This window comes from Arcobacter pernae, from assembly GCF_049472135.1.
In the GTDB taxonomy this organism is placed as follows: domain Bacteria; phylum Campylobacterota; class Campylobacteria; order Campylobacterales; family Arcobacteraceae; genus Arcobacter_B.
Genome location: NZ_JBMOVV010000016.1, coordinates 1 through 57671, shown reverse-complemented (window position 1 = coordinate 57671; position 57671 = coordinate 1). Strand labels below are relative to the sequence as shown.

Here is a 57671-nt window from a genome sequence, read left to right as displayed (position 1 = left end):
AACAGCAGTTGATGATGCACCTGAAATAACAACAACTTTAGGTAATCAAACACAAGTAGAAGATGGTGAAGGATTAGTTATTTCTTTAGCTACTTCTGATATAGATTCAGATGCAAGTACTGCAACTTACGCTGTAACTTCATCGGATGAAAATATAGCAACAGCATATATAAGAGATGGAAAACTAATAGTAGTTCCACAGAAAAATGCAAATGGAAATGTAACTATTACTTTAACTTCAACAGTTGGTGGAAAAAGTACAACTAAAACATTTACATATACACTTACAGGTGTAAATGATGCACCAACTATTTCAAGTATTGATGATATTACACATGAACAAACTTCAAGTGTAATAAATAAAACGATAACATTTGATATTTGGGATGATGTGGAAGTTACAAGTTTAACTGCTACAAGCTCAAATCAAAATCTATTACCAAATAGTAGTATTGTAATACCTTCAGCACCATATGGAAGTCAATCAACACTTACATATACTATTTCTGAAAATAATGCAGGAAAAGCAGATATAACAATTACGGCAAAAGATGCTCAAGGTTTATCATATAGTGAGTCATTTAAAATAACTGTAGAATCTCAAAGTGATGCTCAGTGTGTAGAAAATGCAAAAACTGCACTTATATTTGATACTATAAAACTTAATAATAGCTTCCAAAATGCACTTAACTCTAACTTAGATTTAGTAACAGATATAAGTTCTGTTTGTGATGCAATAATCTCTTGGGAAACTACTGATAGTAATGTAGTTGATACAAATGGAGCAGTTACACAAGGAAGTGATAATAAAACTATCATGCTTACAGCAAATATCACAAAAGGTGAATTTAGTACTAACAAAGAGTTTTTAGTAACAGTTCTTCCAAGTACTGTTTCAGCAAGTGAAGCTTTAAGTAAATTAACATTTGAAACTATAAAAGAACAAAATAGTTCTAAAGCAACTATTATTTCAAAACTAAATCTTCCTACTAGTATTTTAGGTGAAGATATTATCTGGACAAGTAGTGATGATAGTGTTATATCTCCATACTCTGGATATGTAACTAGAAATACAACTGAAGATAAAGAAGTTACACTAACAGCAACAATAGGAAGTGAAAGTAAAACATTTGCTCTTACTGTATTAAAAGAAGAAACAAGTGATTTAAATTCTGTTACTAAAGATACACAGTTATTAACTATAGAGTCACTTTTAGGAGAGAATACAGATAAAAATTCTATTATTTACAATTTAGCTAAGCCACTACCAACAACAGGAGCAAATGGTTCAACTATTTCTTGGTCTTCTTCAAATACTGCATTTATAACAAATGAAGGTGATGTATTAAGAGATGCAAATGCAAATAAAACAGTTGTATTAACAGCAACTATTACAAAAGGAAGTGAAACAACAACAAAAGAGTTTACTTTCCAAGTATTACAAAATAAAATAGAAACAGCATCTTCAAATACATTTGTAAATGCTGGAACTACAACTAATGGAACACAAGTTAGTACAAGTGCAAATAGTCAAACAACTCAAACATTCTCTACATTTGCATCAACTATTTTAAATACAGTTGATACAATAGTTTCTCAAGGAAGTATTAGAAGTATTGTTGAAGTTGCTGAAAAAATTGTAAATGTATATTTAAATACAGATGGTACAACTAAATCAACACTTCAATCAACTACAGGTTCAGCCTCACTTGAAAATAAAAATGTAGGTTCAACTACAAATGTAGAAGATGATGGAGATATTGTTTCTTCAAATAGTGATAATACTATTAGATTAAAGTTAAATAATGATGGAACTGTAACTCATGAAGTAGTAAACAATACAGTGAGTAAAACATCTACAGCCACTTCAAAAGTTGCAAACTCATCAGTTAGAAGTGATGAAAGTGGAAATGTAGAAACTACATCAGAAGTAAAAAAAGATGGATATATCTATAAAGCAGTTGTATCAACTAATGCTACAGGTGAAACTACTACTAAGTTCGTAAGAGTTGATTTATCAACTGGTGAACAAAGTAATGTAGATAGTACAGTATCTTCAAGCACTCCATTCCAAGCAGGAAATGAAGTAGAAATTAGTGAAATTGATGGAAATTTATATATTAAAACAACAACACCACTAGATGGTAATTTAGAGATTGAGTAAGGATTAAAAAATGAAAAAGATATATTCAATAGTTTTATTAATAGCAGTAGCCTTAGGGTTTACTGCTTGTGGTGGAGGAGGAGGTGGCTCTTCTTTTAAAAATGCTATTATTGATATAAATGTAGCTTGTGTAGCAAGTCCAAGCTCAAATGATTTTGATACTTATATTACTCTATATAGTGGTGATGAGATAGTAAATGATGAAGCAGGAACTCTTGTAACAACTTACCATAATATTAATGGTGAAAAGAAAGTTTGCCTAAATAGTGGTAAAGCTCATATTGTAAGAAAGTAGGATAATTTCATGAAAAAATTTTTAATAAGCACAATAACTTCAACACTTTTAGTTACAAGTTTAAGTGCAAATAGCACAGAAAATAATCTATTTACATCTATTCAATATGGTTTTACTCATATAAACAATGATAAGAAAGATACATCAGGAACAGTAAGTTTAGCAGAAGAACAAGATAGTAGTTCAGAAAGTGTAAATTTAGAGTTTGGATATGAGTATAGTAAAAATATAGATTTGTCTGTAAATTATCAATTTGTATCAAGTGATGATGTAGATTTAAATAATATCTACTTGCAATCAAAATATAAGTTTGAAAATAAAAACTTTACTCCATATGTAGGAGCAATATTAGGGTACTCACAACTTAAATGGAATAAAGCCCCAATAAATACTTTAAATAATGATACAAAATCAAGTTCTTATATAGTAGGAGCAAATGCAGGTGTTTTATATCCTATTTCAAATAATACAGATTTAGTTTTAAACTATACTTTAGCATATATGGGACATAAAGCAGAACTTTCAACTACTTCTACAAATAATGCAGATTTAAAACATGATTTATTAAATACAGTATCATTTGGTATTAGGTTTAATTTTTAAGTAAGTGTAAATAAGAACAAGATTATTCTTGTTCTTATAAAATATTTAGTTGGTGAGCAAAATCAGCTGCAATTCTTTCGTAGTTTCTTACATCTAGTAATCTTTTTTGGCCATTTACTCCAACTTGTGCTACTTCATCTTTGTTTAGTCCTAATATATAATCAAGTTTTTCTTTAATCTCTTTTTTATTAAAGTTACTAAACCAAGCACTTTTATCATCTTCAAAAATTGAGCTATTGTTTTCATTTTTTGACATGATACAAGGTACTGCTGATGAATAGTAATCAAGTACTTTCATAGGTGTTGAAGAATTGAATAGTGAAATATCAGGAAGTAAAGCCAATCCTATATCTGCTTTTGCAATTAAGTCTAAAAGTTCATCTTTAGTTTTTGCATTATAAATTTCAATATGATCTTTTATACTTGAATACTTTTCTACTAACTCTTTTGCATACTCAGGGTCTTTTGTAGAGATCATAAGTTTATATGTTCCATCACTTAGCTCACAGAAAGCATCTAAGATAGTTTCAAACTCTCTTAATTTATCAAGTGTTCCAGCATAGAAGAATCTTTTTTCAATTCCTTCATGTTGAATATTTTCATGTAGAATCTCTGGGTCAATTGCAGATGGTATTACAAATGTTCTTGTTTTTACATCTTTGAAATAATCATTTTTCATTTGAATTGATGTAGGTAAGAATATATCACACTCATTTATAAGTGCAGTTTCTGTAAAAGTTTTAATTTTATTGTTAATTAAATCTAAGAAACTAACTCTTTTATTTGCTTCATCTGTTTGGATTTTGGCGATTCTTTTTGGAAATGATAGTCTAAATGCCAGTTTGAAACTATTTGTTTTTTTATATTTTAAAGCTTCTTTTAAAATATCAGTATCATTTCTTACTGCTACAACTTCATAATCTTCAACTTTGTAGCCATTTTTTTCAAGCTCTTCAATAGGATTTTTTCTAAATCTATCAGGAAGAATCAATTTATTTTCATTTTTTACTTCAAAATCTTGTGAAAAACTTGAGAAATAAACTATATTGATATCAAAATGTTTGTTTAAATATTTTTCAAACAAAGGGCCAATAAAACTATGTTCATGATACTCTTCTTGGTCAGTAATGTATAAGAACTTACTCATTTGCTACTCCTTAAATTTTTAATTTAAAGATAGTAGCAAAGAAATATCGCATTAAAAGAGCATAAATGTTATTTGTTTATTTTTCCGAATCGTAACTCTGCAACCAAAGTTGCTACGATAATTAACACAGCTCCAAATATTTGAATTTGAGTTAATATCTCACCACCCGCAAAATATCCATATATTGCTGCACTTACTGGCTCCATAGTGAAAATAACTGCAGTTTTAGTTGCTGTTGTAAATTGTTGCATATATGTTTGAATTAAAAATGCATATACAGTAGCAAATACAGCTGTAACTATTACGGCTTTAAAAAAAGTATAGTCATAAGGTAAGTCAAAAGTTTTATCATCTAAACAAAGTGAAAAGATTAGTGATAAAATAGCAACAGTTGTAAACTGCACTAAAACTAAAACAAATACATTTGATTTAACAGAAAACTTTCCTGTAAATATAATATGTAAAGCAAAAAGTACTGCACAAATTAGAGTAAGAAACTCACCAATTCCAAGAGTCAAGCTACCACTCATTGTAAGTAAATACAAACCTACAACAGCTATAAGTGAAGCTATAAATACATTTTTCCTAACATGGTCTTTAAAAATAAAGTAAGCTAAAAATGGAACGCAAATAACATTTAGCCCTGTAATAAATGCCACAATAGAACTTTTTGTAAAACTTAGTCCAAAAGTTTGTGTAGCAAAAGCTGAAAATAGTACTACTCCTAATGTTATACCATAAATTACAGTTTGAGTATTTGTGTGCTTTAAAAATTTGTAAGCAATAAAAAACATTAAAATTGAAGCAAGGGCAAATCTAAAAAATAAGAATGCATATACAGGTGTGTGATTTATTGCTTCTTGTACCATCAAGAAGGTTACACCCCATGCAATAGCAACTGTTAAAAGTAAAAAGTCTGCTCTATACTCATAAAGTTTTGATTTTGTCATAAGTATCCTTGAAAAAATAAAAAAAAGATTATACCACTTTTTATACAATTTATTTTTATAAATCACATGTTTTTTGCATATAATATGTACTTAATGTAACTTTAAAACTATTTTCAGTAATATTTAAGTTTCAATCAAAAAAGAGAGAGTATATGAGTAATAATATAATTTCAATGACAAATATCGATAAATACTATGATGATTTTCATGTTTTAAAAAACATTAACTTTAGTGTAAAACAAGGTGAGATTGTTGTAGTTTGTGGTCCTTCTGGATCAGGTAAATCAACTTTAATTAGATGTATTAACGGACTTGAAGAGATAGATTCAGGTGAAATTATTGTTGATAATATTGATATTCATGGAAGTAAAAAGAACTTAAAAGAGATTAGAAGTGAAGTTGGAATGGTATTCCAACACTTTAATTTATTCCCTCATTTAACAATTTTAGAAAACATTACAATTGCACCTACACTTGTAAAAAACATGTCTAGTGCTGAAGCTTCTAAAATAGCTATGGGACTTCTTGAGAAAGTAAAACTTGAGCATAAAGCAAACTCTTACCCAGCTGATTTATCAGGTGGTCAAAAACAAAGAGTTGCAATCGCAAGAAGTTTAGCTATGAAACCTAAAGTTATTTTATTTGATGAGCCTACATCTGCCCTTGACCCTGAAACAATTGGTGATGTATTATCAGTAATGAAAGATTTAGCTAAAGAAAACTTCACTTTAGTTTGTGTAACTCATGAAATGGGATTTGCAAAAGAAGTTGGAGATAGAATTGTATTTATGGATGAGGGAATTATTGTTGAAGAGAATACTCCAGAAGAGTTCTTTAAAAACCCAGAATCACCAAGAGCTAAAAAGTTCTTAAATGAAATTTTAGTTCACTAAAAATTTAAAAAAATAGGAAAGAAAAAAAGAATGATAAAAAAGATTGTAGCTTTATTTTTATTAGTAGTATCAACTTCAGTTTTTGCTGATGATATTGAACTTTGGAAAAAATCAACATTAAATAAAATAGTTCAAAAAGGTGAACTTGTAGTAGCACTTGAGCCTGGATATATGCCTTTTGAAATGAAAGATAAAAAGGGAAGAATTATTGGTTATGATGTTGACATTGCAAAAGCAATGGCAAAAGCAATGGGTGTAAAACTAAAAATTGAAGAAACAGCATTTGATGGAATTATTGCTGGTTTACTTACTAATAAATATGACATTATCATCTCGGGTATGACTATTACTCAACAAAGAAACTTAAAAATTAACTTTTCTGACCCTTATATTGTTGTAGGTCAAACTGTTTTATTAAATAAAAACTATCAAAATGAAATTAAAACTTCTAAAGATTTAGATAACGCAAAATATACAATTACAGCTGTTTTAGGTCAAACAGGGGAAATTGCTGCAAGAAAGTTTTTCAAAAATGCGAAAGTTGTTACATTTGAAACTGAGAGTGAAGCAGTATCTGAAGTGTTAAGTGGAAGAGCAGCTGCTTTTGTAAATGACCAACCATACAATACTGTATTTATGGATGGAAAAGGTAAAGATTCATTAATTCATATGGATAAACCTTTAACTTATGAGCCTTTAGCATTTGCTATTAGAAAAGGTGACCCAGATTTTTTAAACTGGTTAAATAACTTTTTAAGACAAATTAAAGAGGACAAAGTAATAAATCTACATGAAAAACTATATGAAAAATGGTTTGTAGATACAAAATGGCTTCAAAGAGTACAGTAAGTCAATCTTAAATTAAGGAGAGAGAAGATGAAAAGTATTAAGAAACTGTTTGTTGCAATCTTTGCAATTAGTGCATTATCGGGGGTTAATTCACTTGCTGATGATATTAATTTATGGAAAAAATCTACACTAAATCAGATTCTTCAAAGAGGTGAGTTACAGGTTTGTTTAGAACCTGGATACATGCCTTTTGAGATGAAAGATAAAAGAGGAAAAATCATAGGTTATGATGTTGATATGGCAAAGAGAATGGCTAAGGAAATGGGTGTTAAATTAAGCCTTAAGCCAACTGCTTGGGATGGAATTATTGCAGCACTAGTAACTGGTAAATGTGATATTATCATGTCTGGTATGACTATTACTCAACAAAGAAACTTAAAAATCAATTTTGCTGACCCATACGTAGTTGTAGGTCAAACAATTATGATGAAAAAAGAGTTAGAAGGTAAAATTAAATCTGCAAAAGATTTAGATAAACCTGAGTATACAGTAGTAACTAAACTTGGTGTTACAGGTGAAGTTGCAACAAGAAAGTTCTTTAAAAATGCAAAAATTATTACATTTGAAACAGAAGCTGATGCAGCAAGTGAAGTTTTAAATGGTAAAGCAGATGCGATCGTTTATGATCAACCTTATAATATTCTATTTATGAGTGATAAGGGTAAAGGTAAATTAATTCACCTTGATACACCTTTAACTTATGAGCCATTAGGTTGGGCTATTAGAAAGGGTGATCCAGACTTCTTAAACTGGTTAAATAATTTCTTAAGACAAGTAAAAGAAGATAAGGTAGTAGATTTCTACAACAAATTAAACCAAAAGTGGCTAAAAGACACTGACTGGCTAAAAAGAGTTCAATAATAAATGGCAAAAAAAGAATCATGGACACAAAATAAAAACCTAGGGCATTTTATTGCTCTAGCGTTTTATCTTGCAGTAGGGTATTTTTTCTATTTAGCTGCGGCTAATATGAATTATGTATGGAAGTGGAATTCAGTTCCAAAGTATTTTCTTTATGAAGAAACAAAAAGTATAGAAGCTCCAATAGATGGAAAACTAGTATTAGAAGATGGAAAGTACTATATTGAAGGTAGTGAAAAAGTAGAACTTACGAACTTAGATAGTAGTTTTTCATTTGATTATGAAGTAGGAAGTGATGTTTATCAATACGACTATGTTGCTTCAAAAACAGAAACAAAAGCAGGACCTATTTTAAATGGACTTTGGGTAACTTTAAAAATATCATTCTTTGCAGCGATACTTACTTTTATAATAGGTGTTATTGTAGCAATGATGAAGTTATCATCTTTAGTATTTTTAAGGGATATTGCGACCGTTTATATTACAATTGTTAGAGGAACACCTCTGCTTGTTCAAATTTTCTTATTCTATTTTATAGTTGCTAATATATTTGAACTTGATAGATTTATTGCGGGGGTTTTATCTCTTGGTATTTTCTTTGGTGCTTATATGGCAGAGATTTTAAGAGGGGCTATTCAATCAATTGACAAAGGTCAATTAGAAGCAGCTAATTCTCTTGGTATTTCAAAGTATCAAGCTATGAGATATATTATTTTACCACAAGCTTTTAAAAGAGCATTACCAACACTTGTTGGAGAAATGATTGCACTTATTAAAGATTCATCTTTAGTTTCTGTAATCTCAATTACAGATTTAACAAAAGTTGGTAAAGAAATCGTTGCAAATACTTTCTCTCCATTTGAAACATGGATAGTTGTTGCAGTACTTTATTTATGTATTACATCAATACTAAGTTTAATTGGACATAGACTAGAGAAAAAAATGAAAGCAAAAGGTGGGATGAGTTAATTGGAACTTATCTCAACTTTCTTACAGCAATCAATCACATTTTTCGCAATTATGGACCCAATAGGGATTAGTGCAATTGCACTATCTTTATTGAGTACAAATATTACAAAAACACAAATCTCTAAAGTAGCATATAAATCAACTCTTACAATTGTTATTGCATTTTTTGTAGTAATCATAAGTGGTGAAGCAATATTAAAACTATTTGGAATTGATGAAAATTCACTTAAAGTTATGGGTGGTTTAGTTCTTATCTTAATGGCTATTTCAATGGTAAGTGGTCCTACAAAACCTAAAAATAATGGAAATATTGAAGAGCAAAAAGATGATGAAGAATTAGCAATTATACCAATTGGTATTCCTATTGCTTTTGGTACAGGGCTTTTTACTACTATTATCATTTTTAAGCATCAAGCTAATACGTTTTTAGATTTAGTATCTATAACTTTGGCTTTTTTAGTAAATGCAGTTTTATTCTATTTTATTTTAAAAAACTCAATTTATATTAAAAAGTATTTAGGACTTACTGGACAAAATATTATTACTAAACTTATGGGATTAATAGTTGGAGCTATTGCTGTACAGTTTATAGTAAGCGGAATAGTAAATCTTGCAAAAGGTTATTGGGGTGCTTGATATATTTTTAAAAGGTTTTATTGTAACTATCTCTTTAATAGTTGCAATTGGAGCACAAAATGCCTATGTATTAAAACTAGGACTATTAAGACAATATGTATGGGTAGCTGTACTAATCTGTGTTGTATCAGATTTTTTACTTATATCAGCTGGAGTTTTAGGGCTTGGTTTTTTTATAAAAGGTAATCAAATTTTAATAAACTCAATTGCAGTTATTGGAATAGTGTTTTTAAGTGTTTATGCCCTTTTATCTTTTAAATCTGCTTTAAAAAATGAAAGTATGAAAATAGATGATGAAGTAAAAACCAACCCTTTAAAAAAAGTAATTACAATGCTTTTAGTTTTTACTTTCTTAAACCCTCATACTTATCTTGATACAGTTCTTCTAATAGGTGGAATTGGTGCAAATGTTGAAGATAGTATGAAACTATACTTTTTACTTGGGGCTGTTTGTGCTTCGGCTTTTTGGTTTACTCTTTTAGGTTTTGGAGCAAGAGCTTTAATACCTTTATTTAAAAAGCCAATAACTTGGAAAATACTTGATATTCTTATTGGTATTTTAATGCTTATAATAGCATACTCTTTAATAGATTTAATTACATTTTAGTTATCATATTATCATTGAAAAGGTGATAATATGAATAACTCCAGCGTTGAAAAAATAGCTTGTTTTACTACTGTTCTTGATCCCTATAATGGAATCACAATTGATGCAAAAGATTTGCCTTCTTGCAAAGAAGAGTTTGAATTAAATTTAGACTATCTAATAGAAGAAACAATTGAAAAAAGAAATCTAATTTGGATATATATAGATATAAAAAGGTCTGATTTTATTCCAATAGCAACTAAAAGAGGTTTTTACTTTCACTCATGTGATGAGGGTTATGTTTTAGTTGTGAAAAGACTAAAAGAAAATGCCATAGTTCCAACAGCAGCAAATCACACTTTAGGTGTTGGAGCAGTTGTGATAAATGATAATAATGAGCTTTTAGTAATAAAAGAGAAAATCTCAAATATTGGTTTTAAACTTCCAGGTGGTCATATAGATAATGGTGAGATGATTTCAACTGCTTGTGTAAGAGAGGTTAAGGAAGAAACAGGAATAGATGTAGAGTTTGAGTCTATAATCTCACTAGGACATTTTTATCCACATCAGTTTCATAAATCAAACTTGTATGTTCTGTGTTTAGCAAAGCCTTTATCTTTTGAAATAAATATACAAGATACTCAAGAAATAGTTGATGCAAAATGGGTTAAAATAGAAGAGTATTTAGAAGATGAAACAGTACTTGCTTACTCAAAAGCAGTAGTTATGGCAGCTTTAGAGTATCAAGGTTTTAAACTAGCAAATCATCAAACACTTTGTCATATAAAAAGGGATTTTGAGCTGTTTTTCCCTTTAGAAAAGTAAGCTAATACTTATGAATTAGAATTAAATTCTTCTCTTCCGAAGAATTTAGTTTTGTTAGTGTGAATAACCATATTCTTAGCCATTTGATCATTTATATCTGCAATATTCATTGTATCTTGTGCTTTTGATGCATTTTCTTGCGTTGCTTTATCTATTTGAGAAACGGCATTGTTTATTTGTTCTATTCCAGTTTTCTGCTCTTTTAATGAATCAAATACATTATTCATAATATCTCTAGTTTTTACAATATTTTCATTTATTATCTCATACTCATTTATCATCTCATCTGATGCTTTTTTCCCTCTTGTTGTTACATCTGATGCATCCCCAACTAATGTTTTTATTTCATGTGCTGCTTCAGCACTTCTTGTTGCTAGATTTCTAACTTCTTGAGCTACTACAGCAAAACCTTTACCCGCTTCTCCAGCAGTCGCTGCTTCTACTGCTGCATTTAGTGATAAAATATTTGTTTGGAAAGCAATTTGATCAATAATTGCAATAGCTTCTTCAATTGATTTTGTTTTATTATTTATTTCATCCATTATAGAAGCATTATCTTTTGCATTGTGATAACCCTTATTAATTGATTGATTTAAATCTTGAGAGTATTGAATCATTTGACTTACATTTGAATTATTATTGATGATTGTACTAGTTATTTGTTCAATTGCAGAAGCTGTTTCTTCTAGTGTGGCAGCTTGTTGTATTACACTTTTGCTTAGAGCATTAATATTCCCTTTTAAAATATCAGAGTTCTTACTAAGTTTTGTATTGTTTTTTAAACTACTTAATAACATCTGAGATATTTTTATATTAACTTGATTTATTTCATCAATCATATCTTTTAAGTCATTGCTATAAATATTTTCTATTTGAATAGTAAAGTTATTATTATTGTAGTTATCCATAAAATTGTTTAAAGAGTCAATAGTTTTTCTAAAACTATCTAGTGTATTATTTATATTTTTTGATATTATATTTATTTTTTCATTTGATGATGTATTTGTGATTCTTGTATCATATTCACCTTGACTAGAAAGCTCAGTTACTTTTTGTATTTCATCAAAAATTTCTTCATTAAAAATATTATCTATTCTGTTTTTTTCATTTTCTTCATTTGTTTCAGTAGTTTTTTTATTGTTATTTTCTTTTCCTATAAAATTAAAAGCCATTATTATTAATATAGATAAACTTGAAATTATGTATATCAAGTAAGTTGGATTTTTATTTAAGAAAGTAAGTGCAATTATTGTTGTAATAGCAGTTATTGAAGCTAATAGATGGTTTTTATTCATAGTTGTCCTTATTGAAATAGTTGAATATTGTACTTGTAAAAGGTAGCATAAAAAAAGCATTTAGAAATTATTTTACTATTCTATGTAATAAAATTTTAATATATAAAGTTATATAAAGTATAATACAAAAAATTAAAGGATTATCTATATGAAAAAAATTATATCAACAAATGATGCTCCATCAGCAATTGGACCATACAATCAAGCAACAGCATTTGAAAAACTAGTATTTTTATCAGGTCAAATTCCATTAGACCCAAAAACTATGGAACTAGTTGGAGGAGATGATGTTCAAGCACAAACAAGACAAGTTATGGAAAATTTAAAAGCAGTATTAGAAGAAGCAAACTCTTCTTTTGACAATGTTTTAAAAACAACTTGTTATTTATCTGATATGGATAACTTTGTAGCTTTCAATGAAATCTACGCAGAATACTTCGGTGCAGATGACGCACCAGCAAGAGCTACAGTGGCAGTAAAAACTTTACCTAAAAATGTTTTAGTTGAAGTGGATGCGATAGCGTTTAAAAACTAGAAGATAACTACTTTTTCTTTTTTAAAAGAAAAAGTAGCAAAATTAAAGTTTACTATAAAATTATTATATCTTGTAAAATTTTATCATTACTGTATAATTATAGTTAAATTAGAAAGCAGTTTTTGATAGAATATTAAATAAGATATATACTTTAAAGATATTTCTAATTAAGTCTAATTAATAGGAATATAGAATGAAACAAGAACTAATTATAGAAATAATAAAACTATTAAATACAATATTAGAAATATACCTAAGACATTTCTAGTAAAATTAAAATAAAGAAGATAACTCTTCTTTATTTTAAACTCAACCCAACTCTTTGTTTCTCCAAATCAACACTTATAACTTTTACTTTTTCTAAGTTCTGATTTATATTTAGAACTTCACTTGGATGATTTATTCTTTTATTACTTATTTGTGAGATATGAAGTAGGGCATCGTTTTTTAGTCCTATATCTACAAAAGCTCCGAAGTCTGTGATGTTTCTTACTATTCCACTTAAGATAAAGCCTTCTTTTAACTCTTCTATTGAAGTTACATCACTTGCAAACTGTACTTGGTTGAAGTTTTCTCTTATATCAAACCCTGGTTTTTTAAGTTCTTCTATTATGTCTTTTAGTTTTAGTGGTGTTGTTTTTAGTTCTTTTGATATTTGCTCTATTTGTGAATCAATAATACTATTTATATCATAAGATATTTGTAGTTTTTTAGTTAACTCATAATCTTCTGGGTGAATTGCTGTATTATCTAAGATAGATTTTCCATCTTTTATTCTTAGAAATCCTATTGCTTGGATATATGCTTTTTCACCTATACCTTTTACTTTCAAAAGCTCTTTTTTACTTGTGAATTTTTTGATTTTATCTCTATGTTCTACTATGTTTATTGCAAGTTTTTCACTAATTCCAGAGATAAAAGATAGTAATTTATATGAAGCTGAGTTTAAATCAACTCCTACTTTATTTACTAGGTCAACTGTTGTATTTTCAAGCTTTTGGCTTAACTCTTTTTGATTTATATCATGTTGATATTGACCAATACCCAGTGATTTGGGGTCGATTTTTACAAGTGCAGCCATTGGGTCTCTTAATCTTTGTGCAATAGAAATAGCACCTCTTATTGTCACATCTAGGTTTGGATACTCTTGTATTGCTATTTTTGAAGCTGAGTATACACTAGCACCTATTTCACTAACTATGGCATAGTTAATATCTAAATTTTTTTCTTTTATTAGATTTGCTATAAAAGAGGCAGTTTCTCTTGAAGCTGTTCCATTTCCTATGGCTATTGCAGTGATATTATGTTTTTTTATTAGCTCACATACTACTTTTGAAGAGTTTGTTATATCCTCTTTTGGTTTTGTAGGATATATTACATTTGAGTCTAAATATTGTCCATTTTCATCTATTACAGCTAGTTTACATCCCGTTTTATATCCAGGATCCATTCCTAAAATCACTTGGTTTATAAGTGGTGCTGTTTGAAGTAATTCTTTTAGATTTTTACCAAAAAGCTCTATTGCTTCTTTGTTTGCTTTATCTTTCAGATTTGCTATTGCTTCTCTTTTTAGACTTGGAAGAAGAAGTCTTTTAAGTCCATCTTTATAGGCTTCAAAAACTATATCTTTTGAACTGCTTGCCCATGATGGGATTTTGTATTTTTTGATATTTTCTAATATATGTTTTTCATCAATATCAACTTTTATGTTAAGTTGCTTTTCATTTACAGCTCTTAAAATAGCAAGAGTTCTATGGGCTTTGATATATTTTATTTTTTCATTTTGACCTGCAAAACTTGAATAAACACCATTTTTGTCAAACTCTTTTGCTTCTTTTATTTCTAAGCTTCCCCAGTTTAAAATGATATTTCTAATAATCTCTTTTGATTTAAAATCATCTGCATATCTTTGAGCTATTATGTCTTTTGCCCCTTGTATTGCATCATCAATTGATTTTATATTTTTATTTAAAAACTGTTTTGCTTTTTGATTTATCTCATCATTTGTATATTTTAAACACTGGATTATGTTTGCTAAGGGTTCTAAGCCATTTTCTATTGCAGTGCTTGTTCTTGAAGATTTTTTATCTTTAAATGGAGTGTATATATCTTCTAAAGCTTGAAGTGTTGTAGCTTCTTCTAGTTGTTTTTGAACCTTTTCACTTAAAAAGTTTTTCTCTTTTAAAAGGTTTATTATCTCTTCTTTTCTAGATAAAAGCTTTTGTGAGTATTGAAAAACTTCTTCAAAAATTCTAAGCTCTTCATCTGTTGCTCCACCTGTAAAATCTTTTCTATATCTTGCAATAAATGGAATAGTACAACCTTCTTCAAGAAGGTTGATTATATTTGAGATAGATTTTGAACTAAGGTTTGTTTTTTCTTCAATAAGTTTAATTAATTCATTAGTCAAGTACAACTTCCTTGAAGTCACTTCTTGTATCTTTTAAAGGTTTGTTACTTTGAGCTCTTACTGTATATACAAAAGAGATTTTTGCTTCATCTGTTTTATTTTTACTTGCATGGTGAAGTGTTTTACAGTGAAAAAGTACTACATCTCCTTTTTTTAGGTTTTTATGCGTTTTTTTTGCAATGATTTTTTTGTTTTCTTCATGGTCATCTAAGAAGTTTGAGTCTTCATCAAAACACTCTTTACAGAAGTTGATTTTATGACTTCCTGGAATAAACTCTAATAAACCATTATCTAAAAACTCATCACCTAGACTTAACCATACAGACACTAGATTGTCACCTTCAAAATGCCAGTATCTTCTATCTTGGTGCCAGTAAGTTCTTGTACTTTCGTGTGGAAGTTTTGTCATTATTGAGTTATGATGAGCTAGTGTTAAAACAGGAGTATCATTTAGTACTTGTTTTAAAATAGGTCTTATATCTTCATTTGTCATCCACTCTTTAAAAATATCTTCTCTATCATAAACTTGTCTTAGTCTTCTAACTGTAATATTTTCATCATCAAGTTGCATATACTCTTGTTCTGTTTCAATTGGTGCTTGTTTAGCTGTTAAGTGCTCTTTAGCTTTTTGTAAAATCTCATTACAAAGTTTTTCATCTGCAAAGTTTTTAATGATTAAAAAACCATTTTCATTAAACTCTTCTAATTGTTGTTCTGTAAGTTGCATTTATACTCTTATATAGATAATTTTTTCGTATTATAGTCAAAAAAGGATTTTTATTTGTTTATTTATTGAAAATAGTTTTTTAAAAGAGATAAATAAGTTATATAAAACTAATTATACAGGATTGTCACACAAAAAGTACTATTTTATTGTATAATATCTGCATTAATTTAAAATAAGGATATTAGAGTGCATATTGCATTTATTATTGAAAATTGGGCTAATATTGAGCCATTAAAAAGTTCAACTCTTGCTGTTATTAAAGAGTGTATGCAAAGAGGTCATAAGGTTTCTGTTTTATATACATATGATTTAACTGTAAGAAATAATATAGTTCATGGTTTTGCAAAAAATTTAAAATTTGAAGGAAAAATTCCAGAGTCAGCTACTGCTTTTTATAAAAAGATATCGTATGATATTAAATTGACAGCACTTCATGCTTTTGATTGTATTATGATTAGAAAAGACCCTCCAATTTCACCATTAGTTTTCAACTTTTTAGATTCAGTAAAAAATGAAACATTAATAATAAATGATGTAGATGGTATTAGAAAAGCAAACAATAAACTTTATACTACAACATTCCATGATCCTACAAATACATATTTACCAAAAACTCATGTATCAGGTAGTAAAAAATATATCAAAAAGATAATTGAAGAATCAGATGAAGAGAAAATGATATTAAAACCTTTAGATGGTTCAGGTGGAAGAGGTGTTATTGTTCTTGAAAAAAATGCCACTTCAAATATCAACTCATTATTAGATTTCTATATTGATGATTCTGGTGAAAATTATGTAATTTTACAAGAGTATATTCATGGAGCTGAAAATGGTGATGTAAGAGTAATTATGTTAAATGGTAAAGCAATTGGTGCATATCATAGAAAACCAGCTGATGGTGAACATAGAGCTAATATCCAAACAGGTGGAACAGCACATAAATATACATTAACTGAATCTCAAAAAAAGATTTGTTCAAAAGTTGGTAAAAAACTAGCTTCTGATGGTATTTTCTTTGCTGGACTTGATATGATAGGAGATAAAATCTTAGAAGTAAATGTTTTAAATCCAGGTGGAATTACAAATATTAATAAGCTTTCAAAATTAAAACTTCATAAAAATGTAGTTGATTTCATAGAAGAAAAAGTTCATGAAAAAATCGAAAAAAGAGCTGAACTTGAGTACTTATTAAAAAGACTTAGCGAATTAAGAGAGTAAGTAAATTTTACTTACTCAATAGAATTTTATCTGTTAATATAGCTAAATCTTTATCTCTTAGCTTATATGTATAACTTATCAATGTACTTAAATCTAAGTTATTTTGTATCATTAAATTTGCAGCACCTTGATAATCCTTTTTTGAAGTGATTAAAAACACAATTTGGTCAATTAAACTTTTAACTTGTATACTTACACTTGGATTAATACTCATTGCAACTCCTTTAATTTAAAATTGCATCATGCCATTGCACTAAAGATATACGTCTTCCATCTTTTACTTTTTTTACCTCATGACAAAAAAATGGATTACTTGGAAAAAGTACCATTTGACCGGCTTTTGGTTTAATAGTTACATTCTGCGCATTTTTATCATATAGATAATTGAAAAGTAATTCTCCCCCGTGGAAATGCACATCATCTTTTATATTTTCATCATATGTTGTAGTAAATAAAACTGTTGAAAGTTTTCTATTTCTTGCAACAGCTTTAAATCCTATAAGTTCATTTTCATTGTAAATCATACTTGAATCATCACTATGAATACTATAAAAAGAGCCCTCTAAATACTCTAAAGCTTGAAGTTTTGAAGCTGTTGTTAAACATAAATTAAAATAGTTTTCAATTTCAGCTTGTTTCTCTTTAAATCTTTGATTATATATCTCTAAATAAGTATCTTTGATTTTATAAATATTTGTTTTTCTGATTTCTTCATCTAGTTGACTATCTGGATAGTTCTCCAAAGTTTTTAACTTTGCTTTTTCATAATCAGAGCTTTCTTTTAAATCTTTGTTAATTAATAAACACTCTTCTTGTGTTAGAAAATCATCTATTATTAAAAAAGGATAATCATAGTATGTATTTGGTATTAGTTTTGTCTCTATTTCCATTTCAAACAGAAATTTAGAACAGAAGACATGATTACTAATTTGAATACTATTTGTATCTAATATCTTAGATATGTTTTTTTCAATTCGCATGTTTTTACTCTAGTTTTTAAGATATTTTATTACATAGTCTGCAAAGTTTGTTATGTCCAGTAGTTTTAATTTTTGTGTTCGTGATACTATGTTTTCAAATGATAGTTGATGTTGTTGCATAAGTTGATATGCAATGTCATAATTCTTTTTTTTAATGTTTGAAACTATTTCATATATTGTTTCTATGATAGGGTCTTCTATCAAATAACCATCAATATATTTATCTAAAAATACCATTGACAATTTTCATTCTCCAAATTAATATAAAATAAGAATCTATTAGTTCTATTGAAATTATAAACCAGAAATCTCAGAAAAAAGCTGAAATGAAACTTAAACTATTTTTAGCCCAATTAAAGTACCATTAATAGGCTATTTCAGAGAAAAAAATAAATATTAGAAAGTTTATAAAAATTAGTTTATTAAGCAAAAAAATCATAAAAAATGATAAAACCTAATTAAATTTATCAAGTTTAAATATACTTGAAAAGCACACAAATCTAGTAAGTATAAATATATTTGATTAAATTAATCAAGATTAAAGTTAATGACTTTTTTAGAAAAAGAAGCTATAATGACATTAAAATTTGATAGATTAAGTTAAAACATAAATAAATCAGGAGAGTAAGATGGCGGAAAAAGAGTTATCACCTTTAGAGCAGTTAAAAGCTTCAAGAAACCCTTTAAGAGTTGTAGATGATATGTTTAAAGAAGCACAAGAGGGTGTTCCTTTAAAAGATGAATACATTGGACTTTTAAAATGGTATGGTATGTATCCACACATTAATGGTGAGGAAACAGAAGATAAAGCATACTTTATGAAAAGAATCAAATTAACTGATGCAAAAATGACTGCTAAGCAATTAGAAGTTATGGCTAAAATTGGTCAAGATTATGCACAAGGTTTAGTTGATTTTACAGATAGACAAAATGTACAATTTCACTTTATTGAAATCAAAGATATTCCTGCAATTTTTGAGTTATTAGATTCAGTTGGTTTAACATCAAGAATGGCTTCAGGTGATGGACCAAGACCTATTATGACTTCTCCTGTTGGTGGAATTGATGCTGATGAAATTATTGACGCAAGTACAATAGCAAAAGAGATTGATACATATTTTGATGAGAATGAAGATAGATTCTGTAACTTCCCAAGAAAATATAAAATTGGTGTTTCTGGATGTTCTAAACATGCAGCAGCTCATGAAATCCAAGATGTAGCTTTTACAGCATTTAAAGATGAAAATGGTGAAGTTTTATTTGATTTAACAGTTGCTGGTGGACTTTCTAAATCTAAGCAAATTGCATATAGAGCAAATAGATATGTAAAACCAGAACAAGTAAAAGATGTAGCAGTTGTATGTGCTGAAATCTTTAGAGATCATGGAAATAGACATAATAGAAATAAAGCAAGAGTTAGACACTTAGTTAATGAGTGGGGATTAGAAAAGTTTGTAGCTGAGATTGAAACTAGATTAGGTTACTCTTTACAAGAAGGTTTAGTTGAACCAAAAATAACTCCAATGGAAGATAGACATCACTTTGGTATTCATAAAGCAAAACAAGAGGGTGAGTCTTATGTTGGATTTGCAACAAACTCAGGTAGAGTTGCTGGTGATGACTTTAAAGCTATGAGTGATATTTGTAATAAATATAATGCAGGTGGTATTGCTTTAACTTCAACTCAAAACTTTATTGTTTATGGTGTTAAAGATGATGTAGCACAAGATTTAGCAGATGAATTTGCAGCACTTGGGTACCCATATGAGCCTTCAGTATTTAGAGCAAGACTTCAATCATGTACAGGAAGAGAGTTCTGTAAATTTGGTATTACTGAAACAAAAGAGTATGCTAAGAAAGTTGTAGTTGAACTTGAAGAGAAAAACCCAGACTTTAAAGAACCTGTAATGATTGCTATTTCTGGATGTGGAAATGGATGTTCTCAACCACAAATTTCTGATATAGGTTTAGTTGGAACTAAAGTTAGAGATGAAGAAGGAAATAGAGTTGAAGGTTATGATGTACTTTTAGGTGGTCACTTACAAGGTGAAAAAGGAAGTAGAATAGCACATAAATCAGGTGTTAAAGTAGAAGCAACTAAGGTTGTGGATTTTATCTCTGATTTAGTATCTTCGTATAAAGCTGACAACTTAGGTCAAGCTACATTTAAAGACTATTTAAATGTAGTAGAATTAGATAAATAGAAGGTTTTCCCTTCTATTTAATTTTCTTAGTAAAGTTTCCCAAACTTATCCATATATAAAAGATAAACTCTCAAATCAAACTCCACTTGATGATAATCCTGCATCATAAAAGTACATAAATTATAAAAAGCTTTGTTGTGTTCTTTCTCTTTAAGATGAGCTAGTTCATGAACTACAATCATTTCTAGAAATTTTTCAGGTACATTTTTAAATATGGTAGCTACTCTGATTTCATTTTTTGCTTTAAGCTTATTTCCTTGAACTCTTGATACAAATGTATGCATACCTAAAGCATTGTTTATTACATTTATTTTTCCATCATATAAAACTTTTGATAATTGATATTTTTTAAAATATTGATTTTTTAAATCATTAACATATTCGTACAAAGCTTTATCAGATTTAATAGAATGAGCTGTAGGGTATTTTGATTTTATATATTTATCAAGTCTGTTTTGTTCTAACAAGGTTTGTATTTGTTCTTGTAAATTCTTGGGGTAGTGTTTTAAGTATTTCATTAAAGTATTATATTAAAAAGTTTGTTATAATCCATTGGAAAAAAGAAAAAAGATTAAAATAATGGAAATACTAAATACAAATAGATTGATATTAAGAACTATGTGTGAAGAAGATTTTAAGATTTTACATGAAAAGATATTTTCAAATAAAAAAGTAGTAGAAAATACCTTTGGTTCAAGTGGATTTTCAAAAGAAGATACAAAAGAGTTTTTAAAAGCAAAAGGAAATTTTGATAAGAAAATTGGATTATCTGTTTTAGAAGAAAAATCAAGTAAAAATATAATAGGTTTAGCAGGTATTTTACCTTGTAAATATTTAGGTGAAGAGGATTATGAAATAGGCTTTATTTTAGAAGAAAACTCTTGGGGTAAAGGTTATGCAAAAGAGATAGGAATAGAGCAAATACAGCAAATAAAAACTTTAGGAAAAAGTAGAGCCATAGCAGCAGCTGCAAAAGAAAATATCTCTTCTCATAAGGCATTAACTAATCTAGGATTTAAGTTTGTAAAAGATTCATATGACGAAATAAGAGGAAAAAGAGTAATTTACTCTTTAGAGTTTGAATAAAAGAAGATTAGATTTCTTCTTTTATTTTTTCTAAATCATTTATTTTTTCGTGGTACTGATTCTCTTTTTCTCTAACAAATTTGATTCTATCTTTATTTATTTCTAAATACTGTTCTTTAGAGTATTTAACAATTTTATATAAGTAGTTTCTTTTTGAAGTTAAAAAGTCTTCAATTTTTTCAAATCCAAAATTAGCTTTTAATTTTGTTAAAATCTGGTCTTCTCTTGGATGTTGAATAGCAAATCTTGTAGGTTCTTTTTTATAAAGCTCTTCTGATTCACTAATTTGTTGTTCAAAGTGTGCAATAGTTGCTTGAGTTGTTTGAATATAAGAGTATGATAAAGCACCATTAAAGTATGCAAACTTCTTTCTTAAAGCAGAAATATTCTCTAAAATAGCTCTATGGTATGATCTTAATACATTTTCATATACTTTAGCAGCAAAGTGTCTTGTATTTGAGAACTCTAAATCAGATGCAATTTCTCTATGTTTTCTAATAAGCTCATAAGGCTCTTGCCATTTAGCAACTTCATTTTTAATGATTCTATATACTTCTCTAAATGCTTCATCTGTATTTAGTTCTATATTCTTTAGAAGTTTTATAGATCTTTTGAACATTTTATCTATCATTTGATCATCATAGAAAAGGTTTTTGTAGATATTATCAGCGTCAATCCAATAAGTTTCATACTCTACTTTTTCAATTTTTTCTGATTTTAAGAAACCACCTTTTGATTCTTCAAATCTATAAGCTTTTTTTCTTTTTATATTTTTGTATGTTTCATGAGCCATTTTTTCCATAATAGCTTCTAGTGAATTATAGATTGTAAATAGTTCTTTAGAGTATTTTTTATGGATATTATCAAATGCTTCAATTACACTATCTTCACAATTTTTTAGTATATTACTTAAAGCATCGTAAACACCAATAATTGTTTGATACTCTTTAATTAAAATATTACAAATACCTTTTAAATCTTTTTTAATAGCATACTCTTTTGACTCTTGTGCTTTAGGTCTAATAGTATTTTCAATAAAGTCTAAAACTTCTTGAATATTTGAATCATGAAGAAGTTTCATATTTGATGTAATATCTTGGTATTTGATCTCTTTAATCTCTTTTTGGAACTCATCATACTTTTGTCTAAAGAATTCAAGTGATGTACAATCTAAGTTTTCATTTAGCTCGCTTTTAAATTGTTTTAAAACCCTATCAACACTATTTTCAATTAGTACTGATTTTTGATGTGCTCTTGAATCAAGTGCCATTTTTGCTGATATTGGAGTAACTTGTGCAAAATATTTAGAAAACTTTTCTTTTACATAGTTAGTTGTTGTTTCAATTTGTTCTTGAGAAAACTTATCTTTTTGGTTTAGTACACATAAAGTTTTATCTTTAAAGTGACTCATATATTCATCTAAAATATCAGCTTCAGATTTTTTACCAGCATTATCAATAAGTGTAAGCCAAATAATTCCACCAACATCTCTTAATACTCTTCTTGTTGTATCGGTATCACTTTGACTTTGAGAGTTAAGACCTGGCGTATCCACAAAAGAAATCTCTTTTAAAATATCCATAGGTGCATATAAAGTAAGATACTTGATATCTTGCATTTCATCTTGTCTTTGGTCTGTAAAATCTGCAATTGCTTCAATAGGTGCATATTCATTTGCACCTGAATAATACGTGATTTTAAGTTTATACTCTTCACCATAATTGATAAAGTTTACTTTTGATGTAACTGGTGTAATACCTGTAGGAAGAATATTTCTTGATAGTAAAGCATTTAGGAAAGTTGATTTACCTGCTGAAAATTGACCAGTAATTGCAACTTCCATTGGATATCTAGCTCTTCTAATTTGTTTATTTAAAATACTTTCTAGTTGTCTTGATGGCAAGAATTTTTCATCAAGAAGTTTATCTTGTACTTTTTTGATTTCTCCTACAATTCCACTTTCATAAACTACTTCTTTTTTAGTATAAGTATCTTTAAATTCATTAATAAAATTATCTAAAATATTTATTGCTTTACTCATTAGTGTAGTCCTTTAACATTAGATAAAATATTATCTAGTTTTTTCATTTTCTTATGAATCTCTATTGATAGTTCAGCTCTATTTTCATCATTCTTTTCAAATGACTCAATTTGATTTTGTAGAATTTTTTCATCATTTTCTAGTTTTTGTTCAAAAGCTTTTAATGGTGCATTTAATGTAGTGAAAAAAGAATCAATTAAAAGGTTTGAAACCTTTTTAGCTTTTGATTTTATATCTTCTTCAATAGCTTTAAATTGTCCTTTTATAAAACCTTCTATCTCTCTATCAAGTTCATTTAGCTTTTTCTCTTTTGATTTAGATACAGCTTGTGCGATTTGACTTACTAATACTTCATTGTTTGATGTTAGGAAACCAGATTTAAAGTCATCTTGGAAGAATCCTCTTGCATCAAAGTTATCATTTTTATGACCAATTGAGAATCCAAAATCATGATATTTTTGTTCACATTGTTCACCAATAGATTGTGATTTTTTGATAAATTTATATCTATAATCTCTAATTACATCAATAATTCCATCTTTAATTGCTGTTTCAACAATTACTTTAATTCTTGAGTTTTCAGGTCTTTTTTTGAACTTTTCAAATGAATATCTTACATCTGAAATAACCCTTTGTTTTATAACATTTTGTAGGTCTATTAACTCACTTTGTAAGAATGTCTCAAGTGAATCAATATAGCTTTTTGCATCATTCTTATAGAAGTTAATATCTTCTTTCATTGCTGTAAATATTCTTTCATTTACAGCTTTTTTCTTATTAAACTCTTCTAATTCTAGATTTAACTCTTCTTTTGATTTAGATAAAAGTTTTAATTCATAGTTTAATGCGGCAGTTTGTTTTTCAATACTTTTTGTTAATTGAGATTTTGCTGATTGAACGATTAGTTCACTCTTTTGTGAGTTTGAACCAAATAATGTTTCTTTTAAGTAATTCTCAATCTCTAATATACCAGTATCTTCTATTGTAAATCCAGCATCTAAAGCTTCTTGTTCTCTTCCTGTTCTATGTAATAATGCCATTTTCCCAGAAATTGGAATAAACTTAATAGTTTTTAGAATATAGTCAAGTTGAGAATCTTTATTTTGAGCTTTAAGTTGTCTTTGAATTGATGACTTTGTATATTCAATAACTTCTTGTAATTGTTCTTTTGTTACAGTATCAGCTCTTGTAATTACAATTAGAAGCTTTGAAATATTTTGATAAAGTAGGGCATCGATAATAAACTCAACATCTTTTAGTGTAGCACTTTGAGATACATTCATTAAATGAAGCATCATATCACATTGAGATATATACTCTTTTGTAATCTCTTCCCTTTGAATAACAGGGTCATCAAGACCTGGAGTATCAACAATTTCTATTCCATCAGATAAAAATTCTAAATTTGAACCTAGTTCTACATACTTAACTAAATTACATTTTTTTCCACTAGCTTCTGCTGATGTGTAGCTTGATAAATCATTTATATCAACTTCGTCATATCTTGATTCTTCTTTAATATAATCTTTTAAAGAATCACCAAAAATTCTATTTGTTTCATTTACATAATCTTTCATAGAATCTAATTCTTGTGCAGAATTTTCAATTCTTGCCCATTCATTTTTATTCCAGTAGAATACTTTTGCATTTTCACTTGGGTTATGTTTTACTATAGTTAAGTTAGCAGTTTCAGGTACAACAGCACTCCCTAAAATCTCTCTACCCATTAAAGCATTTAACATTGTAGATTTACCAGCGTTCATTACACCTGTAATACCAATTGAGAATTTTTGATTATTTAAATAGTTATAGCATTCATCTAACTCTGATTTTGTTTCATTATTATTTGTATTGTTTTTAAGTTCATCAATAAAATCTTCAAGTGAAGATTTTAATTCGATGAAACTAGATTTGTATTCTAATTCTTCTTCATCACTAAAACTTTCATCACTTTCATTCATATCTAATTCTTGATAATCAAATAAAGAACTAAGTTTAGTATAGTTTTCTTGGTTAATTACACCATTATTATTTAAGTGTTCAAAAGAATTGTGAAGTACTTGAATATACGATTTAACTTTATTTTCTTGAATATTTTCAATAATATTGTGTTGTAAGTGATTTAGTTCACCAATATTAGTAGGTGTTTTTACATTTAATTTATTACATAGTTTTTCAAAAGATTTTAACGGTAAAAATCTTTTATACTCTTTTCTTGATGCACTTAATATTAAGGCATAAATACTAAAAGTTTCTTCATCTATTAAAGTATCAATTTGTTCTACATCTAAATTTTGTTCAAACGTAATACCATGATAAAGTAAAAAGTAGTCATTTGCTAAGCTCATTATATCTCTCCCTAAAATACAAAAAGTTAAATATCAAATGAAATTGATACTTAACTTTTTCTACTTATATAATGAATAAAACAAAAGAGGAAATCCTCTTTTGTAATTATCTTAATGCTACTAGTTTTCTTCTTAAGTAAGCGATTTTGTTTTGTAATGGTAAATGTTTTGGACAGTGGTCTTCACAAGCCATTAATGACATACAACCAAAGATACCATCATCATCACCGATTAACTCGTAGAAGTCTTCAGCAGTTCTCTTATCATGAGGATCTACTTCAAATCTAGCAACTCTGTTTAATCCAACAGGTCCTACGAAATCTGGTCTCATAAGTTTTGTACCACAAGAAGCAACACAAATACCACACTCAATACATCTATCAAGTTCAAAAGTATCGTTAGCTACATCTGGATCAACTCTTTCTTCCATTTTAGAAATATCAGTCTCTTCACCATTGTTAACAATCCAAGAATTAACTCTCTTAGACATACCATCCATCCATTTACCAGTATTAACTGATAAATCTTTGATAAGTTCGAATGCTGGCATTGGCATTAATTGGATATTTCCAGTTGGGTAGTTAGCAATTAATGTTCTACAAGCAAGTGCAGGTTTACCATTTACTACCATACCACAAGAACCACAAATACCAGCTCTACATACGAAGTCGAAAGATAAATCTGGGTCTAACTCTTCTCTAATTTTTGTTAATGCAATAAAAAGAGTCATACCTGGAGTTTCTTCTAATTTATAGTCAACAAAGTGAGGTTTTGAAACCTTACTTCTTGGATTAAATTTAAGAACTGATATAGTTATTTCTCTACCTTTTTCAACGCTCATTATTTATCTCCTGCTCTTTCGTTTTTCTCTTTATAGTTCATTGGTAAATCAAATGGCATTAATGCATCTTGAATTTCATGTCTATCTTTACCTTCAGATTCCATTTTTTCTCTAATAGAGTCAACTTCTTCTTGTCTCTTAGCTGAAAGTTCATTTTCAATAATCATACCTTTAGCACCGTAACCTCTGAATGCTGGAGGCATTTCCATAGTCATAATATCTAAATCAGCGTATTCAATTGTAGGCTCTAAATCATTTGGATTAGGCCAAGAACATAATGTTCTGTTCATCCAGTTAGCATCATCTCTTTTTAAGAAGTCTTCTCTATAGTGTGCACCTCTAGATTCAGTTCTGTCTCTAGCACCCTTAGCAACACATAGTGCTACTTTAAGCATTCTTGGAACTCTATAAGCTTCTTCTAATTCTGGGTTACCAGATCTTTCTTTAGATTTAACAGTAATTTGTTTAGTTTTAACTAATAAGTCTTTTAACTCTTCTACTGCTTCTTTTAATGGCTCACCAGATCTAAAGATACCAACTTTTTCATCCATTAATTCTTGCATTCTTCTTTTGATTCTGAAGATATCTTCATTACCATTGTAAGAAAGAATTTCATCTAAATAAGCATCTTGCTCATCGATGAATTTTTGAACAGTTGAAGTAGGAATTGTTACATCATTTTCTAAACAGTAATCAGCAAAGTAGTTACCAATAATCATACCCGCAACAACTGTTTCAGATACTGAGTTTCCACCAAGTCTGTTAAATCCGTGCATATCCCAACAAGATGCTTCACCACAAGCAAATAAACCAGATAATCTAGTAGACTCACCAGTTGGTTTAGTTCTAATACCACCCATTGAGTAGTGTTGCATTGGTAATACTGGAGCCCAACCTTTTTTACCTTCGTCAGCTGGATCAATACCATTAAAGATTTGACAAATTTCTTGTACATCTCTTAAGTTTTTCTCAATGTGCTCTCTACCAAGAATAGAAATATCTAACCATACGTGGTAACCGTAAGGAGAAGGAACACCTTTTCCATTTCTAATATGCTCAATCATTCTTCTAGAAACAACGTCTCTTGAAGCAAGCTCTTTCTTTTCTGGCTCGTAATCAGGCATAAATCTGTGACCATCAACATCTCTTAATATACCACCATCACCTCTACATCCTTCTGTTAATAAAATACCAGATGGAACGATTGGAGTTGGGTGGAACTGTACAGCTTCCATATTTGATAATGTAGCAATACCAGTTTCTAAAGCAATAGCAGCACCTGTACCTTCACAGATAACAGCATTTGTTGTTTGTCTAAATACTCTTCCGTATCCACCAGTTGCGATACAAGTACCAATTGCAACGTAAGCTTCTAATTCACCAGTAATTAAATCTCTAACAACAGCACCATAACATCTTCCACCTTCGTGAATTAATGATAATGCTTCTTTTCTATCTCTAATATCAACATCATGTTTTAAAGCTTCATTTGCAACACCAAATAACATTGTATGTCCAGTTGCATCAGCTGTATAACATGTTCTCCACTTTTTAGTACCACCGAAGTCTCTTGAGTGGATTAATCCATGTCTATCTTCATCTTCTGTAATAGTAGTTTTCTTTGCATTGATAACTGCTTCTCTAGTACCAGCTTTAACTCTAGTCCAAGGCACACCCCATGAAGCTAATTCTCTAATAGCTTTTGGTGCAGTATGTACGAACATTCTCGCAACTTCTTGGTCACATCCCCAGTCAGAACCTTTTACAGTATCAGCAAAGTGTAAATCTTCATTGTCTCCGTCAGACATTTTAGAGTTACCTAATGAAGCTTGCATACCACCTTGTGCAGCAGCAGAGTGCGATCTTTTAACTGGAACTAAAGATAAAACAACAGCGTTTAATCCTTTCTTTTGTGCAGCAACAGCAGCTCTAAGACCAGCTAGACCACCACCAATTACTAACGCATCACAGTAATTAATTTTCATTACGCAATTCCTCCAATAGTTTTATTTGGCATTTTGTATTCCATTACTTTTGCAGTAGGTTGATATTTGTTACCAACATTGTTGTTGTTAACTTGATCAATACCGATTTTCATATATGCTGCTAAAGAAGCAAAACCTAATACTAAGAAGAATACTGTTAATCCCCATTTTACTTTTTTAAGTTTAACTCTGTTTTCTCTTGGGTTGTCTCCGTCAAACCATCCCCATTTTACACATAGTCTGTAAAGACCAATTGTTCCGTGTAATTCAACAGCTAATAAAAGTAAAATATATAATGGCCACATCCACTCAGACCAAATTCTATCAGCAGAAGCGTAAGGTCCAATATCAGCAGAGTTAGTCATGATGATATATAAGTGTACAGAACCTAAGAAGAACATAGCAAAACCTGTTCCTGCTTGTGTAAACCATAATTTTGTATCATCGTGATTCATATGTTTAGCGTGAGCTTTCATAACTTGGTATTGTTTAAAGTTACCAGGTAACTTTCTCATACCTAAACCAGCATGTGCAATAAATATAACAAATACAACAGCCGCTGCAATCGTTACTAATAATGGGTTTCCACCCTCAAAAATGAAACTAGCCTCTAAAAGCTTTGTTACTTTGTACATGAAGTCTTCTGAAATTAATATCGAAGATACTAATAACATGTGAGCCCACATAAATAATGCTAAGAACAGCCCTGTTGCACTTTGAAGATAATCAAGCTTCGCAGGTAATCTACTCTTTCTTCCCTCAACCGTTTTACCTAAATAACCTTCTATTAGGTCACTCATTTCCTATCCTTTCTTGTGATTTAGATTATATGAATAATAGCAATATAATAGCTAAAGAGGACTTGTTTTTCGTTTAGGTAAGATACAGCATATATAGATGATATTTTTATGATAAAAGTTATTTTGAGATTTTAAAGCCCTATAATAGGGCTTTTAAAGAGGAAAAATTAATTTTTTCTTAGAAAAATAATTTACCTTCTCTTGTTACTATTTGATACAACTATTTTATAAATAGTGATTGCACTGCAATTTGAGCTAATTGAATTATTTGGTCAATATTCATTGCAGGGATAAAGAACACGATAGCTGAACCAATACCACCTAAAATAGTCAAGATTGCTAAAAATGCAATTGCATAGGTAGAAACTCTTTTATCATTGAATTCTTGAGAAATACATTCTTGTTTTGTTGGGTAAAAATACATCATTGCAATAAGTTTAAAATAATAATAAACTGAAACAATTGTAGCAATAATTGCTAATATAGTAAGTCCCACATATCCAGCATTTATTGCCTCAGTAAATACATAAAATTTACCAATAAATCCTATTGTTGAAGGAATTCCTGCAAGTGAGAATAAAAAGATTGTCATCATTGCAGCTAAAAAAGGTCTTTCTTTTGCTAACCCTTTAAAGTCATCATATGTTACTCTTACATTTGTTTCAGAAATAATATGTGAAGCTAAGCCAAATGCACCAAGAGCAGAGAAAAGGTAAGCAATTAAATAAAACATTGTTGCATATGCTGAATCAATATTTATAATTTCACCATCTTTATAACTTAAAGCGATAAATGCAAGTAATAAATAACCAGTGTGAACAATAGATGAAGCAGCTAACATTCTTTTGATTATTTGTTGTGTTACTGCTAACCATGTACCAAAAACTAATGTAAATACAATTATAACTGACATAATTGTATCCCAAAAATCAATAGTAAATCCAAGGTGTTGTAAGAAGGCTCTTAGGAAAAATGAGAATATAGCAATTTTAAATGTTGATGCCATATACGCAGTAATAACCATTGGTGCACCTCTATAAACATCAAGCACCCATGATTGGAATGGGAATGCCGCAATCTTGAAAAGAAATGTAAATAAAATTAGAGTTAATCCAATATAAACTAAAACCATATTTTCATCACTTGCACTTGCAATAAATGTTGATATATCACTTAAATTTGTACTTGCTGTTGCCCCATAAACTAATACTAATCCTAATAAGTAAAATGCTCCAATAAATGAACCTAACACTAGGTATTTAAAAATAGCTTCAACTCTTTTTGAATCATCACTATTGTATCCAACCATAATATATACAGAAAATGATGCTACTTCAAGTGCAACATAAGCAGTTATAAGTTCATTTGAATGTCCTAATAGCATCATTCCAAATAGTGCAAACAGTAATATACAAAAGAATTCACCTTTGAAGTATGATCTATGTTGGAAATAGTGCTCACCAATTAAAAGGGTTAAAAGTGTACCTGCAATTAGTAAAATATTAAAGAAGTTTGAAAATGAATCAAAAACTAAAGTATTATGAAAAAGTTCATTGTATGGTTGAACTTTATATAGTTCTCCTAATTGTGCAAGGGAAAATCCTAATGCTACAATTAAAAATAAAGAAGCAACTATAATATAGTTTTTAACTGTATATCTTTCATACATACTCATAATCATAAGTATTAAAGCACCTAATAAAACAGTTAATGCAGGAATTAAATGGATAAATTGATTCATTTTGTTGCTCCAATTTGTAAAATGTCATTTAAGTAGTGAGTTACTGTTGGCTCAAATTTGTCAATAAATACTTCTGGATAGAATCCCATAAGGAATACTAAAAATACCCAAGGAGCAAGTCCAATAATCTCTTTGATTTTTAAATCTCTCATTTTTACAATATCACTACCTTCTGGTCTATCTTGTAAAATTGCTCGTTGAAACATCCATAACATATATGAAGCTCCAATTATTACAGTAAGTGCTGAGATATAACCTAAAGTATGATTAAACTCATAAATACCAAAGATAATTAAAAGTTCAGATACAAAACCATTAGTTCCAGGAAGTCCTACATTTGCAAAAAGCATAACAGCAAAGATAAATGTAAATACAGGAGCTTGTTTAGCAATACCACCTAAATCTTTAATAGTTTTAAATCCAGTTTCTTCTTGAAGTAAGCCAATAAGTAAAAATAAAGCACCTGTTGCAATTGCATGGGCGATTATTAAATATAAAGCTCCATTTATACCATATTCATTTAATGAAAAAATACCAGCAGCAATAAAACTTAAGTGTGAAGCAGAAGAGTATGCAAACATTCTTTTGATATCATCTTGCATAAGTGCTGCAATACCAAAGTAGATTAACCCAAATAATCCAATTGCAACAAACCATGCTGAAAATTCTACGTAAATATCTGGGAAAATTGGAATCATAAATCTAACTATTGCGTAAACTCCAAGTTTTGCCATAATTGAAGATAGTAAAAATACTGCACCAGTAGGAGCATTTTTATATGTTTCCATAATCCATGTATGAAGAGGGAAAATAGGAATTTTAATAGCAAATGCTGCTAAGAAACCTAGGAATAGCCATACTTTTGCAGTGTAATCTAAAGTAGTGATTTTTGTTAATTCATCATAAGCAAATGACCAAATTCCAAATTCATTATGGTATGTAACACCAAGGTATAAGATTGCAATAAACATTAAAAGTGAACCAACCATTGTATATACAGTTACTTTAATAGTTGTGAATACTTTATTACCAAATCCATATTGTCCAATTAGTAAGAATACTGGTAAAAGCATAACTTCCCAGAAAAAGTAAAAAAGAACTACATCTAGTGAAAGAAGTGTTCCTGTAACACCAGATTGAACTAAAAGCATATTTATCCAATAACCTTTTGTTTTCCCTTCCCATAATAAAAGATATGAAGTTGGAATTAAAATGGCAATCATCATTAGAATTGTTAAAGAAAAACCATCTAAACCTATATAATAGTTAATACCATATGTTGAAATCCAAGGTACATTAGTTACAAATTGCATACCTGAACTTGGTTCAAATTCTATATAGATTTTTAGTACTAAAGCTAGAATAACAGTAGTAGTTAAAAAAGCAATATTTCTAATTGTATTTACATCTCTTGTTGTAAGCATTAATCCAAATGCAACAACTGCAGGTAAAAATATAATAAATGAAAGAATATCAGCACTCATACTATAATCCTAGTGTATTAATTAAATAGATAAATATACATGTCATACCTATTAGCATAAACACTGCATAAAATCTTACATTTGCATTTTGCATCATCGCAACTTTTTTACCTATATTTACAAATGTTCTAGATGAGTTCATAATAAATGCATCAATAACCTTATCATCTAAAACTTTATCTATAAATACAGATAGCTTTTTTGCAGTTTTAACAAAAATTGCATCATAAATTTCATCTACATAGAATTTATTTCCAATAAGACCAACTTCTTCTTCAGGTTTCTCTACATCAAAATTTGCATATTTTTTATATGCAACAAAGATTCCTGCAACGGCAACAGCAACAGATAAAACTATTAGTATCCATTCAACTGCATGGCTCATGTGAATTGTTTTAGAATTTAGCTGAGCTAACCAAGAATCAACTTGTGCTTCTCCTCCAAATATTGGAGCTAAATTTAAATATCCTGCAAAAACAGCACCTATTGCTAATAAAAGTAGTGGAATAGTTATAGTTTTTGATGTATAAACATATTCTACTTTATGTTTTGTAGGGGCTACAAAAACGATAAAGTACATTCTAAACATATAAAATGCTGTTAAGAAAGCTGTTCCTAAGGCTATAAGCCAGATTAAATATTGACCTTCTTGGAATGCAGCTGCTAAAATAGCATCTTTTGAGAAGAATCCAGAAAAGAATGGAATACCCGAAATTGCAATAACTCCAATTAAAAATGTAAATTTAATAATTGGAAGTTGTGCTCTATGTTGTGCTATTTCAAAGATATTTTGCTTGTGATGAAGTGCAATTATGATACCACCTGCACCCATAAATAACATTGCTTTAAAGAAAGCATGTGTAAATACATGGAATAATCCAGCTGAATAAAAACCAAGACCAACTGCTATGAACATATATCCTAATTGACTCATAGTTGAGTAAGCTAGAATCTTTTTAATATCAGTTTGTCTTGTTGCAATAATTGCAGCTAAAAGAGCTGAAAATGCACCAATATAAGCTATAAATAAACCTATTTCTTCAGCTCCTACATACAAGAAGTGAAATCTTGCTACCATATAAACACCAGCTGTTACCATTGTTGCTGCGTGAATAAGTGCTGAAATTGGTGTTGGTCCTGCCATTGCATCTGGAAGCCAAACATATAAAGGAATTTGTGCTGATTTTCCCATAGCTCCTACAAATAGTAAAAAACCTGATAGTACAAGTAATTCAGTTGAAGCATTTGAGATATTAGCTTCTAAAGAAGCAAAAGATAAGTCAACTCCACTTAAAGCAAAAAATAGTGTTACAACACCAAGTAAGAAACCAAAGTCACCAACTCTATTTGCAATAAAAGCTTTGTTCGCAGCTACTACATTCTCTTTTTTACCATAATAGAATTTGATTAGAAGGTATGAACAAACTCCAACACCTTCCCATCCAATAAATAGAATAATTGGGTTATCAGCCAATACTAAAATAAGCATAGAAGCTAAGAAAAGATTGAAGTAAGCAAAAAACTTACCAAAGCCATTATCACCTCTCATATATCCTATTGCATAAATGTGAATTAACCAACCAACAAATGTCACAAACATTGACATAAAAATAGATAGATTATCACCTAAAAGTGCCATGTCAATATTTAATTTATCAATATTTAACCAAGTAAATAAATGTTGATTAAAAGTAATGTTTTCTTCTTTCATTTGTAAGAAAAGACAAAGAGTAATTAAAAAAGAAATTAATGGTGTAATACAACCTATTAAACTAAATGTTAATTCAGATATAGGTTTTCTTTTTATATGATAAAAATATAAAGCCCCAAGTAAAATAGAACCTAATAAAGGAGATAAGATAATCCATACTAAAAGTGATGTACTCATGACTTCTCTCCTTGTGATAAAGTATTGAATATATCAGAATCAAGAGATTTTCTTGATCTATATAATAGGATAATTACAGATAAAAATACTGCAGCTTCAGCAGCAGCAATGGCTATAACCATAATAGTAATAATTTGTGGATCCATATCAAAGTGATACCTAGCAAATGTTACCAAAAATAGATTCACCCCATTTAGCATCATTTCAATTGACATATAAATTACAAAAACATTTCTTCTTGCAATTACTCCAATCACACCAAGTGAGAAAAGCATCATAGATACAAAGGCATAAGATGTTAATGAAATCATGATTGCTCTCCTTGTTGTACTTCATTGTGAACTTTTGATTTTCTTTTTTTAGCTAATACCACTGAACCAATTAAAGCTATTAGAAGTAAAATAGAAATAAGTTCAAAGGCAACTAACCAATTATCAAAAAGCTGAATACCTATAGGTTTAATATCTCCAAAATCAGTTTCACTAATTCCTAAGTCTTTTTTAGGAAGTTTAGCTACTGCACTAATTATTAAATAGTTTAAAGGTACCATAATTAAAGCACCAATAGCTATATGTTGAAATTTTTTAGGCTCTTTTGGTAAATCTTCTTCTTTAATATTTAAGAACATTAAAATAAAAAGAATTAGAGTCATAATAGCACCTGCATAAACTATTATTTGAACTAAAAATAAAAAAGTTGCATTTAATAAAGCAAATAATCCAGCCACACTTAACATAGAGATTAAAACTCCAAGTGCACTATACATAGGATTTGAATAAACTATCATGGCAACTGCACCTAAAATAGCTAATAATGATAAGCCAATAAATATTAAATCAATCATCACTTAAATCCTTTGCTCTTTCATTTTTCATTAGTGCTTTTTTGTCAAGTATAAACTCTTCTCTTTTAGAACCTGTAAAAGAGAAAATACCAGTATCCATTCTAATAGCATCACAAGGACAAGCTTCTACACAATATCCACAAAATACACACTCTAATAAATCGATTTTAAACTCTTTTGGTCTTTTTTCAGCTTTATCATCAAATCTTTCTTCTGCATCTATGAAAATACATTCAGCAGGACATGCAGTTGCACACATATAACAAGCAACACACTTCTCACTACCATCTTCCCATTTTGTTAATCTATGAACACCTCTATATCTTTCAGTTAAATCATCTGGTTGAACTTCAGGATATTGCATAGTCTTTAAATTATCTATGTCTTTTAGGTTCTTAGTAAAATGTCTAAGTGTAGTTTTCATACCACCTGCAATAGCAGGTAAGTATAGTCTATCTTTAAATGATTTACCGTGTCTTTTTACTACTTTAATTCCCATTTTAACTTCCTAGTACTATAAAAGTTGCAGTTAAAATTACATTTAGAAGTGCAAGTGGTATTAATACTTTCCATCCTAACATTTGTAATTGGTCATATCTAAATCTTAAAACTGTCCATCTAACCCAAATATATAAAAAGGCAATTAAGAAAAACTTAACTAAAAAAGTTCCAATTTGTAAAACAGCTGTTACTATATTTATACCATTTGAACCTAATCCAGTAACTAAAAATAGTGCTAGTAATCCTACAATGATAAAACATAAAGACCAAAAGGTAATAGTTAAGATTTTTGTTTCTTTTTCTCTTCTTTTATCTCCAAGTCCTACTGTTTTATTGTTTTTCTTCATCCATTTAGTAAAGATAAATATCTTTATTGGAAGTAAAATCATTATGGCAACTATTACATAGTTTATATTACTATGTATTGTTTGTGTATCTAACCAAGGAATTTGATAACCACCAAAAAATAGTGTCACAATAATTGCAGATGAAGCTGACATAGCAGCATACTCACCAACTTGAAAAAGTCCAAATCTCATAGCAGAATATTCAGTATGATAACCTGCAACAATTTCAGATTCTCCCTCAGCTATATCAAAAGGTGCTCTATTTGTTTCAGCAAAAGCACATACTATAAATATAATAGCTGCTAGAGGTTGAATAAAAATACCCCACATTGGAATTACACCTAGAAAAGTTCCAGCTTGAGCATTTACTATATCAGTTAAGTGAATTGAACCATATGAAATAACCATCGATACAACGGCAAGTGTAAGTGCTACTTCATATGAAATAACTTGTGCACTAGCTCTAATAGAACCTAATAGTCCATATTTATTAGCAGAAGCATAACCCCCAAGTATTATTCCATAAATTGATAAACCAGCAAATGCTAAAAACCACATAATTCCTAGTTCATTGGGAATAGCTGACATGATGTGTGATTTTCCATCAATTATTAAAACATCAGCAAAAGGAATAGTTGCAAATGTTAAGAATGAACAGAAAAATACTATTGCTGGGGCAATTGAGAAGAAAAATTTGTATTTAATATGTGAAGGCGTAAAGTCTTCTTTAAATACAAGTTTTAACATATCGGCAAAACTTTGAATAAGTCCGCCAAGTCTCAAGGGACCTATGTTACATCTATTTGGACCAGTTCTATCTTGCATAAGTCCAGATATTCTTCTCTCCCACCATACAAAAAGAGGTGTTAGTCCAACAGCAAGTAAAGATGCTATGGATATATTTATTATTGTTATTGCTGTACTACTCATAGCGTTCCTTTTGAAATCATCTCTTTTAGATGCTCAATCACTGATGTAACTGTTTCCATTGGGTTATTTTTATTCATTTGTGATACTACTTTTTGTTTAATACCATCACAATTGATATATGTCCCACTTTTTTCATAAAATGAAGCAATAGGAATAGCTATATTTGAGTAGCTAATAGTTAGACAATGATGGCTAAATAAAGATACAACTTTTTTATCTTTTAATAAGTCTGATTTATTTTCAAAGTAGCTACTATCTATTATAACAACTAAACTAGCATCTTTTAAAGATTTATTGAAAAACTCTTCTGTTTCATCAATACCTATTTCTTTAAATGAAGCTCTATTAGGAGTTTTGTCATTTGTTCTTAAATAATCATCTTTAAAGTTTTCATCAAGTGTTTGAGGATTATATCCTGTAACATTTGCATTTATTTTTGAAGCTAGATTATTTATATTTGATATTTCTTCATAAGAAAGATTTGCACTTAATACAAATAAAGTACTTTTTGATGTAGATAACTCTTTAAATAAGTTTGTAATTGTATTACTTAAATTTGTTTGCTCTTTATTTAAAAGAGGTGTTTCAAATCTATTTTGGTTTTCATTGTGATAAGATAATCTTCCTTCATCACAAATAAACCAGCCATTTACATTTTTATTTACTCTTGGTCTAAATCTAAAGATTTTGTCATCTTCATATTTTTCTTTTCTATGGTCAACATAGATATTACAACCTTTTGAACAACCATTACATATCGCATTAAATGTTTCTAAAAACCAAACTCTTTGTTTGAATCTAAAATCCTTTGAAGTTAATGCTCCAACTGGGCATAAATCAACAACATTCATTGCATATGGATTTGATAAGGGACGACCAGGGAAGATTCCAATAGTTGAGTGATCAGATCTATCAATTACTCCTAGTTCACTAGTTTTAGTAATATCTTTACAAAATCTTACACATCTTGTACAAAGTACACATCTTTCTTCATCAAGCATAACATTTGAGCCTAAGTCAACTCTTTTTCTATGCTTATTTTTAGCATCTACATTGATTCTAGATTCATAAAATCCTGATTCCATGTAGTAATCTTGAAGTTTACACTCTCCTGCTTGGTCACAAGTAGGACAGTCAATAGGGTGATTTATAAGTTCAAGTTCAAGAATATCTCTTCTAACTTTTTCAATATTCTCACCTTTTGTTCTTACAATCATTCCTTCTTTTACAGGTGTATCACAGGCAATTTGAGGTCTTTTTTGACCTTCAATTTCAACCATACACATTCTGCAATTTCCATCTTTACCAAGTGCTTGGTGATAACAAAAATGAGGTATGTGAATATTCTCATCCAATAATTTATCAATTAACAAGCTTCCTTTGGAAGCTTGCATTTGGGCACCATTGACTGTAATTTCTACCATTTCACTCATAAGTATTATCCCCTTACACTTAGTGTTTTATTTTTAATAGTTTACTATTAATTTCCTGTATATAATTGTCTTGGTCTTGCAATTTTATGTTTAGGATCTTGTTTTAACTCAGACCATTGTGAAATCCATCCTGGAATTCTTCCGATAACAAAGATTGGAGTAAACATTTCTACTGGAATTTTAAGTGCAGTTAAAATTACACCTGAGTAGAAGTCGATATTTGGATATAATCCTCTTTCTTTGAAGTAATCATCATTTAATGCTGCTTCTTCAACTGCTGCTGCTACGTCTAGTAATTTAGAGTCTAAGTTTAACTCAACTCTTAATTGATCTTGTAGTCCTTTTAATGTTTCAGCTCTTGGATCTCTGTTTTTGTAAACTCTGTGTCCGAATCCCATTAGTCTGAATGGGTCATTTCTATCTTTTGCTTTTGCGATGTAAGTTGGAACATTTTTAACATCACCAATTAATTTTAATTGATCCATAACTTTTTCATTTGCACCACCATGAGCAGAACCCCATAATGCAGAAATACCAGATGCAATAGAAACATATGGGTGAGCTTCAGTTGAACCAACGTTTCTAACTGTAGTAGTAGAAGCATTTTGTTCGTGATCAGCATGTAAAGTTAAAATTGCATCTAATGCATCAACTTCAACTTGTTTAATTTCCTCATTTACACCATCACCTAAGTACTTCATTCTTCCACCTGGGTATGCTCTTAACATATATAAGAAGTTTTCAGTAAAGTATTTATTTACATCTGGGTAAATTAGTGGAGTACCAATTGAGTTTCTGTAAGCCATAGCTGCGATTGTAGGCATCTTAGCTAAGATTCTTCTTCTCATTGTTTTGAATTGCTCTTCATCTTCTAAATGTAAGTGATCTTTATAGAATGCTGATAATGCCATAGTTGCTGCACCCATAGTAGCCATTGGGTGTGCACCATCTGGTAATGCATCAAATAATCTAATGATACCTTCATTTAAGTAAGATCTATGTCTAATTTCTAAATCAAATGCTTTTGATTCTTCTTCAGAAGGTAATCTTCCCATCATTAATAAGTGACAAACATCAAGGTATGATTTTTTACCTGCTAAATCTTGAATAGGGTAACCTCTATATCTTAACTCTGAGTTCTCACCGTCAATAAATGTAATTTTTGATTCACAAGAAGCTGTTGAAGTATATCCTGGGTCATATGTAAACATTCCAGAATCTTTATAGAAAGTTGAAATATCAACAACGCTTGGTCCTCTTGTTCCATCTATAATATTGTATTCATACGTATCACCATTTCTATTGTCAGTAAGTGTCATAGTATTTTTTGCCATTAATTTCTCCTTTAGTAAATTGACTTAATTTTTTATTTTTAATTTTTAAAATGTGCTTCAAACTCATGTCTGAATTTCTCAACAATACTTTTTATTATATCTTTAACTGCTGGTGCAAATACACAAATAGTTTTTCCATTCATTGTATCACACACATCAAGTATTGTTGATAAATCTTCGTTCGAACCTTCACCATCTAAAATCTTTTTGATAATTTTATCTATCCATCCACAACCCTCTCTACAAGGTGTGCATTGTCCACAAGACTCATGATGATAAAACTCAATTAAGTTTTTAGCAACATCAACCATAGATACTCCATGGGGAATAATCATCATTCCTCCTGTACCTAAAGTTGAACCAATATCCCACATTGATTCATAATCTAAATATGCCTTCTCAACCTCCTGTGCAGTTAAGATAGGGCAAGAAGCTCCTCCTGGAATTACAGCTTTTAACTCTAATCCATCTTTAAGGCCTCCTCCTATCTTATTTATTACATCTATCATTTTATTTCCGTAAGCTAGTTCATAAACTCCTGGGTTTTTAACTGGTCCACTCATTGCAAATAACATAGTTCCTGGTGCTTTTTGTGTTCCATACTTTGTGTATGATTCATAACCATTTAACACAATATTTGGAACTGAAGCAATAGTCTCTACATTGTTTACAGTTGCAGGGTTTCCAAAGAACCATTCACACTCTTTTCCATGTGGTTTTAGTCTTGGATGACCTCTCTTACCTTCAATTGACTCAATTAGTGCAGATTTCTCTCCACAAATATAAGCACCTCCTCCTCTATGGACAGTTATATCCATTCTATAGTCATATTTATTCATAACTTTAGGACCAATAATTCCTGCTTCATATGCTTCTTCTATGGCTGCATTTAATCTATCTATAAAAAATTTATATTCACCTCTAATATAAATATAGCAATCATGTGCTCCAATAGCATAAGATGAACAAATAATACCTTCAATTAGTAAATGAGGGTCATATTGAAAGATCTGTCTATCTTTAAAAGTCCCAGGTTCACTCTCATCACCATTTGCTATTAAGTATCTTGGTCTATCATCAACAGGTGGCATTAGTTTCCATTTAGGTCCACATGCTGCTCCTCCACCACCTTTTCCTCTAAGTCCACTTTTACAAACTTCTTCTGTAACTTCATTGGGACTCATTGAAAATAGTTTATCTATTGATTCATATCTTCCATGCTTTAGTGCAACTTCTAATTTATGAGAATCAGGAATGTCAAAATTTTTACTTACGATTTTTACTATCATATCATCAGCACTCATTTTTTACACTCCTCTATAATCTCTTTTAGTTTTTCAACTGTCATATTTTCATGATACTTATTATTTAAAGCTATCATTGGTGCTCCACCACAAGCTCCTTGGCATTCTACTTCACTAAAATGAAATTTTCCATCTTTACTTGTTTGCCCAGGTTCAATTCCAATAGTATCTTTTATAAATTTCTTAAGTTCAGGTGCACCCATAATCATACATGAAAGTGTTTTACATAATTCAATATGGTAAGTTCCAATTGGTTTTAAATTAAACATAGTATAAAAAGTCGCAAAACTATGAACTTCTACAGGTGATTTTCCAAGTCTATCTGCCATAAAAATCATTGCATCAGGACTTACCCATCCTTCTTGTTCTTGAACTAGCCAAAGTCCTGGAAGCATCATTGCATCAGAATTTGGATATTTTTTAAGTAATCTTTGAAACTCTTTTTCATTTTCTGGCGTATATTTAAATTTACTCATTATCTATCGAACTCCCCTGCAATAAAGTTCATACTAGCCATTGTAACAATTGCATCAGCAAGCATTGAACCTTCTACTATTTTTGCATAAGCACCAAGTGAATAAAAACATGGAGGTCTACATTTTACTTTATAGGCACTTCCTGTTCCATCACTAACAATAAAGAATCCAAGCTCTCCATTTCCAGCTTCAGTTGAACCATAATACTCTCCTTTAGGAACTTTAATTCCCTCAAAAGTAAGTTTAAACTGATTCATTAAACCTTCAATATTTCCATACACATCTTTTTTGTCTGGTAAAATAATTCCTTGATGGTCAATGTTTAATGGACCATCTGGTAATTCTTTCATCGCTTGTCTAATGATTCTAATGCTTTGAGTCATCTCTTCAAATCTACACATCATTCTATCGTAAACATCACCATGACTACCTATAACAACGTCAAATTCGTAGTTTTCATAACCATAGTAAGGCTTATCTTTTCTTAAATCATGTGCAATACCAGTTGACCTAAGATTTGGTCCTGAAACTCCTGCACTAAGTGCAAATTCAGGTTTTATAACTCCTACATCTTGAGTTCTATCGTGGAAAATTCTATTTTTTGCTATTAGGCTTAATGCATCATCAATAGCAGTTTCAACATTTTTTAAAACTTGTTCTAAGTCTTCTTCAAAACCATCATATAAATCAAACTCTAATCCACCAATTCTAGTATATGAATTTGTAAGTCTAGCTCCTGTTAATTTTGAAAGTAAATCATAAGCATTGTCTCTTGGAGCAAATAAGTACCAGAAGTTTGTTAAACCTCCTAAGTCAACCATATTTGCTGCATTACAAACTAAGTGATCGATTATTCTGCTTAATTCTCCAATTACAACTCTAATAGCTTTAGCTCTTGCTGTAATATCAATATTTAACATCTCTTCTACAGCTTTTGAAAAACCAATGTTATTTAAAATTGCACTACAGTAGTTAAGTCTATCTGTATATGGAATAACCTGAGAGTAAGTATGTGTTTCACAAGATTTTTCAAAACCTCTATGTAAGTAACCAATTTCAGTTACACATGAAGTAATAGTTTCACCTTCCATTGCAACAAAGTTTCTAATAGTACCATGAGAAGCAGGGTGAGAAGGTCCTATATTTAACATCATAAGGTCATTTATCTCAGTTTCAGTATAACCTTTAGCATGTAATCTTGGTAACATCTCATCCATAAGATTTTCTGTTTCAGTACAAATTTGACCTTTAGTAACAGGGTAGTCTTTTCTTAGAGGATGTCCTATAAATTGATGATGGTTAAGAATTCTTTTTAGGTTTGGATGACCTTTGAATTTTATACCATATTGGTCATATGTTTCTCTTTCAGCCCAATTTGCCGCTTCAAAAAGTGATGTAATACTTTGAACTTCTAAAGTATCATCATTAACATAAGACTTTATACTTATTTGTTTTTTAAATGTTGAATCTCTTAAAATATAAACTATAGCAAATCTAGATGGTGTAATATCTGGATATTTTAAATAGTCAATAGCTGTAATATCTAAAAGAATAGTATATTTATCATCATTTTTTAATTTTGTAATTGTTGATAGTATATCATTTGAATCAATTAGCATATCACATTTAAGCATCTAAAAATCCTTTATACTCTTTGATTCTATCTTTTAATACAGATTCATCATTTGCTTTTTCTTGAATTCTCATAATTGCATCAAGAACAGCTTCTGGTCTTGGAGGACAACCTGCTATATACTCATCAACTGGAATTATTTGATCAATTCCTTGAACTGTAGTATAGTTATCGTAAAAACCACCAGAACAAGCACATGCACCCATTGAAATAACCCATTTAGGTTCACACATTTGTTCATAAATCTTTTTTAAAATTGGAGCTTGTTTATATGAAATAGTTCCAGCAACTATAAGTAAATCTGCTTGTCTTGGTGAAAATCTTACAACTTCTGCACCAAATCTTGATAAGTCATATTTAGCACCAGCAACTGACATAAACTCAATACCACAACAAGCAGTACCAAATGCCATAGGCCAAAGTGAATATGATCTTCCCCAGTTTACAGCATGGTCAAGTTTTGTAGTAACTATAGAGTCACCTAGTTTTGATTCAACACCTAATCCCATGATAAAGCCTTTTTCTTATACATATAGATTAGACCAAGGAATAAAAGTCCAATAAAGATGAACATTTTTATTAATCCTGTAGCTCCAAGTTCAGCAACATTAACTGCCCAAGGGAACATAAAGATTATTTCCACATCGAATAATAAAAAAGATATAGCTATTAAATAGAATTTAACAGAAAATCTAATGTTTGTATTTCCTATTGGATTAGATACACCACTTTCGTAAACACTGTTTTTCATTTCTGTATTTTCATTTCTAGGACCTATGAATTTAGTTAGTGTAAATACACCAACAAGAATTAATCCAATAGCAACAAAAATAACAGAGGCAAGAACAAGTTCTGTTGACATGTTAAATCCTATTTCTTAATATTATTTAAAGATTGTACTGTAATTTAAAATAGTAATAAAGTATTTTAGCTTTTTGTAAAAATTTAATATACATTGTGAGAAAAAAGGTAATACTTTATCTCACAAGGTTGTTAAAAAGCGTAACAAATTTTCCCTAAAGCCTCTTGTAATGGCTCTTTGCTAAGGGCTAAGTTTATTCTAAAATAGTTTTTACCATTGCTACCAAATGATACACCATCGTTTAAAGCTACTTTTGACTCAGTAAGTAACTTTTCTTTAATTTTATTATGTGGCAGTTCATAATCTTCAAAATTAAGCCATAACAGATATGTAGCTTCTGGCTTTACAAATTTAATTTTTGAGTTTTTGTTTCTTAGATATTTTTGTGTTAATTCAATATTTTTTTCTAAATAAAGTTTTAGTTCTTTAACATAGTTTGAACCTTCTTCATATGCAGCTTTAGTAGCTATATAACCAAAGAAATTAACTGAATTAATCTGTCTTTTTTGTGCAACTTTTCTAAATCTATCTAATAGCTCTTGGTTTTTAGATACAACATATGAAGTATTAAGTCCAGCTATATTAAAAGTTTTTCCTGCACTGTTTAAAGTAATAGTAATATTTGCTATTTTTTCACTAATTGAAGCTAGTGGTGTAAACTTTTTAAATGTAATATCTGAATGAATTTCATCTGATATTATAATAATATTATTTTCAAGACATATTTGTGCTAAATCTTCTAATTCTTCTTTATTCCAAACTCTACCTACTGGGTTATGCGGTGAACATAAACATAAAACTTTTGTATTTTTTGTGATTTTAGATTTTAAATCTTCTAAATCCATCGTGTAATACCCATTATTTACTTTAAGTTCGTTTACTACTACTTTTCTTTTATTAGCAGTAACACATTTAAATAAAGGAGGATAAACTGGTGTTTGAACAATTACTTCGTCCTCTTTATTAGGGCAAAATGCTTCAATACAAGCACTATAAGCTGGAACTACACCATTAACTATAAAAAGTTCATCTTTTGATATTTCCCATTGATGTTCATTTTTTTGCCAATTAATTATGGAATTATAAAACTCATCACTTGCATAACTATAACCATATACAGACTTTTTAGCAGCTTCAATTATTCTATTATTAATAAAATCTGGTGTTTTAAAATCCATATCTGCTACCCATAAGCCTTGTAAATCATCATAACCAAATACTTTTTTTAGGGCATCATGTTTTTCACAATTGCTGTTTTTTCTATCAATATTCTCATCGAAATTATAAATCATATATAAAACCTCTATTATAAACTATATTTTATTGATAAAATGATATAAGATTTATACTAATTATAAGGTTATTTAGGAAAGTTATGAAAGAAGCTATAGAACTATTAAAAAAGAATGATTTGTTAAGAGTAATTGATGATGAATTAGATATTTATTTAGAAATTCCTCATATTGCTTATGTTGAAGTAAAAAAAGAGGATTCAAAAGCCTTACTTTTTACAAATGTTGTTGATAAAAAAAACAATAAAAATTTTGATATGCCCGTATTAATGAATGTGTTCTGTAATGAGAAAGCAGTTAAATTATTCATTGGAGATGGAGATAAAATAGGTAGTGAAATTGAATCTTTATTAAAAATGAAGCCACCAACTACATTTAGTGAAAAACTATCAACATTTGGTAAGTTATTTGCTTTAAAAAATACTATTCCTAAAAAGAATAAAGGAAAGGGTGAATGTCAACAAGTAATAAAACTTGGAAATGATGCAAAACTGTCTGATTTACCTGTTTTAACTACTTGGGAACAAGATGGTGGTCCTTTCATTACAATGGGACAAGTTTATACAACTAGTTTAAATGGTGAAATGAAAAACTTAGGAATGTATAGATTACAAGTATATGATGATAATACACTTGGAATGCATTGGCAAATTCATAAAGATTCAAACCATTTCTTCCATGAGTATAAAAAAGCAGGTAAAAAAATGCCAGTTTCTATTGGAATAGGTGGAGATCCTATGTATATTTGGTGTGGGCAAGCACCATTACCTATTGGTATTTTTGAACTTATGCTTTATGGTTTTGTTAAAAATAAAAATGCTCAACTTGTAAAATCAATTACAAATGATATTTATGTACCAAGAGATAATGATTTTATTATTGAAGGATTTGTAGATACAAGTAAACTAAGAATAGAAGGTCCATTCGGTGATCATACTGGATATTACACATTAGAAGAAGAGTATCCATTTATGGAAGTAACAGCTATTACACATAAGAAAGAACCAACTTATTTAGCGACAGTTGTAGGAAAACCACCATTAGAAGATAAGTATATGGGACATGCTACAGAAAGAATTTTCTTGCCATTACTTAAAACAACTGCACCTGACTTAATAGATTATTATATGCCAGAAAATGGAGTTTTTCATAACTTGATTTTAGCAAAAATTAAAACTTTATACCCAGGACATGCTACTCAAATGATGCATGCATTTTGGGGAGTAGGGCAAATGTCATTTGTTAAACATGCAATTTTTGTAAATGAAGATGCTCCTGATTTAACTGACCATGAAGCTGTGGTAGAACATATTCTAAATAGAATCGATATTGATGATTTAATGGTTTCAAAAGGTGTAGTAGATGCACTTGATCACTCTTCTCCAAAGTTTGCTGTTGGAGGTAAACTAGGACTTGATTGTACAGGTGAGGAAATAGACTCATTAGGAATTACAATTTTAGAAGATAGTGAATTATTATCTAAAATGCAAGAAATAACTGATGAGGTTAAGCAATTAAAACAGTACTATACAAATACAAAAAATCCAGTTACTGTTATTACTGTTGATAAAAAAAGAAATCAAAAAGAAGTTTTTGAATCATTAAAGTCTTTATATGGCTATATTAAAATCTTAATTATTATTGATGATGCAAACCAAAATGATGTTGAAAATCCATATATGTTAGTGTGGAGAGTGGTAAATAATATTGATTCAAATAGAGATTTATTTATTGACTCAAATACATTATGTTTAGATGGAACAAATAAGAACTCATTAGACAATTTTAAAAGAAGATGGCCTGATGATGTTGATTGTTCAAAAGAGGTTATTGATTCATTAAGACAAAGAGGAATTTTAGATATAGACGATGAGTTTATTAAGAAGTTTCAACTTTAAAAGATAGGATTTTAAATCCCTATCTTTTAAAAAATTTTAGTAGAATTTTTACCATTATTTTTAACATAATACATAGCTTTATCAGCTCTTAAAACAATATCTTTTCTTGTATCAGTTTCTATAAATTGAGTTATACCAAAACTTGCTGTTACTTTTCTATTGATTTTAAAATCATAATTTTCAATTAAATTTTTTAAGTGATTTGCACTTTTTTGTGCATCTAATGCTGATGTATTAGGAAGTATTAATATAAATTCTTCTCCACCCCATCTTCCAAACATATCATCTTTTCTAATATGATCACTTATGATTTTAGATACTTTAATTAAAACTTTATCCCCAATTAGATGACCTAATTTATCATTTATAGATTTGAAATCATCAATGTCAATAAAAATTATTGAGAAAATAGTATCACTTTGTTTTGATTTTCTAATTAGTGTTGATAGTACTTTTTCTATTCTTCTTCTATTTAAAATCTTTGTTAGACTATCTTTATTTGCATAATCTAGAAGGTTGCTTTCTGCAATCTTTCTTTTTTTGATTTCTTTTCTCATTTTACCATTAATATAAATATAAAAAACAATGATAAGAATTAATGGAAATACATACTTGTAAACCCAAGAGTAATCTTTTATCTCTTGATAAACTATAAGTTGATACTTATTTATGATTTCTCTTTTTTCTTCTTCACTAATTTGATTAATAATCTTATTTAAAATAGGAATAACTTCTTTATTTTGTATGGAACTTTTTAATCTTATATCTATTGTATATGGTAATGTTCCAGCAATCTTTATATTATTGTGATTATTTCTTATTATATAGTGAGATAAAGATAATATGTTATCTATTACACCAAAAATGTTTTTTTTCTCAAGTTCATTAAAACCCTCATCAATATTATCTAGATATAAAAAATCAATATCAGTATGTTCTTTTTTTAATTTATTAAATAATGTTTTATTTCCAATAATTGCAACTTTTTTATTTTTCAAGACATACATATCAGAAATAAAGTTTTTATCATTATTAGTTGCAATAGCAACTGGCAATTTACTTAAAGGTAGAGTTGTTGTATTATTTATATTTTCATAATCAAACTCTAGTTTAATATCAAATGTTTGAATGGCGTTAAATAACTTTTCATCATTTGGTTTTTCAATTATATTAAATTTTGTGTTGAGTTTTTTACCAATAATATTCCAAAAGTCTATTTCTAAACCTGAAAACTCATTTTCTTTTGTAAAAGAAAAAGGAATATCCAAATCGTTAACTAAAAGTGTAAATGAATTGTTTTTCAAATAGTTTTTTTCAAAATCATTAAAAAGTATCTTATTTTCATCGTATAAAAATGTATCAATCTTTAAATCACTATTTTTACCTAACTCTAAAAGTAAATATAATCTTTTTATTTCATTTATTTTTTCAATATCAATATTTCCTAAATGCCCTTCATCATATTTTGCAAGTTTTTTTAATACTCTTCCTTCATAAATCAGTGAATTTAATGTCTTATTTTGAGTATTATATTTTTCATATATGATATTTGCAGTCTCTTCAATATTATCAAAAGCATAAGACCAACCCTTCATTGTTGCATCATAAAAGTTTTTAACCCTTAAGGGGTAGTTTTTTACCTCTTTATTTGATGTAAATAAAATACCTCCATAAAAATCAAAACCGTAATCTGCAGGATTAAATATATTATATGAAATATTTTTTTCTGTTAATATGTATGGCTCATTTGATAAGTAACAGGCCATAGCATCAGTTTTTCTATCTATTAAATCATCAAGTTTAAAAGAGTGTGGAATAAAATTAATTTTATTACTTTTAACTCCTTGAGATTTTATCATTGAAATAATGTTTGCTGTTTCCTTTGCATCACTTGTTAACATGACTTTTTTATTTATTAGTTTTTCAATAGTATCAATACCAGAGTCTTTTCTTGTTAATAAAACCATAGGAGAATTTTGATAAATAGCTGCAAGTAGAGTGATTTCTTTCTCATTTAATCTTTCAATTATAAGAGAAGATTTACCAATAGCATAATGGGATTGATTGATTAATGTGTCATCTATTAATTTTGTATTAGATGTAAACTCTTTTATATTTACATCTAATCCATTTTGTTCATAAAAACCTTTTTCTTTTGCAATATAATAACCTGCAAATTGAAATTGATGCAACCAATCTAATTGAAGAGTTACACTATCTAGTTTTTGTGAAAAAGAGAAATTGAACAATAGTAATAATAATATAATGACTTTTTTTAATTTCATAAAGTCAATTATACACTAAATATATTAAATAATACTAGCCTTTGATACTAAATTGTTATTTTTCAATAATTTTTATATCATCAGTTGAAATTTCTAAATAACAATTATTATTCTTTATGAAGTCAATATTTTCAACTTGTGAATGAAGTAAGTTATCATGCTCTATATTTTTTAATTTATAAATCACTTCATAGCTTTCACCATAATAAGAATAGTCGATAATTTCAACTTCAAAATCATTTTTTATAGTTGTTAATTTACATTTATTAGTATTTGTAATAGCAACTTGATTATCACTCTTTTTTATCTCAAGTTTTTCTAAAAGTTTATGAGGAATAATATTGATTTCAGATAGAAAGTTTGCAATATAATAGTTTTTTGGATTGTTATACATGTTTTGAGCAGTATCAAACTGTATCATTTTTTTATCATTTATAATACCAATTTTGTCAGATATACTTAATGCTTCTTTTTTATCATGAGTAACTAATATTGCACTTAGTTCATATTTTTTTATTAAATTTTTCACCCACATTTTAGTTTTGTATCTTAATTGGGAGTCAAGATTTGCAAATGGTTCATCAAGTAAGAGTATCTTAGGATTATTTGCCATAGCTCTTGCAATTGCCACTCTTTGTTGTTGTCCACCTGATAATTGATGTATTTGTTTTTTTCTATGATCAACAATATCAAACTGTTCTAAAAGTTTAAGTACTTTTTTCTCTCTATCTTTTTTTGATAGTTTGTCTAAAGCAAATGCAATATTCTCCTCAACATTTAGATGAGGGAATAGTGCATAATCTTGAAATATATAACCAACTTCTCTATTTTTTTCATATACATCTTTAGAAGAAACACAAGCATTACCAATACATATTTCTCCGCCATGCTCTTTTTGAAGACCAGCTATTGCTCTTAAAATTGTTGTTTTACCACAACCACTTTTTCCAAGTAGAGTAACTATTTCACCTTTTTTTACATCAAAGTTAATATCTTCTAATATTTTTGTTTCGCCAAATGAGATTGAAAAATTATTTACAGTAACCATTTTATACCTTATTCATGTTTTTTGCAAGTAGAATCACTGAAACCATTCCAATTAAAATAATGAACATTGAAGGTACAGAAGATTCTATAATTTGTGCTTGTTGTGTTAATTCTAATGCTCTGATTGCTAATGTATCATAATTGAATGGTCTTAGAATCATAGTAAGAGGTAATTCTTTAATAACTTCAATAAATATTACTATAAAAGCTGAAAATGCAGTATTTTTTAGTAAAGGAATATATATTTTAAAGAATGTTTTTTTATCTCCAATATTTAAAATTTTAGCTGCATCATCATATGAAGTAGGGATTCTTGAAAATCCAGATTCAAAACTATTAATAGAAATAGCTAAAAATCTTACACAATATCCGAATACAACAGCAATTATTGTTCCTGAAATTATAAATGTATCAGAAAAAATATCAAAGAAATATTTGTCTAATACAGCAAAAAATGAAAGTATCCCAACACCTACAACAGCTCCAGGTATTGAATATCCCATTTTTACTATTTGTGTTAAAATTGAAGAAGATTTGTCATTATTTAATCTAACATTATATACAAATAATAACGCTAATGCTGTTATTATAAATGCAGAAGAAATTGCAAGAGTTAAAGTTTGATATAGAAGTGTCATAAAGTCTTCATCAATTATTTCTTCATATGACAGCATAAACCAATAGCATAGTTGAATAAATGGTAAAAGGAAACCTAAGAAAAATGGGATAAAACATAAAATAAATGCACCAATGTTTTTACTACCAGTAAGTTTAATTTTATCAATAGGTTTAAAGTCCTTACCTGAACTTTTATAAACTTTATTTCTTCTTTGAAGTCTTTCTAAAACTATAATTATAAATACAAATGTCATTAAAATACTTGCTAGTTTTGCTGCATCTTCAACAGAACCCATTCCAAACCAAGCTCTAAAAATTCCAGTTACAAATGTACTTACTCCAAAATATTCCATTACTCCAAAATCAGCTATAGCTTCCATTACAGCAAGAGTAACACCAGCAACAATTGCTGGTCTTGATACAGGTAAAATTACTTTTTTTAGTATTTGCCAAGAAGATAAATTAAATGTTTTTGCTGCATCTATAATTGAAGCAGATTCGAAAGATAAATATGTCTTACAAATTAAATATACATAAGGGTATAAAACTAATGACATAATTATAATAGCACCTTCTATAGACATAATATCAAAGAAATAGACTTCATCAATTGATGTGTTAAATAAGTCTAATACAAATGTAGTTACACTTCCTGTAATATCAAACATTCCTCCATAAATAAATGCCATTATGTAAGTAGGTATAGCAAATGGTAAAATTAAAGCATAATGAAAAAAGTTAGAGAATGTAAATGTATATAAAGATGTTAGATATGCTGTGGTAAAACCTATTATTCCTGTTAGGATTGCAACACCAAACATTATGTATAGTGTATTAAAGATATATTCATATAATAGAGTATCCTTCAAGTGTTGCCAATTGTCACTTGAACCTGAAAAAAGATATAAAAATATTATGATTGCTGGTGCACTAATAAGTAGTGTGAGAATTACACTACTTATCTTTAATTTTGAAAAATTGTTTATCAATTATTATTACTTCCATCCTGCTTTATCAAAAATTCTGATTGCAGCTGCGTTATTTTCACCTAAAGTGTTAATCGAGATTGTATCATCTTTAAACTGACCCCAAGATGAAACAATGTCAGAACTTTTAACTCCCGCTAATACAGGGTACTCATAGTTACCTTTAGCGAATAATTCTTGTGCATCTTTTGAAGCCATAAATTCAATAAATTTAACTGCATTTTCTTTATTTGGAGCATATTTAGCTACACCTGCACCAGATACATTGATATGAGTTCCACCATTTTTAAATTCTGGGAAGAAAATTTTAACTTTTTTTACTGATTCTCTTTGTGATACATCTTTGTTATCAACCATTTTACCAATGTAGTAAGTATTTGCAATTGCAATTGAACCAATTCCATTAGCTACTGCTTTTACTTGATATCTGTCATTACCTTTAGGAGCTTTAGCCATATTTGCTACAACACCTTTTGCCCATTCTAGAGCTTTTTCTTCACCATGGTGTGCAATCATTGCTGCTAATAAAGATTGGTTATAAATGTTATTTGATGATCTAACCATAATTTGACCTTTGAATTTTGGGTCTGCTAAATCTTCATATGTAGATAATTTTCCTTCTACTTCTGAACCAATTCTATATACTGCTACTCTTGATCTTTTTGTTAATGCAAACCATTTGTTATCTTTATCTCTTAAGTTTGCTGGAATGTTTGTTGTTAAGTAATTTGAATCAATAGATTGTAATAAATCTTTTTGTTTTGCTTGGAATAATCTTCCTGCATCAACTGTAATTAATACATCAGCAGGTGATTTTGCACCTTCACTTTCCATTCTTTTAATTAAAGCAGATGCTTTAGCATTTACTACATTTACCTTAATCCCTGTTTTTTCTTCAAACATTTTGAATAATTGTTTATCTGTATCATAGTGTCTATGAGAATAAACATTTACTTCTGAACTTGCAAATAATGAACTTGCTAATACTACGGCTGTTAATGCTAACTTTTTTAACATAATTTTCCTTTTTATTTATACTATACTGATAATTGTTATCGAAATTATAATCAAGTAAAACTTTAATTAAACTTAATAGTAAGAATGATTATCAAATTAAATTAAACTACTTTAATAAAAAAATACAATTTTATTGATATAATTACTACAATAATTTAGATATATCATTTATTGATATATACAGAGGTAAATAATTTATGATATTAATGATTGACAACTATGACTCTTTTACATATAACATAGTTCAATACTGTTTAGAATTAGGGGCTGATTTAAAAGTAATTAGAAATGATGAATTAACAGTTGAAGAAATTGAAGCTTTAAATCCTGAGAAGATTATCTTATCTCCAGGACCTGCAACTCCAAATGAAGCGGGAGTTTGTTTAGATGTTATAAAACATTTTGCAGATAAAAAACCAATTTTTGGAATTTGTTTAGGTCACCAAAGTATTGCACAAGTATTTGGTGCTAAAGTTATTAAAGCTAAAAATATGATGCATGGTAAAACATCAAAAATAAAAGTAATCAATGATTCAGTAATTTTTAAAGACATTCCAAAAGAGTTTACTCAAACTAGATATCACTCTTTAACTGTTGAAAAACAGAGTGTTCCAGAAATAGTTATCCCAACATCTATTAGTTTAGATGATGAAGAAATTATGTCTTTAGAAATTAAAGGTAAACAAATATATGGAGTACAATTTCATCCAGAGTCAATTATGAGTGAATATGGATATGAAATGTTAGATAATTTCTTAAAGTTATAATATGACAAATATAAAATATGACTATTTATTTTATTTTATTCTTTCAATATTAGTAGTTATATTAATTTATGCTTCAAATACATTAAGCATCTCATATAAAGAAGCATTAAATGTATTTGAAAATAGTTCAGTTTTAACTTATATCACAAAAACTTCAATTTATATTTTTGGTCAAAACGATATTGCCTTAAGGCTACCATTTATTGTTTTTTATACATTAAGTGTTTTATTAATGTATAAATTGACATTAAACTACTTTAAATATAAAAAAGATCAATTCTTATCAATTCTTATATTTATGATATTGCCTGGTGTTTTAAGTGCATCTCTTCTTGTAAATAGTGCGATAGTTGTACTATTTTTCACTTTATTATATATATACATTTATGAGAAAAATAAAGAACATCCAATTTGGCTTTTATTTTTATTAGTATTTATTGATAATTCATTTGCAATTTTCTTTTTGGCATTATTTTTCTTCTCTTTGAAAGAAAAAGAAAAAAAACTAATATATCTTTCACTTTTTTTGTTCTCATTGTCCATGTATATTTATGGTTTCCAAACAGAAGGAAAGCCTAAAGGGTATTTCTTAGATACTTTTGCTATATATGCAACAATTTTCTCTCCTTTAATGTTTATATATTTTATATATACAATATACAGAGCTGGAATAAAAAATGAAAGAACCTTTGTTTGGTATATTTCAACTACAGCTTTATTAGTGTCACTACTTTTTTCTTTTAGGCAAAGAGTATATATTGAAGACTTTGCTCCTTATGTTGTAATATCTATACCTTTTATGTTAAAAATGTTTTATCATTCATATCGAGTTAGATTATCGGTTTTTAGAAGAAAACATTACATCTTGGGTTTGATTGTATTATTTATGTTATTAGTAAATTGTTTATTAACAATAATAAATAAACCTTTATATTTATTTTTACCAGATGAGAAAAAACATTTTGCATATAAATATCATTTTGCAAAAGATATAGCTAGCAAATTAAAATCATATGGAATAAATAAAATTAATGTTAATGATGAAAGATTACAGTTAAGATTAAAATATTATGGTATTGAAAAAGGAAATCAATTTTATGTTTCAAAAAATAAAAATGAAAATGTAATTAAAACTCTAATAATTTCTTATTACAATAAAGAATTAATTAAACTATATATTTATGAAAAAAAATAGTTTTACAATTTTAGAATTAATATTAGTTATTGTTTTACTTTCAATCCTATATTCTATATTTAAAATTAACACTCCTAAAAATAAAATTGATGAATTAACAAACAGACTTTCACTTCAATTAAAATATTTAAGATATAAAGCACTTATTGATTCAAAAAAATCTTATTCAGAAGAAGTATGGTTTAAAAAAAGATGGACATTAAAATTTTACAGATGTAGAGAAGAAGTAGGAGGAATATATTATGTCATATATTCAGATAGTAATATGCAAGGTCATCCAAATAAAACAGAAAGTTTGAAAGATCCATTATCTAATAAATATATTTACAATTCAAATAGTTGTCAAGAAAAAGATGATTTAAGTAAATATTCTTTATTAACTAAAAACTATTTCATTGATAAAATTCAATTGTCATGTAATAATACTAGTTCCTTAGGTCAAATATCATTTTCAAATGATGGAAAGATTTATACAAAACTTTCAAATAATGATAGTAAATCAATTTTAGTAGAAGATTGTAAAGTAAAAATCATTGATAAATACGAAAATATAAGAGAAATAGAGATAAAAAAAGAAACATCATACATAAAAATTAACTAAAAATCTAATAAACACAATAAAAAGATAGCAAAACTCATAAATTATAAAATTTAAGCTTTTATTAAGAGTTTTCTCTTGACAAAGGGGGATAATTTGTCTATAATTCCCGTCCAATTTCAGAGGAACGACACAAAGTTCTAAAGAGATATGATCTTTAAAAACGAAGGTTAATAAGAAGTAATTTTTATAAACCGAATATAGAAAAAACGATAAAAAAACAAGAAAAATAATTCTTGTCTATTTAAGCTTTTTACATTTATGTAAAAACACTTGAGTGATAATTTTGTTTAATGGAAACAAAAATTGTCAGTTTCAAACACTTTATTATGGAGAGTTTGATCCTGGCTCAGAGTGAACGCTGGCGGCGTGCTTAACACATGCAAGTCGAACGAGAACGGGTTATAGCTTGCTATAACTGTCAGCTAAGTGGCGCACGGGTGAGTAATATATAGGTAATGTGCCCTAGAGAGGGGGATAACAGTTGGAAACGACTGCTAACACCCCATATGCCTTTAAAACATAAGTTTGCAAGGGAAATATTTATAGCTCTAGGATCGGCCTGTACGGTATCAGCTTGTTGGTGAGGTAATGGCTCACCAAGGCTATGACGCCTAACTGGTTTGAGAGGATGATCAGTCACACTGGAACTGAGACACGGTCCAGACTCCTACGGGAGGCAGCAGTGGGGAATATTGCACAATGGGGGAAACCCTGATGCAGCAACGCCGCGTGGAGGATGACACATTTCGGTGCGTAAACTCCTTTTATATAGGAAGATAATGACGGTACTATATGAATAAGCGCCGGCTAACTCCGTGCCAGCAGCCGCGGTAATACGGAGGGCGCAAGCGTTACTCGGAATCACTGGGCGTAAAGAGCGTGTAGGCGGGTAATTAAGTCAGGAGTGAAATCCTATGGCTCAACCATAGAACTGCTCTTGAAACTGATTACCTAGAATATGGGAGAGGTAGATGGAATTTCTGGTGTAGGGGTAAAATCCGTAGAGATCAGAAGGAATACCGATTGCGAAGGCGATCTACTGGAACATTATTGACGCTGAGACGCGAAAGCGTGGGGAGCAAACAGGATTAGATACCCTGGTAGTCCACGCCCTAAACGATGTACACTAGTTGTTGTGAGGCTAGACCTTGCAGTAATGCAGTAAACACATTAAGTGTACCGCCTGGGGAGTACGGTCGCAAGATTAAAACTCAAAGGAATAGACGGGGACCCGCACAAGCGGTGGAGCATGTGGTTTAATTCGACGATACGCGAAGAACCTTACCTGGACTTGACATAGTAAGAACTTTCTAGAGATAGATTGGTGTCTGCTTGCAGAAACTTATATACAGGTGCTGCACGGCTGTCGTCAGCTCGTGTCGTGAGATGTTGGGTTAAGTCCCGCAACGAGCGCAACCCTCGTCGTTAGTTGCTAACAGTTCGGCTGAGAACTCTAACGAGACTGCCTACGCAAGTAGGAGGAAGGTGAGGACGACGTCAAGTCATCATGGCCCTTACGTCCAGGGCTACACACGTGCTACAATGGGGTATACAAAGAGCCGCGATACCGTGAGGTGGAGCAAATCTCAAAAATATCTCCCAGTTCGGATTGTAGTCTGCAACTCGACTACATGAAGTTGGAATCGCTAGTAATCGTAGATCAGCAATGCTACGGTGAATACGTTCCCGGGTCTTGTACTCACCGCCCGTCACACCATGGGAGTTGAACTCATTCGAAGCGGGGATGCTAAGGTAGCTACCCTCCACAGTGGATTCAGCGACTGGGGTGAAGTCGTAACAAGGTAACCGTAGGAGAACCTGCGGTTGGATCACCTCCTTTCAGAGAAGAGAGAAGTTATTCGATTAACTTCTCCAAAGCTATCAAAGATAGCAAATAAAAAAGGTATATCAACCTTTCTATATTCGGTTTATAAAGATTA

At 29.1% G+C, this 57671-nt stretch carries 51 protein-coding genes and 1 rRNA gene (1 of these 52 running past the window's edge); 19 read left to right on the top strand and 33 right to left on the bottom strand.

The genetic code is table 11. The features are described 5' to 3' along the window. From ACH5BF_RS13680 to ACH5BF_RS13670, 3 genes are all read left to right on the top strand, one after another. Nucleotides 1-2164, top strand: part of the annotated coding region (locus ACH5BF_RS13680) for a beta strand repeat-containing protein (protein WP_423274820.1) (this coding region is incomplete at its 5' end). Its footprint begins 2555 nt before the window's first position; 2164 of its 4719 annotated nt are in view. A gap of 10 nt (nt 2165-2174) precedes the next feature. After that, entirely contained in the window at nt 2175-2459 is a 285-nt protein-coding gene (locus tag ACH5BF_RS13675) for a hypothetical protein (protein WP_423274819.1), read from the top strand. Nucleotides 2460-2468: 9 nt separating this feature from the next. After that, entirely contained in the window at nt 2469-3062 is a 594-nt protein-coding gene (locus tag ACH5BF_RS13670; RefSeq protein ID WP_423274818.1) for an outer membrane protein, read from the top strand. 34 nt (nt 3063-3096) lie between these two features. Here the strand turns inward: ACH5BF_RS13670 and ACH5BF_RS13665 are convergent, their stop codons facing one another. Further along, nucleotides 3097-4209 (bottom strand): glycosyltransferase, encoded by a 1113-nt coding sequence (locus ACH5BF_RS13665; protein ID WP_423274817.1) that lies wholly within the window; start codon nt 4207-4209, stop codon nt 3097-3099. Between the two features lie 68 nt (nt 4210-4277). Next, on the bottom strand, nt 4278-5159 hold the full coding sequence (locus ACH5BF_RS13660) for a DMT family transporter (protein ID WP_423274816.1): 882 nt from the start codon (nt 5157-5159) through the stop codon (nt 4278-4280). A 164-nt stretch (nt 5160-5323) separates the two neighbouring features. On the opposite strand from ACH5BF_RS13660, the gene ACH5BF_RS13655 reads away from it, so the two are divergent. Genes ACH5BF_RS13655 through ACH5BF_RS13625 form a run of 7 tightly spaced genes read left to right on the top strand, consistent with a single transcriptional unit; the run spans nt 5324 to nt 10778 of the window. Further along, nucleotides 5324-6052, top strand: a complete 729-nt coding sequence (locus ACH5BF_RS13655; protein WP_423274822.1) for an amino acid ABC transporter ATP-binding protein — start codon at nt 5324-5326, stop codon at nt 6050-6052. 30 nt (nt 6053-6082) lie between these two features. Further along, nucleotides 6083-6901 carry a transporter substrate-binding domain-containing protein gene (locus ACH5BF_RS13650; protein WP_423274815.1) on the top strand — a complete coding sequence of 273 codons (819 nt, stop codon included), beginning with the start codon at nt 6083-6085 and terminating at the stop codon, nt 6899-6901. A 27-nt stretch (nt 6902-6928) separates the two neighbouring features. Then, nucleotides 6929-7762, top strand: a complete 834-nt coding sequence (locus tag ACH5BF_RS13645) for a transporter substrate-binding domain-containing protein (protein WP_423274814.1) — start codon at nt 6929-6931, stop codon at nt 7760-7762. A 3-nt stretch (nt 7763-7765) separates the two neighbouring features. Next, nucleotides 7766-8731 (top strand): amino acid ABC transporter permease, encoded by a 966-nt coding sequence (locus ACH5BF_RS13640; protein ID WP_423274813.1) that lies wholly within the window; start codon nt 7766-7768, stop codon nt 8729-8731. Continuing rightward, nucleotides 8732-9367: a MarC family protein gene (locus tag ACH5BF_RS13635; RefSeq protein WP_423274812.1), complete on the top strand. Its 636-nt coding sequence runs from the start codon at nt 8732-8734 to the stop codon at nt 9365-9367. It abuts the gene before it with no gap. Continuing rightward, a complete protein-coding gene (locus ACH5BF_RS13630) occupies nt 9360-9974 on the top strand; it encodes a LysE/ArgO family amino acid transporter (RefSeq protein ID WP_423274811.1) in 615 nt (204 codons plus the stop codon). The genes ACH5BF_RS13635 and ACH5BF_RS13630 overlap by 8 nt, the downstream gene beginning before the upstream one ends. A 30-nt stretch (nt 9975-10004) precedes the next feature. Then, on the top strand, nt 10005-10778 hold the full coding sequence (locus ACH5BF_RS13625; protein ID WP_423274810.1) for an NUDIX hydrolase: 774 nt from the start codon (nt 10005-10007) through the stop codon (nt 10776-10778). Between the two features lie 8 nt (nt 10779-10786). Here the strand turns inward: ACH5BF_RS13625 and ACH5BF_RS13620 are convergent, their stop codons facing one another. Then, nucleotides 10787-12073 (bottom strand): methyl-accepting chemotaxis protein, encoded by a 1287-nt coding sequence (locus ACH5BF_RS13620; protein ID WP_423274809.1) that lies wholly within the window; start codon nt 12071-12073, stop codon nt 10787-10789. A gap of 148 nt (nt 12074-12221) precedes the next feature. Between ACH5BF_RS13620 and ACH5BF_RS13615 the strand changes: the two genes are divergently transcribed. Beyond that, nucleotides 12222-12608, top strand: coding sequence for a RidA family protein (locus ACH5BF_RS13615; RefSeq protein WP_423274808.1), 387 nt, complete (start codon nt 12222-12224; stop codon nt 12606-12608). Nucleotides 12609-12906: 298 nt separating this feature from the next. Here the strand turns inward: ACH5BF_RS13615 and ACH5BF_RS13610 are convergent, their stop codons facing one another. Next, complete coding sequence (locus ACH5BF_RS13610; protein WP_423274807.1) at nt 12907-15018, bottom strand: Tex-like N-terminal domain-containing protein; 2112 nt, start codon at nt 15016-15018, stop codon at nt 12907-12909. Beyond that, nucleotides 15011-15745, bottom strand: a complete 735-nt coding sequence (locus ACH5BF_RS13605) for a phytanoyl-CoA dioxygenase family protein (RefSeq protein WP_423274806.1) — start codon at nt 15743-15745, stop codon at nt 15011-15013. Before ACH5BF_RS13605 ends, ACH5BF_RS13610 begins: the two co-directional genes overlap by 8 nt. 186 nt (nt 15746-15931) lie before the next feature. On the opposite strand from ACH5BF_RS13605, the gene gshB reads away from it, so the two are divergent. Continuing rightward, nucleotides 15932-16963 (top strand): glutathione synthase, encoded by a 1032-nt coding sequence (gshB, locus tag ACH5BF_RS13600; protein WP_423274805.1) that lies wholly within the window; start codon nt 15932-15934, stop codon nt 16961-16963. A 7-nt stretch (nt 16964-16970) separates the two neighbouring features. Here gshB and ACH5BF_RS13595 read toward each other — a convergent pair whose 3' ends face one another. The 3 genes from ACH5BF_RS13595 to ACH5BF_RS13585 are packed head-to-tail and all read right to left on the bottom strand — an operon-like array spanning nt 16971 to nt 18186. Beyond that, nucleotides 16971-17177 carry a hypothetical protein gene (locus tag ACH5BF_RS13595; RefSeq protein WP_423274804.1) on the bottom strand — a complete coding sequence of 69 codons (207 nt, stop codon included), beginning with the start codon at nt 17175-17177 and terminating at the stop codon, nt 16971-16973. A 10-nt stretch (nt 17178-17187) separates the two neighbouring features. Further along, nucleotides 17188-17943 carry a 2OG-Fe(II) oxygenase gene (locus ACH5BF_RS13590; protein WP_423274802.1) on the bottom strand — a complete coding sequence of 252 codons (756 nt, stop codon included), beginning with the start codon at nt 17941-17943 and terminating at the stop codon, nt 17188-17190. Between the two features lie 9 nt (nt 17944-17952). Beyond that, nucleotides 17953-18186 carry a hypothetical protein gene (locus tag ACH5BF_RS13585; RefSeq protein WP_423274801.1) on the bottom strand — a complete coding sequence of 78 codons (234 nt, stop codon included), beginning with the start codon at nt 18184-18186 and terminating at the stop codon, nt 17953-17955. 386 nt (nt 18187-18572) lie between these two features. On the opposite strand from ACH5BF_RS13585, the gene ACH5BF_RS13580 reads away from it, so the two are divergent. Further along, on the top strand, nt 18573-20147 hold the full coding sequence (locus ACH5BF_RS13580; protein WP_423274799.1) for a nitrite/sulfite reductase: 1575 nt from the start codon (nt 18573-18575) through the stop codon (nt 20145-20147). Between the two features lie 26 nt (nt 20148-20173). Here ACH5BF_RS13580 and ACH5BF_RS13575 read toward each other — a convergent pair whose 3' ends face one another. Further along, the gene (locus ACH5BF_RS13575; protein ID WP_423274798.1) at nt 20174-20665 is read right to left on the bottom strand and encodes a M48 metallopeptidase family protein; all 492 of its coding nucleotides are present in this window, start codon (nt 20663-20665) and stop codon (nt 20174-20176) included. Nucleotides 20666-20726: 61 nt separating this feature from the next. On the opposite strand from ACH5BF_RS13575, the gene ACH5BF_RS13570 reads away from it, so the two are divergent. After that, a complete protein-coding gene (locus ACH5BF_RS13570) occupies nt 20727-21233 on the top strand; it encodes a GNAT family N-acetyltransferase (protein ID WP_423274797.1) in 507 nt (168 codons plus the stop codon). A 7-nt stretch (nt 21234-21240) separates the two neighbouring features. Here the strand turns inward: ACH5BF_RS13570 and ACH5BF_RS13565 are convergent, their stop codons facing one another. The 20 genes from ACH5BF_RS13565 to ACH5BF_RS13470 form a co-directional block, all read right to left on the bottom strand. After that, nucleotides 21241-23274 (bottom strand): dynamin family protein, encoded by a 2034-nt coding sequence (locus ACH5BF_RS13565; protein ID WP_423274796.1) that lies wholly within the window; start codon nt 23272-23274, stop codon nt 21241-21243. Beyond that, nucleotides 23274-25622, bottom strand: a complete 2349-nt coding sequence (locus tag ACH5BF_RS13560; protein WP_423274795.1) for a dynamin family protein — start codon at nt 25620-25622, stop codon at nt 23274-23276. The genes ACH5BF_RS13565 and ACH5BF_RS13560 overlap by 1 nt, the downstream gene beginning before the upstream one ends. Nucleotides 25623-25728: 106 nt before the next feature. Next, on the bottom strand, nt 25729-26463 hold the full coding sequence (locus ACH5BF_RS13555; RefSeq protein WP_423274794.1) for a fumarate reductase iron-sulfur subunit: 735 nt from the start codon (nt 26461-26463) through the stop codon (nt 25729-25731). Continuing rightward, the gene (locus ACH5BF_RS13550; protein WP_423274793.1) at nt 26463-28448 is read right to left on the bottom strand and encodes a fumarate reductase flavoprotein subunit; all 1986 of its coding nucleotides are present in this window, start codon (nt 28446-28448) and stop codon (nt 26463-26465) included. The genes ACH5BF_RS13555 and ACH5BF_RS13550 overlap by 1 nt, the downstream gene beginning before the upstream one ends. Then, the gene (locus tag ACH5BF_RS13545; RefSeq protein ID WP_423274792.1) at nt 28448-29248 is read right to left on the bottom strand and encodes a fumarate reductase cytochrome b subunit; all 801 of its coding nucleotides are present in this window, start codon (nt 29246-29248) and stop codon (nt 28448-28450) included. Before ACH5BF_RS13545 ends, ACH5BF_RS13550 begins: the two co-directional genes overlap by 1 nt. 220 nt (nt 29249-29468) lie before the next feature. After that, nucleotides 29469-30989, bottom strand: coding sequence for an NADH-quinone oxidoreductase subunit N (locus tag ACH5BF_RS13540; protein WP_423274791.1), 1521 nt, complete (start codon nt 30987-30989; stop codon nt 29469-29471). Continuing rightward, complete coding sequence (locus tag ACH5BF_RS13535) at nt 30986-32473, bottom strand: complex I subunit 4 family protein (protein WP_423274790.1); 1488 nt, start codon at nt 32471-32473, stop codon at nt 30986-30988. Before ACH5BF_RS13535 ends, ACH5BF_RS13540 begins: the two co-directional genes overlap by 4 nt. Before the next feature lies 1 nt (nt 32474). Further along, nucleotides 32475-34361, bottom strand: coding sequence for an NADH-quinone oxidoreductase subunit L (gene nuoL, locus ACH5BF_RS13530; protein WP_423274789.1), 1887 nt, complete (start codon nt 34359-34361; stop codon nt 32475-32477). Then, entirely contained in the window at nt 34358-34672 is a 315-nt protein-coding gene (nuoK, locus tag ACH5BF_RS13525; RefSeq protein WP_423274788.1) for an NADH-quinone oxidoreductase subunit NuoK, read from the bottom strand. The genes nuoL and nuoK overlap by 4 nt, the downstream gene beginning before the upstream one ends. Beyond that, nucleotides 34669-35205 (bottom strand): NADH-quinone oxidoreductase subunit J family protein, encoded by a 537-nt coding sequence (locus ACH5BF_RS13520; RefSeq protein ID WP_423274787.1) that lies wholly within the window; start codon nt 35203-35205, stop codon nt 34669-34671. Before ACH5BF_RS13520 ends, nuoK begins: the two co-directional genes overlap by 4 nt. Continuing rightward, the gene (locus tag ACH5BF_RS13515; protein ID WP_423274786.1) at nt 35198-35704 is read right to left on the bottom strand and encodes a NuoI/complex I 23 kDa subunit family protein; all 507 of its coding nucleotides are present in this window, start codon (nt 35702-35704) and stop codon (nt 35198-35200) included. The genes ACH5BF_RS13520 and ACH5BF_RS13515 overlap by 8 nt, the downstream gene beginning before the upstream one ends. A 1-nt stretch (nt 35705) precedes the next feature. Continuing rightward, on the bottom strand, nt 35706-36983 hold the full coding sequence (locus ACH5BF_RS13510; RefSeq protein WP_423274785.1) for a complex I subunit 1/NuoH family protein: 1278 nt from the start codon (nt 36981-36983) through the stop codon (nt 35706-35708). Continuing rightward, nucleotides 36980-38416, bottom strand: coding sequence for an NADH-quinone oxidoreductase subunit G (locus tag ACH5BF_RS13505; RefSeq protein ID WP_423274783.1), 1437 nt, complete (start codon nt 38414-38416; stop codon nt 36980-36982). Before ACH5BF_RS13505 ends, ACH5BF_RS13510 begins: the two co-directional genes overlap by 4 nt. Nucleotides 38417-38463: 47 nt before the next feature. After that, entirely contained in the window at nt 38464-39750 is a 1287-nt protein-coding gene (locus ACH5BF_RS13500; protein WP_423274782.1) for a citrate synthase, read from the bottom strand. Nucleotides 39751-39788: 38 nt separating this feature from the next. Continuing rightward, a complete protein-coding gene (gene nuoF / locus ACH5BF_RS13495; RefSeq protein ID WP_423274821.1) occupies nt 39789-41039 on the bottom strand; it encodes an NADH-quinone oxidoreductase subunit NuoF in 1251 nt (416 codons plus the stop codon). Nucleotides 41040-41050: 11 nt separating this feature from the next. Then, a complete protein-coding gene (locus ACH5BF_RS13490) occupies nt 41051-41530 on the bottom strand; it encodes an NADH-quinone oxidoreductase subunit NuoE family protein (protein ID WP_423274781.1) in 480 nt (159 codons plus the stop codon). Further along, nucleotides 41530-43164 (bottom strand): NADH-quinone oxidoreductase subunit D, encoded by a 1635-nt coding sequence (locus ACH5BF_RS13485; protein ID WP_423274780.1) that lies wholly within the window; start codon nt 43162-43164, stop codon nt 41530-41532. Before ACH5BF_RS13485 ends, ACH5BF_RS13490 begins: the two co-directional genes overlap by 1 nt. Beyond that, nucleotides 43157-43672, bottom strand: a complete 516-nt coding sequence (locus ACH5BF_RS13480; RefSeq protein WP_423274779.1) for an NADH-quinone oxidoreductase subunit B — start codon at nt 43670-43672, stop codon at nt 43157-43159. Before ACH5BF_RS13480 ends, ACH5BF_RS13485 begins: the two co-directional genes overlap by 8 nt. After that, nucleotides 43663-44025, bottom strand: a complete 363-nt coding sequence (locus tag ACH5BF_RS13475; RefSeq protein ID WP_423274778.1) for an NADH-quinone oxidoreductase subunit A — start codon at nt 44023-44025, stop codon at nt 43663-43665. Before ACH5BF_RS13475 ends, ACH5BF_RS13480 begins: the two co-directional genes overlap by 10 nt. 131 nt (nt 44026-44156) lie before the next feature. After that, on the bottom strand, nt 44157-45317 hold the full coding sequence (locus tag ACH5BF_RS13470) for a MalY/PatB family protein (RefSeq protein WP_423274777.1): 1161 nt from the start codon (nt 45315-45317) through the stop codon (nt 44157-44159). Nucleotides 45318-45400: 83 nt separating this feature from the next. Here ACH5BF_RS13470 and ACH5BF_RS13465 point away from each other — a divergent pair, with 83 nt between their 5' ends. Next, complete coding sequence (locus tag ACH5BF_RS13465; RefSeq protein ID WP_423274776.1) at nt 45401-47215, top strand: menaquinone biosynthesis decarboxylase; 1815 nt, start codon at nt 45401-45403, stop codon at nt 47213-47215. Between the two features lie 26 nt (nt 47216-47241). Here ACH5BF_RS13465 and ACH5BF_RS13460 read toward each other — a convergent pair whose 3' ends face one another. From ACH5BF_RS13460 to ACH5BF_RS13445, 4 genes are all read right to left on the bottom strand, one after another. Further along, nucleotides 47242-49464: a transporter substrate-binding domain-containing diguanylate cyclase gene (locus ACH5BF_RS13460; RefSeq protein ID WP_423274775.1), complete on the bottom strand. Its 2223-nt coding sequence runs from the start codon at nt 49462-49464 to the stop codon at nt 47242-47244. A 91-nt stretch (nt 49465-49555) separates the two neighbouring features. Further along, on the bottom strand, nt 49556-50548 hold the full coding sequence (locus tag ACH5BF_RS13455) for an ABC transporter ATP-binding protein (protein WP_423274774.1): 993 nt from the start codon (nt 50546-50548) through the stop codon (nt 49556-49558). A 1-nt stretch (nt 50549) separates the two neighbouring features. Beyond that, the gene (locus ACH5BF_RS13450) at nt 50550-52154 is read right to left on the bottom strand and encodes an ABC transporter permease (protein ID WP_423274773.1); all 1605 of its coding nucleotides are present in this window, start codon (nt 52152-52154) and stop codon (nt 50550-50552) included. Nucleotides 52155-52160: 6 nt separating this feature from the next. After that, nucleotides 52161-53168: a Fe(3+) ABC transporter substrate-binding protein gene (locus ACH5BF_RS13445; RefSeq protein WP_423274772.1), complete on the bottom strand. Its 1008-nt coding sequence runs from the start codon at nt 53166-53168 to the stop codon at nt 52161-52163. A gap of 197 nt (nt 53169-53365) precedes the next feature. Here ACH5BF_RS13445 and ACH5BF_RS13440 point away from each other — a divergent pair, with 197 nt between their 5' ends. The 4 genes from ACH5BF_RS13440 to ACH5BF_RS13425 all read left to right on the top strand — a co-directional run bounded on the left by ACH5BF_RS13440 (nt 53366) and on the right by ACH5BF_RS13425 (nt 57571). After that, nucleotides 53366-53935 carry an anthranilate synthase component II gene (locus ACH5BF_RS13440; RefSeq protein WP_423274771.1) on the top strand — a complete coding sequence of 190 codons (570 nt, stop codon included), beginning with the start codon at nt 53366-53368 and terminating at the stop codon, nt 53933-53935. 1 nt (nt 53936) lies between these two features. Then, the gene (locus ACH5BF_RS13435) at nt 53937-55130 is read left to right on the top strand and encodes an ArnT family glycosyltransferase (protein ID WP_423274770.1); all 1194 of its coding nucleotides are present in this window, start codon (nt 53937-53939) and stop codon (nt 55128-55130) included. Then, entirely contained in the window at nt 55117-55731 is a 615-nt protein-coding gene (locus ACH5BF_RS13430) for a type II secretion system protein (RefSeq protein WP_423274769.1), read from the top strand. The genes ACH5BF_RS13435 and ACH5BF_RS13430 overlap by 14 nt, the downstream gene beginning before the upstream one ends. Nucleotides 55732-56054: 323 nt before the next feature. Next, nucleotides 56055-57571 (top strand): 16S ribosomal RNA (locus ACH5BF_RS13425). Nucleotides 57572-57671: the final 100 nt, after the last annotated feature.

Coding starts and splice junctions, on each gene's coding strand:
- ACH5BF_RS13675 (WP_423274819.1), top strand. CDS start 2,175: ATGAAAAAGATATATTCAATAGTTTTATTAATAGCAGTAGCCTTAGGG.
- ACH5BF_RS13670 (WP_423274818.1), top strand. CDS start 2,469: ATGAAAAAATTTTTAATAAGCACAATAACTTCAACACTTTTAGTTACA.
- ACH5BF_RS13665 (WP_423274817.1), bottom strand. CDS start 4,209: ATGAGTAAGTTCTTATACATTACTGACCAAGAAGAGTATCATGAACAT.
- ACH5BF_RS13660 (WP_423274816.1), bottom strand. CDS start 5,159: ATGACAAAATCAAAACTTTATGAGTATAGAGCAGACTTTTTACTTTTA.
- ACH5BF_RS13650 (WP_423274815.1), top strand. CDS start 6,083: ATGATAAAAAAGATTGTAGCTTTATTTTTATTAGTAGTATCAACTTCA.
- ACH5BF_RS13645 (WP_423274814.1), top strand. CDS start 6,929: ATGAAAAGTATTAAGAAACTGTTTGTTGCAATCTTTGCAATTAGTGCA.
- ACH5BF_RS13640 (WP_423274813.1), top strand. CDS start 7,766: ATGGCAAAAAAAGAATCATGGACACAAAATAAAAACCTAGGGCATTTT.
- ACH5BF_RS13625 (WP_423274810.1), top strand. CDS start 10,005: ATGAATAACTCCAGCGTTGAAAAAATAGCTTGTTTTACTACTGTTCTT.
- ACH5BF_RS13620 (WP_423274809.1), bottom strand. CDS start 12,073: ATGAATAAAAACCATCTATTAGCTTCAATAACTGCTATTACAACAATA.
- ACH5BF_RS13615 (WP_423274808.1), top strand. CDS start 12,222: ATGAAAAAAATTATATCAACAAATGATGCTCCATCAGCAATTGGACCA.
- ACH5BF_RS13605 (WP_423274806.1), bottom strand. CDS start 15,745: ATGCAACTTACAGAACAACAATTAGAAGAGTTTAATGAAAATGGTTTT.
- ACH5BF_RS13595 (WP_423274804.1), bottom strand. CDS start 17,177: ATGAGTATTAATCCAAGTGTAAGTATACAAGTTAAAAGTTTAATTGAC.
- ACH5BF_RS13590 (WP_423274802.1), bottom strand. CDS start 17,943: ATGCGAATTGAAAAAAACATATCTAAGATATTAGATACAAATAGTATT.
- ACH5BF_RS13580 (WP_423274799.1), top strand. CDS start 18,573: ATGGCGGAAAAAGAGTTATCACCTTTAGAGCAGTTAAAAGCTTCAAGA.
- ACH5BF_RS13575 (WP_423274798.1), bottom strand. CDS start 20,665: ATGAAATACTTAAAACACTACCCCAAGAATTTACAAGAACAAATACAA.
- ACH5BF_RS13570 (WP_423274797.1), top strand. CDS start 20,727: ATGGAAATACTAAATACAAATAGATTGATATTAAGAACTATGTGTGAA.
- ACH5BF_RS13565 (WP_423274796.1), bottom strand. CDS start 23,274: ATGAGTAAAGCAATAAATATTTTAGATAATTTTATTAATGAATTTAAA.
- ACH5BF_RS13560 (WP_423274795.1), bottom strand. CDS start 25,622: ATGAGCTTAGCAAATGACTACTTTTTACTTTATCATGGTATTACGTTT.
- ACH5BF_RS13555 (WP_423274794.1), bottom strand. CDS start 26,463: ATGAGCGTTGAAAAAGGTAGAGAAATAACTATATCAGTTCTTAAATTT.
- ACH5BF_RS13550 (WP_423274793.1), bottom strand. CDS start 28,448: ATGAAAATTAATTACTGTGATGCGTTAGTAATTGGTGGTGGTCTAGCT.
- ACH5BF_RS13545 (WP_423274792.1), bottom strand. CDS start 29,248: ATGAGTGACCTAATAGAAGGTTATTTAGGTAAAACGGTTGAGGGAAGA.
- ACH5BF_RS13540 (WP_423274791.1), bottom strand. CDS start 30,989: ATGAATCAATTTATCCATTTAATTCCTGCATTAACTGTTTTATTAGGT.
- ACH5BF_RS13535 (WP_423274790.1), bottom strand. CDS start 32,473: ATGAGTGCTGATATTCTTTCATTTATTATATTTTTACCTGCAGTTGTT.
- nuoL (WP_423274789.1), bottom strand. CDS start 34,361: ATGAGTACATCACTTTTAGTATGGATTATCTTATCTCCTTTATTAGGT.
- nuoK (WP_423274788.1), bottom strand. CDS start 34,672: ATGATTTCATTAACATCTTATGCCTTTGTATCTATGATGCTTTTCTCA.
- ACH5BF_RS13520 (WP_423274787.1), bottom strand. CDS start 35,205: ATGATTGATTTAATATTTATTGGCTTATCATTATTAGCTATTTTAGGT.
- ACH5BF_RS13515 (WP_423274786.1), bottom strand. CDS start 35,704: ATGGGAATTAAAGTAGTAAAAAGACACGGTAAATCATTTAAAGATAGA.
- ACH5BF_RS13510 (WP_423274785.1), bottom strand. CDS start 36,983: ATGAGTAGTACAGCAATAACAATAATAAATATATCCATAGCATCTTTA.
- ACH5BF_RS13505 (WP_423274783.1), bottom strand. CDS start 38,416: ATGAGTGAAATGGTAGAAATTACAGTCAATGGTGCCCAAATGCAAGCT.
- ACH5BF_RS13500 (WP_423274782.1), bottom strand. CDS start 39,750: ATGGCAAAAAATACTATGACACTTACTGACAATAGAAATGGTGATACG.
- nuoF (WP_423274821.1), bottom strand. CDS start 41,039: ATGATAGTAAAAATCGTAAGTAAAAATTTTGACATTCCTGATTCTCAT.
- ACH5BF_RS13490 (WP_423274781.1), bottom strand. CDS start 41,530: ATGAGTAAATTTAAATATACGCCAGAAAATGAAAAAGAGTTTCAAAGA.
- ACH5BF_RS13485 (WP_423274780.1), bottom strand. CDS start 43,164: ATGCTTAAATGTGATATGCTAATTGATTCAAATGATATACTATCAACA.
- ACH5BF_RS13480 (WP_423274779.1), bottom strand. CDS start 43,672: ATGGGATTAGGTGTTGAATCAAAACTAGGTGACTCTATAGTTACTACA.
- ACH5BF_RS13475 (WP_423274778.1), bottom strand. CDS start 44,025: ATGTCAACAGAACTTGTTCTTGCCTCTGTTATTTTTGTTGCTATTGGA.
- ACH5BF_RS13470 (WP_423274777.1), bottom strand. CDS start 45,317: ATGATTTATAATTTCGATGAGAATATTGATAGAAAAAACAGCAATTGT.
- ACH5BF_RS13465 (WP_423274776.1), top strand. CDS start 45,401: ATGAAAGAAGCTATAGAACTATTAAAAAAGAATGATTTGTTAAGAGTA.
- ACH5BF_RS13455 (WP_423274774.1), bottom strand. CDS start 50,548: ATGGTTACTGTAAATAATTTTTCAATCTCATTTGGCGAAACAAAAATA.
- ACH5BF_RS13445 (WP_423274772.1), bottom strand. CDS start 53,168: ATGTTAAAAAAGTTAGCATTAACAGCCGTAGTATTAGCAAGTTCATTA.
- ACH5BF_RS13440 (WP_423274771.1), top strand. CDS start 53,366: ATGATATTAATGATTGACAACTATGACTCTTTTACATATAACATAGTT.
- ACH5BF_RS13435 (WP_423274770.1), top strand. CDS start 53,937: ATGACAAATATAAAATATGACTATTTATTTTATTTTATTCTTTCAATA.
- ACH5BF_RS13430 (WP_423274769.1), top strand. CDS start 55,117: ATGAAAAAAAATAGTTTTACAATTTTAGAATTAATATTAGTTATTGTT.